Source organism: Streptomyces sp. NPDC049970, assembly GCF_040660235.1.
GTDB lineage: Bacteria > Actinomycetota > Actinomycetes > Streptomycetales > Streptomycetaceae > Streptomyces.
The window spans coordinates 1-57,671 of record NZ_JBFALP010000009.1 but is presented as its reverse complement, the minus strand read 5'-3'; the positions used below and the strand labels follow the sequence as shown (position 1 = coordinate 57,671).

Here is a 57,671-nt window from a genome sequence, read left to right as displayed (position 1 = left end):
GACCTGTCCCGGACCGTCGGCTGGTTCACCAGCCTCTATCCCGTCCGGCTCGACCCCGGACCCGTCGACGCCCACGACCCCGGACGCTTCGACGCCGCGCTGGTCGAACGCGCCCTCAAACGCGTCAAGGAACAGTTGCGGGCCGTCCCCGACCACGGTGTCGGCTACGGAATGCTGCGCCACCTCAACCCGGCCACCGGCCCCCGGCTGGCCACCCGGCCCGAACCCCAGATCGGCTTCAACTACCTCGGCCGGTACACCGCCGCGCAGGGGGCGTCCGAGTCCGGCGACGGCACCGACTGGGAGGTGCTGCTCGACGGCGGCGGGCCGCGGAGCCAGGACCCGGACATGCCCGTCCACCACGTCCTCGACCTCAACGCGCACACCGAGGACCTGCCGGACGGCCCGTGCCTGGTGATCAGGTGGACCTGGCCCAGCGACCTCCTCAAGGAGGAGGACGTGGAGGCCCTCTCGGAAGCCTTCTCACGCGCCCTGCGGGCCATCGCCGAACACGCCGTACGACCCGAGTCGGGTGGCTGGACGCCGTCCGACCTCCCTCTGGTCTCGCTCGACCAGGCCCAGATCGACCGACTGCAGAACAAGTGGGGTGGACGAAAGTGACCGGCTTCCGACTGGAGGACGTACTGCCGCTGACGCCGTTGCAGGCAGGCATGCTCTTCCACGCGCTGTACGACTCCCGCGCCGTGGACGTCTACACCGCGCAGTTCGTCTTCGAGCTGGAGGGCCCCGTCGGCGTCCCCGCGCTGCACGCCGCCGTCGGCGGCCTGCTGCGGCGGCACGCCAACCTGCGGGTGGGCTTCCTCCACGAGGACCTGGACGAACCAGTGCAGGCCGTCGCCGCCGAGGTGCCGGTGCCGCTGGAGGAACTGGACCTCACCGCGGCGGACGGCACGGGCTCGCCCCGGGAACGCCTCGACGCCTTCCTCGCCGCCGACCGCACCCGCCGCTTCGACCTGGCCACCCCGCCGCTGATGCGGTTCACCCTGGTCCGTACCGCACCGGAACGCCACCGACTCGTCATGACGAGTCATCACATCCTGCTCGACGGGTGGTCGATGCCCCTGCTCGTGCGCGAACTCTTCGAGCTGTACGCACACGCCGGCGACGACAGCACCCTGCCGCGCGTCGTCCCCTACCGCACCTACCTCGGCTGGCTGGCCCAGCAGGACCGCACCGTCGCCCTGGACACCTGGCGCACCGCCCTCGCCGGCATCGACGCGCCCACGCTGCTCGCCGGGCGCGGCGGCGCCGGCGCTCCGGGCGGCGATCTGCCCGAGACCCTCGTCCTGGACCTGGACGCGGCCACGACCGGCCGGCTGCGCGAGACGGCCCGGGCCCACCGGCTCACCCTCAACACTCTGGTCCAGGGAGCCTGGGGGCTGCTGCTCGCGCACCTCACGGGACGCCCGGACGTCGTGTTCGGCACCACGGTCTCCGGGCGCCCGCCGGAGATCCCCGGCATCGAGTCGATGGTCGGCCTGTTCATCAACACCGTGCCGGTCCGGCTCCGCCCGGCGCCCGGCGAGACGCTGGCCGCGCTGCTCACCCGGCTCCAGGACGAGCAGGGCCGGCTCCTCGGCCACCAGTACGTGGGTCTGACCGAGATACGCGGTGTCACCGGCCTGGACGAACTCTTCGACACGCTGGCCGTGTTCGAGAACTACCCGATGGACGCCGAAGCCCTGCGCACCGCGCAGCAGGGGCTGCCGGGCCTCCGCGTCACCGGGTTCAGCGGCACGGACGCGGCCCACTACCCGCTCACCCTCACCATCGCTCCCGGCGACGCCCTGAGGATCACCTTCGGCTACCGGGCCGCCGTACTCGACCGCGCCGAGGTGGGCCGCACGGTCGCGCGAATGCGCGCTCTGCTGACCGTCATGGCGGAAGGGCTCGACCGCCGCGCCGACGCGCTGCCCCTCCTCCTGGACGGTGAGCGCGCCGCGCTGCTCTCCCGGGGCGACGGCGCGGTGCTCCGGTGCGACACCCCGGACGAGGGCATCGGCGCCGCTGTCGCCCGCCGCGCCGCACTCCACCCTGACGCGGTGGCCGTGTCCGGGGCCGGGGTGCGGCTGACCTACCGGGAACTGGACGACGCGGCAACCCGGTTGGCCGGGGCCCTGGCCGGGTCCGGAACCGGCGCCGAGGACGGCGTCGGCATCCTCCTCGGCCGCTCCGCCGCCGTCGTGACCGCCTCGCTGGCGGCCCTGCGGGCCGGCGCCGCCTACGTGCCGCTCGACGCGAGCTGGCCCGCCGAACGGCTGGACCGCGTCGCCGAGGTGGCCGGGCTGCGCACCCTGGTCGTCGACGAGGCCACCCGGACCCACCCCTGGGTGGACCGGCTCGGCCCGGGCACGACCGTGCTGACCGTCGACACCACCGGCCGGGTACGCCACGGCGGCCCCGGCACCCCCGGAGACCTGCCCGCCGTGACGGGCGGCGCCGGGCTGGCGTACGTGATGTTCACCTCCGGGTCCACCGGCCTGCCGAAGGGGGTCGGCGTCACCCACGCCGACATCACCGCCCTCGCGGCCGACCGGACCTGGGCGGACGGTGCGGCCGAGGCCGTCCTGATGCACTCCGCGTACGTCTTCGACGCCTCGACGTTCGAGATCTGGGCGCCCCTGCTCAACGGCGGACGTGTCGTCGTGGCACCCGAGGGGACCCTCCAGCCCGGCGTACTCCGGGACCTCGTCGCGCGGCACGGCGTGACGGCGGCGTTCCTGACGACTGCCCTGTTCAACGTCGTCGCCGACACCGACCCCGGCGCCCTCGGGCTGCTGCGGCTGGCCGCCTCCGGAGGCGAGGCCGCGGCACCCGGTATCCTCCAGCGCCTGGCGTCCGCGCATCCCGGCACCGCGTTCCTCAACGCCTACGGGCCCACCGAGACGACCACGTTCGCCACGCTCCAGCGCGTACGCCCCGGCGACGCCCCCGGCACCGTACCGGCGATCGGCCGCCCGCTCGACGGGATGCGTGCCTACGTCCTCGACGCGGCGATGCGCCCGGTGCCGCCCGGTGCCGAGGGCGAGCTGTACCTCGCCGGCCCCGGTGTCGCGCGCGGCTACCTGGGGCGCCCCGGCCTCACCGCCACCCGCTTCGTCGCCGACCCCTTCGCCGGCACGGGGGCGCGGATGTACCGCACCGGCGACCTCGTGCGCCGGGACACCGACGGCACCCTGCACTACGTGGCGCGAGCCGATCAGCAGATCAAACTCCGAGGCCACCGCATCGAACCGGCCGAGATCGAGGCGGCCCTGCGCACCGCCCCCTCCGTGCGCGCCGCCTGCGTCCTGGTCCGCGAGGACCTGCCCGGCGACCGCACCCTGACCGCGTACGTCGTCCCGGCTCCCGGGTGCACCCCGGACCCGGACCTGGTCGCCGCCCATGTCGGCCGGCGGCTGCCCGCCTACATGGTGCCTGCCGTCGTCCTGACCATCGACGCGCTGCCGCTGACCGGTAACGGCAAGCTCGACCGGTCGGCCCTGCCCGCGCCCGCCACGGCGCCCGGCGCCGTGGGCCGGGCGCCGCGCACCGCCCACGAGGAGATCCTCGCCGGGCTGTTCGCCGACGTGCTGGGAGTGGAGCGAGTCGGTGCCGACGGCGACTTCTTCGCCCTGGGCGGCCACTCCCTGCTGGCCACCCGCCTCGTGGGCCGCGTCCGTACCGCCCTGGGCACCGAGACCGAGATCCGCACGCTCTTCGAGAACCCCACCGTCGCCAGGCTCGCCGTCGCCCTGCGGGACGCGGGCCGCCCCGCCCGCCCGGCCCTCGTCCCACAGGAACGCCCCGCCGTGCTGCCGCTGTCCCACGCCCAGCAGCGCCTCTGGTTCCTCCACCGACTCGAAGGCCCCTCCGCCACCTACAACATCCCCTTCGCCCTGCGCATCGACGGCCCCCTCGCCACCGAAGCCCTGCGTCAGGCCCTCGGCGACGTCATCACCCGGCACGCCGCCCTGCGCACCGTCTTCCCCGAGCACGACAGCCGGCCGCGCCAGCACATCACCGCCCCGGACGACGTCCGCCTCCCCTTCACCGTCGAACCCGTCGACGAGGACCGGCTCGCCGGCCGGATCAGCTCCGTCGCCGCGCTGGCGATCGACATCGAGCACCGTCTCCCGATCCGCGCGACCCTGCTGCGCCTGGCCGACGACGCCCATGTCCTGGTCCTGGTGATCCACCACATCGCCGCAGACGGTTCGTCGCTGGCCTCCCTCACCCGGGACCTCGGCGCCGCCTACCGGGCCCGCGTCCGAGCCCAGGCGCCGTCCTGGACCGAACTCCCCGTCGACTACGCCGACTACACCCTCTGGCAGCGCGGACTGCTCGGCGACGAGAACGACCCCGAGAGTCTGGTGGCCCGTCAGCTCACCTACTGGAAGGGTGCGTTGGACGGTCTTCCGCAGATGGTCGCGCTGCCCTGGGACCGGCCGCGCCCCGCCGTGCCCCGGCACTCCGGCGCCACCCACGGATTCGCCCTCGACCCCGCCACCGCACGCGGCATCACGGATCTCGCCCGCACCTGCGGATGCAGTGTCTTCATGGTGCTCCAGGCCGCCCTGTCGACGGTCCTCTCCCGGCACGGCGCGGGCGACGACATCCCGCTGGGCACGGCCGTAGCCGGACGCACGGACGAGGCCGCGTCGGACCTCGTGGGCTTCTTCGTCAACACACTCGTGCTGCGCACGGACCTCACAGGCGACCCCACCTTCCTCGAACTCCTCGAACGGGTGAAGGAGTTCGACCTCTCCGCGTACGCGCACCAGGACGTCCCCTTCGAGCGCCTGGTGGAACTGCTCAACCCCGCACGCTCGCAGAACCACCACCCGCTCTTCCAGACCATGCTCATCCTCCAGAACCACACCCCCGCCGCCGCCCTGGAGCTGCCCGGCCTCACCGCCGACGGCGTACCGGTCGACCCCGGAGTCAGCAAGTTCGACCTGTCGTTCACCTTCACCGAGACCCACGACGCGACCGGGGCGCCCAGCGGCATGCGGGCCGCCGTCGACTACGCGACGGAGCTCTTCGACGAGGCCACCGTCCGCGAGCTCGCCGCGCGGCTCGTCCTGCTGCTCACCTCCGTCACCGCCGACCCCGACCGCCGGCTGAGCACGTACGAGGTGCTGCCCGACGCCGAGCGCGTCCGCCTCGCCGCCTGGGGGGCCGGACCGGTCGAGGACCTCCCGGCGTCCACCGTCCCCGCGCTCTTCGAGCAGTGGGTCCGGCGCACCCCGGACGCCCCGGCGGTCCGCGACGCCGGCACCACCCTCACCTACCGCGAACTGGGCGCGCGCGTGGACACCCTCGCCCGCCACCTCACGGCGCGGGGCATCGGCCCCGAGGACCGGGTCGCCGTCGCCCTGCCCCGCACCCACGACCTCGTCGTGGCCCTCCTCGGCGTACTCAGGGCCGGGGCGGCGTACGTGCCGCTCGACCCGGACTACCCGGCCCGGCGGCTGTCCCACATGCTCGACGACTCCCGGCCGCGCCTGCTCCTCACCACACCGGCCGTCCGCAGCCGCCTCCCGGAACCACCGGTGCCCTGCCTGTACGCCGACGACCTCCGGACCGGCCCGTCCGCACCCGGGACGGGTCCCGCCCCGGCGCTGCTCCCGGCACACCCCGCGTACGTCATCTACACGTCCGGATCCACCGGCCTGCCCAAGGGCGTCGTGGTCACCCACCGCGGTGCCGGCGCCATGGCCAGGACCCAGATCGAGCGGCTCCGCGTCACACCGGGCAGCCGCGTTCTGCACATGGCGTCGATCAGCTTCGACGCGGCGTTCTGGGAACTCTGCATGGGGCTGCTCTCCGGGGCCTGCCTGGAGATCGACGAACGCGACGCCCTGCTGCCCGGCCCCACCCTCGCCGCCCTGGTCCGGGAGCGGGGGATCACCCACCTCACCCTGCCGCCGGCCGCCCTCGCGGTGATGCCGCCCGACTCGCTGCCCGAGGGGACGACGATGGTCCTCGCCGGTGAGGCGTGCTCGCCGGCCCTGGTGCACGCCTGGGCGCGGGACCGGTTCCTCGTCAACGCCTACGGCCCGACCGAGACCACCGTCTGCGCGACCATGAGTGCCTTCCAGCACGCGGACGGGCCGTCCGCCCCCGACCGCACCGTGCCCATCGGCGTCCCCGTCGACGGCACCCGGGTCCACGTCCTGGACGACAGGCTGGCACCCGTACCACCCGGCGTCGTCGGAGAGCTGTACGTCTCCGGAGGGGGACTGGCCCGGGGGTACCACGGCCGGGCGGCGCTGACCGCGTCCCGCTTCGTGGCCGACCCGTTCGACCGCACGGGAGGCGGCCGCATGTACCGCACCGGGGACCTGGTGCGCTGGACGGCCGACGGGGAGCTCGTCTACGTCACCCGCGTCGACGACCAGGTCAAACTCCGCGGCTTCCGCATCGAACTCGGTGAGATCGAGGCCGCGCTCACCGCCCTGCCCGGAGTCGCCGCGGCCTGCGCGGTCGTCCGCGAGGACCGGCCCGGCGACCGGCGTCTGGTCGCGTACACCGTGCCCGCGGACGGTGCGGCCGGCCCGGACGACGCCGAGGTGCGCGCGCACCTCGCCGCCACCCTGCCCGACCACATGGTCCCCGCGGCCCACGTACGGCTCGAAGCCCTGCCCCTCACCCCCAACGGCAAGACCGACCGGCGGGCGCTGCCCGCACCCGTCCGGTCCGTGGCGGCACCCCGCCGCGCACCGGCCACCGCTCGCGAACGCGCCCTCTGCGAGGCCTTCGCGGAGACGCTCGGCGTACCCGAGGTCGGGGTCACGGACGACTTCTTCGAACTCGGCGGCCACTCGCTGCTCGCCGTGACCCTCGCCCAGCGGATCGCCGAACGCTGCGGCCGGCGCCCCACCCTGCGCGCCCTGTTCGCGGCACCGACCGTCGAGGGCGTGGCCCGTCTGCTGGAAGGCGGGACGGGCGGCGGGCAGGAGAACGCCGTCGCACCGGACCTGGCCGCCGAGGTCCGCCTCGCCCCGGACATCACGCGCCGGGCCGCCACCGTCCCGGTGCCCGCCCCCAGGCCCTCCCGCCCTTCCTCCCGACCCCTGCTGACCGGCGCCTCCGGCTTCCTGGGCGCCTTCCTCCTGCGCGACCTGATCGAGACCACCGGCGGCCCCGTCGACTGCCTCGTACGCGCCGAGGACGAGCGGCGCGCCGCGCACCGGCTGCGGGCCAACCTGGAGCACTACGGCCTGTGGCGCCCCCGGTACGCCGACCTGATCCATCCCGTGCCCGGCGACCTCGCCGCCCCCGGGCTCGGTCTGTCACCCGAGTCCAGGACGGCCCTGATCCGCCGCCTCGGCCCCGTGGTCCACAACGGCGCGCGCGTCAACTTCGCAGCGACGTACGGCGATCTGCGCGCCCCCAACGTGGCCGGCACCGAGGAACTCCTGCGGCTGCTCGCCGACTCCGCCTCACCCGGGATGCACTACGTCTCGACCACGAGCGTCCACGCCCCGGCGCCGGGACCCGACCCCGTCACCATCACGGAAGCCACCCCGACGGGTCCGCCGTCCGACCTGCCCGACGGGTACGCGCGGAGCAAGTGGGTCGCCGAGGGGCTCGTCGGCCTGGCCCGCGAACGCGGCCTGCCGGTGACCGTCTACCGCCCGGGCCGCATCAGCGGCGACACCGCCACCGGAGCCTGCCAGGACCGCGACCTGCTGTGGCAGCTCATCAAGGGGTGCCTCCAGGCCGGCGTGGTGCCCGACCTGCCGCAGGGGACGACCGACTGGGTACCCGTGGACCACGTCAGCGCGGCAGTGGTGGCCCTCGCCGCGGCCGGTCCGACCGGAACCGAGACCTTCCACCTCACCAACCCGGACGCACCGGGACTCGACCAGGTCTTCGGCGCGGCCGCCCGCCTGGGCCACGAACTGCGCACCGTTCCCGCGCCGCGGTGGCGGGAACGCGTCGCGGCGCAGCCGGACAACGCCGCCCAACTGTTCCTCGGCGACGACGCACAGCCGCGGCACGAGGCGGCGGGCCACCGGAGCTTCGACTCCAGCCGCACCGCGAAGGCCGCGGCGGTCCTCGGCGTCCACCTGCCGCCCCTGACCGACGAGGTGCTGACCCGCTATCTGACGTACTTCCACGGAACGGGCTTCCTGCCCGCTCCGCGGGGGGTGCGCGCCACGAGGTGACCGGCAGGGACGCGGGCGAGCACGGCTTCCGGCGCACCGGGCCGGGCGCGCACGTCCGCGGGCGTGGGGACGGCCGTCTGCCGCGAGCGGGGGAGGGGCGCATTCCGCATTCCCCTTGACGTGAACGTGACGGCCTGTATGGTCTAGGCCAAGTGGTGAATTCCTCCCTGACGGGAGCCAGTTGGCCCTGCGCGAAGGCGGGGAATTCCCATCGGCCTTGCACTTCCAGGTCCCCACACCAGGTACCGGAAGGCGCGCCCTGGATTCCCCCACGAATCCGGGCGTGCGTAACCGGCAGAAGTGAAGGAGTTCCCATGCGCGGCATCAAGAAGCGCACCGCAGTCGTCGGAGCCGTCCTCGCCCCCGCAATCGCGTTCAGTCTCCCGGTCGGAACGGCCAGCGCCCACGGCTATATCTCCAACCCGCCGAGCCGGCAGGCCCAGTGTGCGGCCGGAACCGTGAGCTGCGGTGACATCACCTACGAGCCGCAGTCGGTGGAGGGACCGAAGGGGCTCACCTCGTGCAGCGGCGGCAACACCCGCTTCGCCGATCTCGACGACGACTCCAAGGGCTGGGCGGTGACCCCGGTCTCCTCCTCCACCACCTTCCAGTGGCAGCTGACGGCACGTCACTCAACCAGCACATGGCAGTACTTCGCGGGTGGACAGAAGATCGCCGAGTTCGACGACGGAGGGGCGCAGCCGGGTGCCACCGTCAGCCACCAAGTCGACTTCGGCGGCCTGAAGGGCCAGCAGAAGGTGCTCGCGGTCTGGAACGTCGCCGACACCCCGCAGGCGTTCTACGCCTGCATCGACGTCAACGTGAGCTGACCGACGCCGCCCCGGCCTCCGCGACATCCACCGCGGGGCCGGGGCGGGAGCCCCTGGGTGCTAGCGGCGGCCGTGCGCCGGCCGCCGCGCCGGGGGCTTCCCGGTCGCGATCCGTGTCCGGGCGCACGAGGTGCACCCGGTGCGGCCCAGGCGTATCGCCTCGCGGCGCCTTCCTCCCGCTTGATACCCAGGCCGCTGCCCATGGTGCGGCGGCGGCCGGACCAAGGAGTGATCCATGCGTTCCCGCCTGATCGGGCTGCTGACCGCAGCCGCCTCCGTGCTGACGCTGTCCGTCGTCGCCCTCGGGCCCACCGCCCAGGCGGAGCCCGCGGTGGCGGACGACTTCGTCGTCAGCCAGACGCAGTTCGACTCGATGTTCCCCAGCCGGAACTCCTTCTACAGCTACGACGGCCTGACCGCCGCGCTCAGCGCCTACCCGGGCTTCACCGGAACCGGAAGCGACACCGTGCGCAAGCAGGAGGCCGCCGCGTTCCTCGCCAACGTGAGCCACGAGACCGGCGGGCTCGTCCACATCGTGGAGCAGAACGAGGCGAACTACCCGCACTACTGCGACGCGACGCAGCCCTACGGCTGCCCGGCCGGGAACGACAAGTACTACGGCCGCGGCCCCGTGCAGCTCAGCTGGAACTTCAATTACAAGGCTGCGGGCGACGCTCTCGGAATCGACCTGCTGAACAATCCCGACCTCGTCCAGAATGACTCGGCGGTCGCCTGGAAAACCGGACTCTGGTACTGGAACACCCAGTCCGGTCCCGGCACAATGACGCCCCACGACGCCATGGTGAACAGCGCCGGATTCGGCGAGACCATTCGCGCGATCAACGGCAGCCTGGAATGCAACGGCGGAAATCCGGGTCAGGTCCAGAGCCGCGTCGATCTCTACGAGAGCTTCGCCGGAATTCTCGGAGTCGATCCCGGCAGCGACCTCAGCTGCTGACGCTCCGTGACATCTCGCCCGGTGTCTGCCGACACCGGGCGAGCGGTGTGCGCCGACGTCACTGCGGCACCTTCCCGGTCGCACTTCCGGTCTCGGCCGGGTGCTGGGTGCGGAAGACATGAGGGGGTTCCCCCGTGACCTTGCGGAACACCCGGCTGAAGTAGGAGCGGTCGTGGAACCCGACCGACCGGGCGACCGCGTGGATGCTGTCCCCGCTCTGCAGCAGCCGCTCAGCCGCCCGCTGGACCCTCAACCGGGTGAGGTAGTCCCACACGGTCAGCCCGTACTGCTGGTGGAAGAGCCTGCTCAGATGGTCGGCGCTGATCCCGGCGGCCTCGGCGATCTGCCAGCGGGAGACGCGATGCCGGTAGTGCTCGTAGAGGAAGACCAGCGCCGTGTTGACCGGGGCGCGGGAGCGTGCTGGGAAGGGCGAACGACCCGTCACCATCCGCAGCAGCGCGGTTGTCCCCTCCGGGCCGAGGACGGCGTGGTCGAGCAGCAGGGTGGAATGCGGCTTGGCGCGGCGCGCGTCGGCCGTACCGAAGCCGCGGTCGCTCAGCACGACGACGGGACATGGGGCGGGTCCCGCGCCGTGGATGTGATCGATGACGTCGAACGCGTACATGTCGGGCAGGGTCCGCTCCACGATGACCAGCGCGGGCGGTTCCTCCGCGACGAGGGCCAGGGCGGTCGTGCCGTCCGGCGCGATCCGCAGGGGGTGGTCGGGGAGCGCGGCCGACATCAGCCGGACGCAGTCCTTGCGTGACCGCTCCGACCCGGTGGCGGCGATGACGGGCCCCCGCAGTGTGCCGGGGCGCAGGGAGCGCAGGGTTCGGGACAGGTCCTGTCCCTCGGCGCCGTAGAGGAGGAACGGGGTGTGCCGCAGCCGGGGATGGTCGTGCAGATGCTGCACGCCGGGCCACTCCTCGGGACCGGCGCCGGACGCGTCCCAGGCGACGGCTGCCGGGGCCAGTTCCTCGACGAGGGAGTCGATGTCGGCGCCCGCGGCCAGCCGGCGCAGCCGCAGACCGTGGCGTTCGACGAGGCCGTTCAGCTCGGGGACCGGGCACCGGGGCGTGACCACCACAGCGGTCTCCCCCCGTCCGGAGGCGGCCGGCGGGCCCCCACCGGGCGTGGGCAGGGGCAGGTCCAGGACGAGCCGCAGCCGGCCGGGGCCCAGGTCGGTGGTGAGGGAGCCCCCGTGCAGCATCGCCAGCCGGTGAGCCGTCGCCAGGCCGATCTCCGCTGCGCGCGGGCCGACGGAGGACGGTCCCGCCGCTCCAGCGGGGTCGCGGGCGGTGTCCGAGTCTGCGCCGGCCGGTCCAAAACCATCGGGGTCCGCCCTCGGATCCTTCTGAACCGCCCCATCGGCGGCGGTGACGGGCGGGACTGCCGGTTCCCGCAAGGTACGGGCTCGGGCGACGGTGGCACGGACGGAGCTGACGCTGGTTCGGACCGACGCGGGAGCGGCCTCGGCATCGAGTGTCACTCGGCCGTCGGCGCCCGCGTGGGAGGCCGCGGCGGACAGGAGGTTGGCGATGATCCGGCCGAGCCGGGCGTCGTCGACCGGGACGACGGGCAGCCGGTCGGGCAGGGTGATCTCCCAGCTCGGACCCGCGCGCCGGGTGGCGCTCGCGGCCAGGAACGCCCGGGCGAGCAGTGGCGCCGGGTCCTGGAGGCGGCGGTTCAGGTCCAGATCGTCCGCCTCGGACCGGGAGAGGTCGAGCAGGTTGTCGATCAGGGAGAGCAGTTGCGTGGCGTCGCGGCGCACGAGCGTGAGCGATTCGCGCGGTTGTACCCCGGTGTGCCGCAGGAGGGACTCGACGGGGGTGCGCAGTTCGTGGGTGACATGGTCGAGCAGTCGGGTCTTGAAGCGGCTGGCCTGCTCGGCCGCGTCCCGCGCGCGCCGTACCTCGTCGAAGAGGCGAATGCCCTTGAGGGTCGCGCTGATCTGGTCGCCGAGCGCGCGGAACAGGGCTCCCGCGTGCTCGGCCTCCCGCACGGCCCCGGCGTCGAACACGGCGAAGCCGAGGTGGTCGTCACCCAGGTGCAGAGGTTCCAGGACGAGGGTGAAACGCCGGGCGTCCGGCATGAGGGCGTCGGGCAGGAGCAGCGCCGCAGGGTAGGCCGTGTCGGTGCCGCCGGTACGTCCGCGCGCGAGGCGCTCGTCCTGCGCGAGCTGCACCCGGGCCAGACCGGGGACCGTACGGTCCGTACGTCGGCCCGCCTCGTCGTAGAGCACGAGGCGGCACCCGGGCATCCGCGCGGTGACCGTCTGGCGTTCCAGTACGTCGGTGAGGCCTTCCACGTCCACGACGGTCGTCAGCGCCGTCCCCAGCTCCCGTAATCGCTGGGACTGGCTTATCTGTTCCCAGCGCTCGTACTCGAGCAGCCGGTGTGCCTTCTCGGCCACCATCAACCGGGCCCGCCCGAACAGCAGTTCTCCGAGCTCGCCGCACGGTAGCGGCAGGGAGGCGAGGACGGGGCGGCGGATCCGCACGAGCGCCGCGTCCCAGGCGGCCACGTCCCGCGGCGTGTGCACGTGGGAGCTCAGCAGGCTCTCCAGCAGGGGCAGGAACTCTCCGGCCGCGGCCTCGTCGAGTGCCTCGTCCGGGCTCCCGGTGGCACGGCACGGGTCCGGTACCGGGGGCGGCGCGGAGGAGGCGGGCGCGGCCGGGCCGCCGCGGGGCCCCTCCTCGGACGCGACCGTGCCCCTCGTGGCGTCGGCCGGGGCCCGAGCCGGGCCGGGGCCGACGGGTACCGGTGGGTCGAGCGCGGTGTCGGCGCGGAAGGCGGCGGCGAGCCGGGTCGCCGCGCGCGGCAGCGGTGCGAAGAGTTCCGACGCCGCGGGCCGGACCCCGGACGTGATGGACGCACCGGTGGCGGTGCGCCCGTGGGACACCAGGGGCGAGTGGCAGCCGCAGGACCGTCGGACGACCAGGGTCCCCGGCACCGCCGTACGGGCCGGCGGGTGCGAGCCGCACAGCCGGGCCACGAGGCTGTCCACCGCGAGGGCGCCCAGCTCCGCGAACGGCAGCGCGACCGAGGTCAGCGGCGGGTCGGACAGGAGCGCTTCCGGCGAGTCGTTGAAGCCGATGACCGCGACCTCCTCCGGGACCCGTACACCGCGCGCGGTCAGGAAGCGCAGGGCGTCCGCCGCCAGCACGTCGCTACAGGCGATCACCGCGTCGAAGTCGACGCCCGGCACGAAGCCCCTGGCCTCGACCAGGACGCGCATCGCGGACGCTCCGGCGCCCGCCGCGAAGTCGACGGCCGCGCAGGTGAGGGAGCGGTCGTGCGCGACGCGGTACCGTCCCAGTGCCGTGGTGAAGGCGCGGTACCGCTCCTGGGAGACGGGGTTGGCCAACGGGCCCCGGATGCAGGCCAGTCGGCTGTGTCCGTGGAGTTCCACCAGATGCCCGACGGCTTCCCGCATCCCCGCGTAGGAGTCGACGCTGAGGGTCTCCTCCAGGCCGCTCAGAGGCTGGTTGAGACTCACCGCCGGCAGGCAGGCAAGCCGCCGCATCAGACGCTCCGCGCGCTCGCCGGATGCCGGCAGGCCCAGCGTGGAACTCCAGCACACGATGCCGTCCAACCGTGCCGGACCGACCAGTTCGTACAGCGCGCTGCGCGGAACGTCGCCGTGGCGCAGCGGTCCGCCCGGGAAGCAGACGAGATTCACGTCATTGCGTTCCGCCGCACCGAGAGCACCGGACCAGAGGGTGGCGCCGACCCCCAGGTGGATGTTCGCCGTGACGAGCCCGATCGTCGGACGCGCCCCGGTCGGGCGCCGCCGGTCCGGTTCTTCGGACGCGGGTGGTACTCCCCGGTCGGACCCGTCCGGGGCGCCGCCCGTCACTCGCCTGTCCAGCCCGTCCATGCAGGTGCCTCCCTCACCGGGAAGAGCCCGTCCGCCGCCGGCCGCGCGTCCGTGGCCGGTCCGGGAAACGTAGACGAGGCAAAGGGCCGGGGCAAGACCGGTGACGAGCCTGTTCACCGGTCCTGCCCCGGCCCGGACCCGGGCCCGGTGGTGGCCGGGCGCCGGGGTGGGAAGCCGCGTCGGTCAGATCTTGCCGACGCCCGCGCCGGAGGTCACACTCCCCTTCACCGCCGAGGCGCTCTCGACGGAGTAGCTGTAGGGGATGGCGGCCACGCTGCCGCCGGTCTGGCCGGCCGTGGAGTTGACGAAGTGGTTGTTCTTCGCCACCAGTTTGCCGGGGCCCGAGTCGGCCTCGCCCAGGTGGAAGGTGTCCTTGACGTTCTCGAAGTAGTTGCCCTCGACGAGGACACCCGCGTCCTCCGTCGACGCGACCCCGTAGGAGCCGATGTTGCTGAAGTAGTTGTTCAGCACGTGCACCGGGTTCCCGAAGCGGACCCTGGGGTTGCGCTGCTTCGTGCCGTCGAACCAGTTGTGGTCGTAGGTGACCTTGAGCTTGCCGATGTCCTCGGAGCCGTTGCCGTCGTCGTGGCCCAGGAGCATGTTCTTGTCCTGGCTGAACGTGCGGTTCCACGACACCGTGACGTTCGTGGACGCCCGCTTGATGTCGATGGCGCCGTCCTTGGCACCGGAGATGCTGTTGTGGTCGATCCAGACCTTCGTGGAGTACTCGACGTTGATGGCGTCGTCGTTGGACCCGCTGAAGGAGAGGTTCTGGATGATCACGTTGTTGACCTTGCTGACGTTCAGCCCGCTGCCCGTGATCCGGCCGGCGGTGCCGACCCCGACCACGGTCTTGTTCGCCGTCACCTTGGTCATGCTGCTGAGCTGGATGGTGCCGTTGACACGGATCACCAGGGCTTCGCCGCGCTTCAGCGCGTCTGTCAGCTGGGACGCGTTCGTGACGGTGACGGTGCTGCCGCCCGCGCCGCCGGTGGTACCGGCGCCGAAGCCGACCGGTCCCGCGGCAGCGACGGCCCGGGGGCTGTCCTGCGGTGCCGGGGAGCCGTTGGCGGCGGTGGCCCCGGTCAGTGCCAGCGCGACAGCGGTCGTCGTCGCGGCGATCGTGAGGGTGTGCCGTGCGCTCGTCCTGCGCATGGTGGTTCTCCGTCCGTGGGGTTGCTGGAGAGAGCATGTGTACGGGTGTCACCGGTGCCGCGCGGCCGGCAATACGGCGAGGCTAGAGCGCGCGGTGTGGAGGATGACGTGACCTCTGTGGACTATTCCGCTCGGTCCGTGCTCCGGCACCCGGGCGCGCCGCCTTCCGCGGCCCGGCTCCGGCGACGCCGCCGCGTCGTGAGGCCGTTCGGAGTGAGGGGCGTCACCAGGTGTGCTGCCCTCCGGGCGCTCCTCGATAGGATTCCGCCCAGGTCCTGACCACAGGCGGCGGGCCAACGGCTCCTGATCCGGGGTGGTTTCCGACGGGTGACTCCGTCGCGGTAGCAGCCCCCGCGAACCGGCGACCGTAATTCCGAGTGAGTGGAGTCCCAGTCATGCGTGGAGGCAGTATCGCCGTGGTCGGCGGCAGCATAGCGGGGTGCGCCGCGGCCCTGGCCGCGTCGCGCGGCGGAGCCGAACGGATCACCGTGTTCGAGCGGGCCGACGCCCGACTCCGCGACAGGGGAGTGGGGATAGCCCTTCACAGCGACCGGTACGACGAGCTGAGGGACGCCGGGTACGTCGCTCCCGAGATGCCCTGGGCACCGCTGACCCGGCGGGTGTGGAGCGCGCGCGACGGCGAGGCGGACCACGGGCGGGCCATCGGCGAGCAGCCGTTCCCCTTCCGCGCGTACAGCTGGGGCTCCCTGTGGAGCGAGCTGCGCCGCCGTGTGCCCGAGGAGGTCACCTACCGGTCCGGCGCGGTGGTCACCGGCGTGGAGCCGGAGGCGGACGGTGTCACGCTGCGGCTCGCGGACGGGCACCAGGAGCGCTTCGACGTCGTGATCGGGGCGGACGGATACCGTTCCGTGGTCCGCGAGGCGATGTTCCCCGGCGCGGACGCGACGTACGCCGGATACATCGGCTGGCGCGGTACGTCGTCGGACGTCGCGGACCTCCCCTCGGACGGCCACGACGCGCACAACATCGTCTTCCCCGGCGGCCACTGCATGATCTACCGCATCCCGGACGGCACGGGCGGCCACCTGCTCAACTGGGTCCTCTACACGGCCCCGCCCCGGACCGACGGCCTCCACCCCGACCTGCGGACCCCGACCTCCCTCCCGCCGGGCCGCCTCAACTCCGAGCTCACCGCGCACCTGCGCGCCCTGGTGGCCGACAACTTCCCGCCGTACTGGGCGGCAAGGGTGCTCCGCACCCCCGCCGAGACCACTTTCATCCAGCCCATCTACGACCTCGAGGTGCCGCACTACACCTCCGGCCGGATGCTGCTCGTCGGTGACGCCGCCAGTGTCGCCCGGCCGCACATAGGCGGCGGCAGTGTGAAGGCGCTCCAGGACGCGACCGCCCTCGAAGCCGCCTGGGTGGCCGGGGACAGCTGGAAGGAGGTCCTGGCGACCTACGACGAGGGGCGCGGCCCGGTCGGGGCGGCCATGGTCGCACTGGCCCGCCGGATGGGCAGTGCGCAGGTCGAGAACACACCCGACTGGTCGGCCATGGGCCAGAGCGAGTTCGACGTGTGGTGGCAGGACCAGAACAAGGGCTCCGACCGGCGCAGCGGCTTCGGCGGGCACAGCATCAAGGCCGGCTAGGCGGACCGCGAAGGGGGCGGCGGCCGGGTACCGGACACCGCCCCCGTGGTTCGTGAGCCCGCCGCCCCGCCGCTCCTACCGCTCGCCTCTCAGACCGCCGTCGGCGTGAGTTCGAGTGCGGCGTGCAGCGCGGTGCCGTCCGCGCGGGCCTCCTCGCCGTCCACGCGCAGCGTCATCCGTCCCGACGTGAGGACCGTGAGCGTGCGGGCGCACTCGACGGCCTGGGCGGGGCTGGGGCACACCAGCAGCACGGCGATGCCCTCGCCGGCCAGCTCGGTCACCAGCTCGTAGACCTGCCGCACGAGTACGGGCGCGAGGCCTTCGGTCGGCTCGTCGAGCAGCAGGACACGCGGCGAGCCGAGCAGCGCGCGGGCCAGTGCCAGCATCTGCTGTTCGCCGCCGGACAGGTCCGCACCCCGGTTGCCCATGCGCTCACCCAGCCGCGGGAGCAGTTCCAGGACGCGGGCGGGCGTCCATGCACCCGGGCGCGTGGAGCCTTCGCCGCGCGAGGGGCGGTAGGACAGCCGCAGGTGTTCGGCGACCGTGAGCCCGGCGAACACCCGGCGGCCCTGCGGCACGAGGCCGATCCCGGCGCGTGCGATCCGGTGCGCGGGCTGCCCCGTCACATCCCGGCCGTCCAGGCGTACGGTACCCGCGCTCGGACGCATCAGCCCGGCCACGGTGTGGACGAGGGTGGTCTTCCCCGCGCCGTTGTGGCCGACGACGGCGTGGACCGTGCCGGCGGGTACCGACAGGTCGAGGCCGTGCAGAGCGGTGCCGCCGTGGTAACCCGCGGTCAGGCCGGTGAGTTCGAGCATCGGGGCGTCGGTCATCCTTTCGCTTCGGCGACGGCGGCGGAGGGCGTCGCAGCGGTGTCGCGGTACGCGTCGCGCACCTCGGGGTGCGCGAGCGCTTCCTGGGTCGGGCCGGTGACGAGAACCCGCCCCGCCGTCAACACGGTCACCGTCGAGGCGAGTTGGGCGACCACCTCGACGTGGTGCTCGACCAGGATGACCGCCACGCTCTCCGGCAGAGCGCCGACGATGCCGAGGAGACGGCCGATGTCGCCGTCGGTCAGCCCGGCCGCCGGCTCGTCCAGCAACAGCAGACGAGGCTCGCCCGCCAGCGCGGCGGCGAGATCGAGCATGCGCCGCTGCCCGTGGGAGAGCGTGGAGGCGGGCCGGTGGGCGACGTCCGCGAGGCCGACGGCCTCCAGGTGACGGCCCGCGGACTCGGTGTGCCGCCGGTAGCGGGACGGCCGGCGCCACGCGCCGCGGCGCTCCGGGTGATGCGGCCAGCCCGCCAGTACGACGTTGTCCAGCACCGTCAGGTCCGCTATCACGGAAGGCTGTTGGAAACTGCGCGCCACACCCAGGCGGCTGCGCCTGGCAGTGGCCGTGCGGGTGATGTCCTCTCCGTCGAGGGCGATCGTGCCGTGGTCCGGCCGGTCGGTGCCCGCGATGAGGTTGAGCAGGGTGGTCTTGCCCGCACCGTTGGGGCCGATGACCGCGTGCCGGGCGCCCGCGGGGAGCCGCAGGCTGACGTCGTCGACTGCGGTGAGGCTGCCGTACCTGCGGGTGACACCGGTCAGTTCCAGTACCGGGGGTGCCGGGGCGGCGTTCGGATCGGGCGTCATGGCGAGACCTTCCCGGTGGCGGCCGGCGCGGGCGCGCCGGCGGTCTGGTCGTCGGGCGGGGACCCGTCCGGCCGGTGTCCCCCGGGTGCGGGCCCGCCCCTGCCGGATCCGCCGCGCAGGCCCGCCAGGCCTCGGGGCAGCAGGTACACGGCGGCGACGAACAGCACGCCGAGCAGCAACGGACCGTGGCCGGGCCACGCACCGGCGACCCAGTCGCGGGTGATGACGATGAGTCCGGCCCCCGACAGGGCGCCGATCACGGACGTCGTGCCGCCGATGACGGCCGCCAGCAGGGCGAAGGCGGCGATCTCGAACCCGACGTCGGCGGGGGACAGGTACTGCTGGACGGTGACCATCAGGGAGCCGCCCACGCCGGCCAGTGCCCCGGCGCAGACGTGTGCCACCAGCAGGTAGCGGCCCACCGGGTGTCCGGAGGCGCGCATGCGGGCCTCGGCGCCCCTGGTGCCGGTCAGCAGCTTCCCGGCCGGGGAGCGCAGGACGAGCAGGGTGACGGCGACGGCGACGGCGGCGACGACGAGCGCGTAGTTGTAGAGCTCGCTCTCCTCGGTCATCCCCTCCCCGCCCCACAGCGCCTGGGTGGCCGGGAAGCCGACGAGACCGTCGGCGCCGCCCGTGACGGACTTGAGCTGGTTGACGACCGCGCCGGTCAGCTCACCGACGGCGAGCGTGATCATCAGGACGGTGGTGCCCCGCGCCCGGATCACGGCGGGCCCGACCACCGCGGAGAAGACCGCGGCCGCGAGCGCCGAGAGGACGAGCTGGACGGGACCCGCGGTCCACCCGGCCTCCGCGAGGTTCGCGGTGGCGTACGCGCCCACCGCGAACGGCGCGGTCTGCCCGAGCGTGGGCAGTCCGGCGTAGCCGGTGAGGACGGTGACACTGACCGCGAGGAGCCCGAGGGCGAGCGCTGACCCGGCCAGCGAGACGCTGTACGGGTCGAGCACCCCCGGCAGCACGCTCAGGGCCACGAGCAGGACGAGCAACGGAGCGGCCTGCCGCCACGCGGCCCCGCCCGGGAGCCGACCGATCCTGTCGAGCGCGCTCCTGCCCGGCGCCGTCCACGAACCCGCCCGCCGCGTCGCGGACTTCGCCGGGTCCGCGGGAGGTGCCGACGCCGGCGTACCCCCGGTCCCCTGCGGGCGGGGCCGCAACCGGGCGGTGAGCCGACGGCGAAGCCGGTCCACCGGGTCCGGGGACGGCCCGCCGGAGTCGTGCGGTGCAGCCGGTTCCGAGAAGCGGGAGCGCAGCACCAGCACCGCCGCCATCGCGGCGAAGAGGAGGTACGGCGCCAGGTCCGGCGCCAGCGAGACGCCGAGCGTCTGGACCTCGCCCACGGCGACCGCCGCCGCGAGCGTGGCCCACAGCGAACGCAGCCCGCCGAGTACGACCACCACGAGGGACAGCATCAGCACCGTCTCGGACGTGCCGGCGCCGGGACCGATGATCGGCGCCCCGAGCACGCCCGCCGCCCCGGCCAGCGCACCCGCCGCGGCGAGCACTCCGGTGTGCACCGCCCTGGGGTTGTGGCCGGTGGTCGCGAGCATCTGCGGATCGTCGGCTGCGGCGCGTACCGCGGCACCCATCCGGGTCCGGGTCAGCACCCAGGTGCCGAAGGCCGCGAGCAGCACGGCCATCACGATGAAGCAGAGACGGTACGCGGGATACCGGTGGCCCAGCAGGGACACGGAGGAGTCGAGTGCCTCGGGGACGCGCACGGGAAGCTCGTCCGCTCCGAAGAACTGGATGAGCAGATCACCGCCGACCAGGGCCAGCCCGAACGTCAGCAGCGCTTGCGCGAGATGCCCACGCCGGGCGAGCGGCGCCGTCGCGGCGGAGAGGCCGGCTCCGGCCACCCCCGCCGCGACCGTCCCGGCGGCCAGCCCGAGGGCCAGCCCGCCCCAGGTCCCGTCACTCAGCTCGGCCCCCGTGTAGGCGCCGATCGCGTACAGCGTGCCGTGCGACAGGTTCAGCACGCCCGCGGTGCCGAAGGCGAGGCTCAGACCGGCGGCGACCACGAACAGGAGCAGCCCGTAGGCCACCCCGTCCACCGCCGGGACGAGGTGGGCGTCGAGGAGATCCATGTCAGCTGCCGAGCGTGGCCAGGTCCTGGACCATGACGTTGGCCAGCTGGGCACCGTCCGGGCGCACCTGGCGCAGGTACCAGGTCTGCACCGGCGAGTGCGCCTTGTCGCCGAACTCCCAGGCGCCGCGCGGGCTGTCGATCTGGCCCAGACCCGCGATGGCCTCGTTGATGGTCTTCGACGTCACGTCGCCGTCCTTCGCCGCGTCGGCGATGGCCTTGTCCAGCACGGAGGCCGCGTCGTACGACGCCATCGCGTACGTGGTGGGCTGCGTGTCGTGCTTCGCGGTCCAGTCGGCGGCGAAGGTGCGGTTGGCCTCGTTGTCGAGGTCGGCCGCGTAGTTCAGGACGGAGTAGATGTCCTTGGCCGCGGGGCCCTGGGCCTGGAGCACGCTGCCCTCGGTGACGAAGGCCGTGTACAGCGGCAGATCGGCGATGTCGGACTGCGCGTACTGCTTGGCGAAGTCGATGGCGGCCTTACCGGCGTAGAAGCAGTACACCGCCTTGGCGTCCGTCTTGGCGATCTCGGCGAAGTACGGCATGAAGTTGGTGGTCTTCGGGAACGGCGTCCAGGTGGTCTTGCCGTCGGGGTTGGCCAGCTCTCCCTTGACCCGCTTGAACTCGTCGGTGAAGCCGCGCAGCTCGTCGTACCCGCCCTGGTAGTCGGGGCCGATCGCGTAGACCGGACCGTCGACCTTCGCCTTGACGTACGGGGCGATGGCCTTGCCGGGCTCGTCGGACAGGAAGCTCGTCGTCCACACGTACTCGAGGTCCTTGACGGGCGGCCGGGCGTTCGACCCCAGGAAGGGGATCTTGGCCTGGCTGACCAGCGGCATGACCGCGTTGACCGAACCGCCGCTGACGAAGCCGGTCAGCACGTCGACCTTGTCCTTCTTGACCAGCTTGGTGGCCGCGGGGACGGCGGTCGGCGGGCCGTCGCCCTCGTCCGCCACAATGAGCTCGACCTTGCGTCCGCCCAGCTTCTTGTCGTGGGTGTCCAGGTACAGCTCGAAGCCGGCGCGCAGCTCGGTGCCGACCGGCTCGTAGGTGCCGGACAGCGAGGCGACCAGGCCCACCTTCACGGTGTCGTCGCCGGAGCCGCTGTCGCTGCTGCAACCGGTGACGGCGGCCAGGCCGAGGGCGAGGGCTGCCGCGCAGGCGGGCCGGAATCTGCGGGGGCGGGGGCTGGATATGTCGAAGAACATGGAGGCTCTCATCAGAAGGGTCCGAGCATGAGGGGGCAGGACGGTCGGGGGAGCGGGCGGGTACGGAGTCGGCCCGGAGGTCAGCGGACCTGGGGTGACAGAGTGTCACCGACCTGGTTGATCAGTTCGGACATCATGTAACTGACCTCGCCGATGTCCGCGTCCCTGGTCGTGGTCACCAGCAACGAGGCACCGCTGGAGACGGCCATCGAGAACATGTAGCCGCCCTCCATCGCGGTGAGGCTGTGCTCCACGGGGTCGGTGTTCGTCAACTGGGCAGCGGCGGAGAGCAGGTTGACCACGCCGGAGGCGATGGCCGCCAGCCGCTCGGCGTCGTCACGCTCCACACCCGTGTAAGCGAGCGCGAGTCCGTCCACGGACACGGCTATCGCCTGGGTGACTTCCGGGATTCGCCCGGCGAAATCGCTCAGGATCCAGCTCAGTCCGGTGGATGTGGTCATTTCTTCGTCCGTTCGGTGTCGTCGTCGGTGGCGGAGCGACCACGGTGGTTCGTGCTCCTGTTGATCCCCTGGGCGTAGGCGGCCAGGACGTCGGAGACCTGCCGGGAGTCCCGGCGACGCGGCGAGGGCCTGGGAGCGGTCGCGCCGGAACGCTGCTCGGCGCCCTCCCGCTTGCCCAGGGTGGGCCACTGCTGCGTCGTCCCGCGCTGCCGCACCGGCAGGCCCGAGGAGCTGACTCCGGCGACGCGCGACGCCGGCTCGTCCTGGCGGGACGGCATGCCCTGGTCGTGGCCACCCCGGCTCGCGCCCGGCACGTCGACCGGCCTGCCCGTGGCGTGGCCGCCGTCGGCCGCCGCACCGCCCCGGCCTGAGCCCGCGACTGCCGGAGCGCTGCCGTGTCCGGGCCATGTGTCCGTGCCGGCCGGTGCGCCGAAGCGGTCCGGCCGGGCGCCGGCCGGCTGCCTGCGGGGTGCCTGTCCCGGAGGTGTGATCGGCCGGGGTGCCTCGTAGCTGACATCGTTGCCAGGAACTCTGGCGTGATCCGCTCCGCGCGTGCCCGGCTGCGGCGGCGCGGTCTCCTGCGGGGCCAGGGCCAGTACCTTCGCCGGCAGCGTGACCTCGGCGATGGTGCCGGGGCCGGACGAGTCCCGCAGTTCCACGACGATGCCGTGGCGTGCGGCGAGCCGCGCCACCACGTGCAGACCCATGGACCGTACGTCGCCGATGCCGGCCTGCGGTTCGAGGAGCGCCGCGTTGTGGACCGCGCGGCGTTCGGGCGTGATGCCCACGCCCTCGTCGACGATCTGCACGACGGCCCGGTCCCACAGCCGCCACACGGCGACCCCGACCTGGGCGTCGGGAGGCGAGAACCGGGTCGCGTTGTCGAGGAGCTCCGCCAGGATGTGCGCCACGTCGTGCACCGCGCGGGCGGTGACGCCGATCCCCGACTCGATGGCTCCGAGGGACACCCGCTCGAACCGCTCGATCTGCTGAGCGGCCGCCACGATGACCGTGGAGCAGGGGACATCGGCCGAGCGCACCCGCGCGTTGCCGTAACCGCCCAGCACCAGAAGGTTGTTGGTGTTGCGCTCCATGCGGATGGCGAGGTGGTCGAGGGCGAAGAGCGTCTTCATGCGCACCGGGTCGGCCTCGTCGCGCTGGACCGTGTCCAGCTCGGACACCATGACGGCGGTCAACTGCGCACCGCGTCGGGCGACTCCGACCAGCGTCTCCGCGAACTGCTCGTGGATGTGGGCCTGCTGAGCGGCGAGGCGGACGGCCTCGTGGTGCACGGCGTTGAACGCCTCGCCGACCTCGCCGATCTCGTCCTCACCCGTGGTCGTGATCGGGTTGCCCGTCCGCTGGGCCACCTGTTCGGGCGTCGCACCGCTCAGTGCGCCCGGCTGGGACAGCTCGTTCATCACGGCGGGCAGCCCGGTGTGGGCGACCTCGTGCGCGGCATTGCGCAGGTCGCGGAGCCGCCGGATCATGACGCGACCCAGACGGATCGCGACGACGACGGCGCCGACCAGGGTCAGCAGCACCAGGGAGACCTCGGCACCCGCTGTCCACATCAGAGTGGTGCGCGCGTCGGAGACCAGGGCGAAGACGGACTCGTCGATCCGCAGTTCCACCGAACGCAGCAACGTCTGACGGTCGTTGGACGCCTTCTGCCACTCCTGCGGAGTGACCTCGATGTCCTTGCCCGTGCCCGTCCGCCCGATCTCGTCCTCGAGCCTTCGGGCCTCCAGCGCCTTCGCTCCGGAGAGGGTGCGCTCCAGCCAGGTCCGCCACTCGCCGGGGCCGAGATCGAACATGACTCCGGTCGACTCGGTGTAACCCAGCCGACCGGCGTCGAACGTCCGCTGCGACGCGGTCGTGAAGCCGCCCGCGGCCTGCGCCCTCATCACGGTGACCTGCTGCTGGGCCGTGTGCTCGGCCGCCTCGGACAGGGCGGCGGCGGCCCGGATCCGGTCCGCGATGTCGGCGTCGACACCGTCCGCCTGCGCGATGCCGTCGCGGTAGCCGTTGAGGTCGGCGATGACGATCCGGTAGCCGAAGGCGAGTGCCGAGATGGTGCTGCTGCCCGAGCGCACCTGGGCGCGGAGCGCGGGTATCTCGTCGATGAACCGGTCGATGCGGTCCAGGGCGCCCCGCGCGTTTCCGGGTACCCCGGAGAGCTGCTGGGTCCGGTCGCGGAATCTGGCGATGCTCTCGTCGGTCGCGTCGGAACTTACCCGGAACGCTTCCGAATCAGCCTGTTTGGAGACGAGGGCGGTGGCCGCGGCTCGCTCACGCTGTAGCTGGTGGGTCAACTCCCCGGCGCTGGTGGCGGCATCGACCATCGAGGTCAGTCTGTCGGCCTGGAGCGCCTGGTTGGTCGCGGGCGCGAGAGCCAGTACCGAGAAGGTGATGGCGACGGTCAGAGGCGCGGTGACGAGGAGGACGAGCCGACGGTTGATTTTCACTGCGCGGCTCCGCTGCCGGAACCGGTGATGAGTATCAATGACACGCAGTTACCTGTTAACGGGTTGTGGGGTGTCGATGGGGGCGACAGCATGCCGTCCGGCGCCGTCGAGAGGCGGTCGGACAGCGCAGGTGGTGCAGTTGAGGCATGTGTTGGGGGTGGGGGAAAACGGGGCTACCGGGGCACGTGGGACCCCGTGACGCGGCATGATCTTATGCCGTTGCACGTGACTCCGGACTGGTATATCTCCTAAAAAAAAGCGCAGCAGTTGCACAGGAGCAGTCCAACTCGGTCGCAAGCGCTCGGGTGTCCAACGCCTACGGGTCCGCCCACGGGTGCTGGAGCACCGCTTTTGAACCCTGCTTGACCAGCGGTCCGACGGGTCGGACGGTTCGACCGGCCGGACTCGCGAAGCTCCTCACGGGGCGCCCCGGCGAGCCGACTTGACCACCCGGCCGAAGCGGCGATGTCGTTGCGGAAAAGTTAGATCCGGCCGCCTGGTTCGGCGCCGCAGCTCACGCTGCCCGGAGCCGGCACGGGGGGTGCCCGATCAGTACCGGGCCGCGTGCGAGATGAAACGTGTCCACGATGTGGGCGAGAGGCCGAGCTGAGGGCTCTGTTCGACCTTCGAGTCCCGGACGTGGACGACCTCGGGAGTCACTGCCACCTCGACGCAGCTGTCGCCGGATCCGCTGCTGTAGCTGCTCTTGAACCAGGTCAGCCGTGGGGTGTTCATAGCGCTCCTCGCATCTGCCGCAACAGGCCCAGGGAGTCCTCCAACGAGAGAGCCTGTGACCGCATCCTGGCATACCGCATCTGGAGCGTGCTGACCACTTTCGAATCAGTTGTGAGCTGGCCGCTTTCCTGGCCCTCGCAGTAGCCGAGCCACCGGTTGTGCGAGGTTTCCAGGAGCTGTACAGGACCGTGCAGCCCCGCGTGGTTCTCCCGGACCACCGGCATCACCTGGATCTCGATGTTCCGCAACTCCGCGAGCCGAAGGACGTGTTCGATGAGGTCCCGCGTCACGTCGGTCCCACCCGTACGCCGCAGGAACAGGTGCTCCTCCAGAATGAAGCTGTAAGCCGTGTTCGGTCGCTCCCGCAGCAGCCGCTGCCGATCCAGCCGGGCCGCCAACTGGGCCTCGATCTGTTCGTCGCCCAACGGGGGCAGCTGGTTCACGAACAGCCGCCTCGCATACGCCTTGGTCTGCAACAGCCCTGGAACCAGGCGGCATTCGTACGTGTAGAGGCTGACCGCCTCCGCCTCCAGCACTGCCCACTGCCGGAACCAGCTCGCCAGTCCCGGTCGCCGTGACAGGTGCCGCGCGGCACCCCGCAGTGTTCCGAACGCGTCCAGGACGTCCTCGGAGCGGTCCACGAAGTCCGCCGGCGGGAAGCGGCGCCCCTGCTCGATCGAGGCGACCGTCGGGACCGAGTACCGCACCAGGGGCGCGAACTGCTCCTGCGTCAGCCGGGCCCGCTTCCGGAACGCCTTCACGACCTCCCCGAACGCCTTGAGGCTGTCCGACCCCTCCGGCTCCGCCGCGCCGTTGCCCGTGGCTGGGCAGACCTCGCTCACACCGCCTGGTTCGAGCGACCTGTCCGCCGTCATCAGCCCACCTCCGTGCCCGTCGCGCGCAATCCGCCCATCGTCCGTCCCGACGGCACACCGCGTCCACCTTCCGTACCCGTACGCTCACTCAGCGTACGGGTTCCGTCGTGGCCGGGACCCGACTGAGTGGCTCGGGCGCTGATGTCCAGCCCCAGGCACTGACCAGCCGCGAGACGCGGCGCCGGGCGCGAGGGCACGGCCGTACGGCCCCGGACCGTACGGCCCGCTGATCTGGAGAGCCGCGCGGGGCAAGTCCACCGTTGTTCTCATGACGACCCCCGCCACCCCGACGGTGCCCGACGGCCGACCACCGCGCGATGCCCGTACGTTCATCCAGCGCTTCAGCTCCACCCCGCGCGGAGCCAGGCTCGCCCGGCGTCTTGCCGTGCTCCAGCTCGACCTGTGGGGCATCCCGTTCGGCAGCGACCTGTCCGACGCGGCTGCCCTGGTCGTCGCCGAACTGGCGGCGAACGCCGTGACCCACGGGCGTGTGCCCGGTCGGGACTTCGAGCTGGCGCTGACCCGGGCCCCCGGGGCCGTGCTGCGTATCGAGGTGTCCGACGCGCGCGGTGAGCGGTGCTCACTCGCACCGGGCGGCACCGGCCGGTCCGGGCACGTAGGGGAATCGGGCCGGGGGCTGCTCCTGGTGGAGGCGCTGGCCGACCGGTGGTCCGTGCACGAGCGGCTGCCCGTCGGGAAGACCGTGCGGGCTGAGCTGGATCTGCCGCGCCGTCCTTAGCCCGCGCGAGCCACCGCGCCACGGGTGCGGCGCCGGGACGGCTTCCGCCCCGGCGCCGCACCCGGCGTCGCTACTTCGCCCGCGCCATCGCGATCGCGCCCTGGAGCCGCTCGCCCGCTTCGTAGATCATGTACGGCACACCGTTCTCCGTGCCGAAACTCGGCGCCGCCGTACGGCCGTTGTCCGGGGAGCCGGTCATCGAGTCGTGGAACACGCCCAGGTGGTTCCGGCGGGAGAAGTCCTTGCCTACCTCGGTGATCAGCAGGTCCCCGCCGCTGCCCTTGTCCTTGTTGTAGACGACGTACGCGCTGTCGCCGCGCGTGAGCAGGTGCGGCCCGCCGACGTTCACCGCGCCCACATCCGAGTGCTTGACCAGCGGCTTCTGGTCGAAGGTCCAGTTGCGGCCGTCGGCCGACCAGCCCCAGCCGATGTCCCGGTGGTTGGTCGTGTTGTTGAGCATGAACAGCATCACGTACCTGGCACCGCGCGAGGGCAGGTCGTGGCGGAACACCCGGGCGTACGACGTCTCGGTCGTGCCCGCGGGCATCATCGAGGTGGAGAGCACCACCTTGTCGTACGTGAAGTGGATGCCGTCCTTGGACCGGGCCAGCCGGGTCGTGGTGTTCTCGCCGTGGAAGTACAGCCACATCTCCTTGGCGTCCTCGTTCCACATGACGTGGGGGGAGGAGACGTGACTGACCTTGTAGTGCGGCTGCCAGTCGTTGGCGACGACGGGGTTGTCCGGGTACTCGGTGAACGGGCCCTCCAGCGAGTCCCCGTACGCCAGGCAGATGCCGCCGGGCGCGTCGTGCGGCGCGTAGTAGAGGTGGAACCGTCCGAGTGCGCCGCTCACCCGGCCCACCGTGCCCCGGATGCACGGGAAGATGATCTCGCCGGTCGGGTTGTACGCGAGGTCCGACGGCTTCAGCAGCGTCCTGACGTACGAGTAGTCGGGGAAGCCGCCGGGCGCTGCCGTGGCGGCCCCCGCCGTGCCCGCGCCGACCGCGAGGACCGTGCCGGTGGCCGCCGCACCGCGGAGGAAGACGCGGCGCGAGAGGAACGCGGAGCGGTCGGGACCGTGCTGGGGTGTGTCGTGCGGCTCGTTCATTTCTGTACTCCGTCCCGGAAGGTGGATGTCAGAGATAGGTGGCGGCGGTGACGCAGAAGCCGCCCAGGGCGACCGCCCACACGTAGGGCAGGGTGCGGACCATGACCTGCTGCGGGCCGACGCCCGCGTACTGGGCGCTCCACACGGTCTGCGTGCTGGTGGGGTCGGAGACGCCGAAGACCTGGTTGTACGACGCGGCCAGGCCCAGCACGGCGACGGCGGGGTAGATGCCGGCCGCGATGAGGACCCCGGCGATACCCGCGCCGAGGCCGTAGACGTTGAGCGGACCCCGGTAGAGGCACAGCGGCACCAGCACGGTGAAGACCACCACGAACAGCACCGGGTTCTGCGGGCTGACCGCCTTCACCAGGGGTTCGAGCGCGTCGATCGCCCCGGGCAGTTTCACCGCGGCGAGCAGGATGCCGATGGCGATGAACAGGGCGATGGGCGGCGCCGCGACCTCGAACCCGCCGTAGAGGGTGCGCAGCAGCCGCTTGTTCATCTCGCGCGGCCGGGTCGTGGTGACCAGGGCGTAGAGCACGCCCGCCAGTAGCGACGGGATGATGGGCACTTCGAAGCCCAGGGCCAGGGCCAGCGGCACGACCGGGGTGAGCAGGGCGTACCAGGGCGCGTCGCCGAGCCGCTCGCGGCGTGAACGCGGCTTGTCGGCGGCCGTCTTCAGCGACCAGGCGTGCTCGACGCCCCGGCGGCGGGACTCGATCAGCACGAAGGCCACGGCCGCGACCAGCGCCAGCGGGAACAGCTTCACCATGAAGCCGCGCACGGTCGGCACGGGCAGGTCCAGGGCGGTGGAGAAGAACTGCCAGATGGGCAGTTCGAACGGCACGCCCACGGCGATGCCCATGAGGATGGTGCCCGCAGCCGTGACCTTCGGGATGCCCACGGCGACCATCGCCGGGATCCCGATGATGCCGGCGAGCATCGCGGCGGGCGCCGAACCCGTCACCGTGCCGATCAGCGCGGACACGGCCAGGACGCCGAGCGCCACCACGGTGGGTCGGTCGCCGCCGAACTCCACGATCTTCCGGACGATGGTCCCGGCGATGCCGGTCTCGTCGAGGAGTCTGCCCAGCCACGATCCCAGCAGCACCGCGATCATCGTCGAGGCGAGCATCGGAGCGCCCTCCTGGAGGACCGTGTCCAGGACGCTCTCCTTGCCGGTGAGCGGTGCGCCGGCGACGAACGCGATGACGACGCCGAGCAGCACCAGGGCGAAGGCGGTGGGGAGCTTACGGGTGAGCATCGCGGCGACACCGGCCGCCATGACGATCAGGATGACAACGCCCATGGCGCTACTCCGCTCTCTGGGGCACGGCGTCGGCAAGCGCGGCCGTGAGGTGCAGGGGACTGCGGCCGAGCCCGCAGACGGTTCGGGCGTAGGCGTGGGCGGCGATCTCCTCCGCGCCCGCCACGTGCCCGTACAGCCGGAACCGGCCGGCGCGCAGGACCACATGGCCCAGGGCACGCTTCAGCGCGGCCTTCGCCGGGCCGTGATGGAGCTGTTCGTGCACGGCTTCGTGGGCGAGGGCCGCCTCGCGCACGGAACCCGGCGGATACCAGTGCCGCCACCCCCGTGCGTCGATCAGTGCCTCGGCCGCCGCGAGCGTGTCGGTGAAGAGCTCCACGGTCGGTGCGGGCCGCGAGGTGTAGCGGGCCAGCAGACCGCGCTCCAGCCCGTCGGAGCGCTCGGTGATCCTGGCCCGGCACGCCGCCGGGGCCAGCGCCGAACCGAACGCCTCCGCCGTACGCGCCCAGTGGCGCAGCAACTCCGGATCGCGGGCCTCGTGGGTGGGTGTCGCGGCCAGCAGCCGCACCGCGTGGCCGAGGTCGTCGTCCGCCTCCCGCGTGGCCGCCTCGGGCGTGGTCACCTCACCGAGCCCGGTGCGGCGCGCACTCGTCGCCCGGGCCCGGCTCACGCGCGTACCTCCGGCGGTGCTCATGTCCGCACCTCCAGTACGGCGACGACCGGTTCGTCGGCGGCGCGGGAGCTGAGTTCGCCGCGGGCGAGCGCCAGCAGCGGCTGCGGGTCCAGGACGCCCGACAGGTCCGCGATCCGGGAGCCCAGCAGCAGCCGGACGGCCGGGGCGCGGACCCCGCCGTCGCCGTACGAAGTGGTCTCGCGTACCAGTCGGGCCAGCACCTCGGGCGCCTCGGCGACCCGGGTGGTCTCCACCCGCGCGTCGGAGACGTGCAGGCGGATCACCCCGTCGGCGTCGACGATCCGCACCGGGTGCCGGGTGGTGCGCAGGGTGCGTCTGATCTCGGTCCCGTACACCGTGTGGGCGGCCGTGCCCGCGAGGACCGTGACCCGTGACGGATCCGTCCGGAGACTGGCCGCCGCGGTGCGCAGCCGCTCCGCCTCGTCCGCGCGGTGCGCCCGGTCCTGGGTGCGCAGTTCGGTGGCACCGGTGGCCACGGCCCGTACGGTGCTCGTCTGCGGGTCGACGGTGACCTCGACCTCGACCCCGTCGGCTGCGGCGCCCTGTGCGACGACGGCGGCCTCCGCCTCGGCCCGTACGGCCAGGATCTGTTCCTGGCCCGCGCCCGGGATGATCCGCTCGACCTGCTCCCGCACCAGGGCGAGCGCGACGCCGATGGGGCTGATCACCTCACTGTGCTCGGCGATGCGCCCCTCCAGGCCGCTGACCGCCGCGAGGTGCGGAGTCACGGACGCGGCTCCGCCGCCGCCACCGACGAGCAGCGCCGTCTCCTTGTCCAGGCGGTAGTCCCGGATCATCGTGTCGACGACCGACCTGACCTGCGCCGTCCCCGCGTCGAGCAGCCGGGTCGCGGCGGCCGCGGTGTCCACGCCGAGTGCCTCGGCGAGCGGTGCGAGCGCGGCCCTGGCGACCCCCTGGTCGCTGCGGGCGAAGTCGCCCTCGGGCACCCGGCCCAGGGCGTTCGCCGCACACGTCATGGTGATCGCGAAGCGCCCGCCCGCCGCGTCGAGGACCGCGTAGTCGTCCGGGTCGCCCGCCATCGGCCGCACGGTGGTGAGCGTCGCGTCCCGCAGGTCCTCCGCCGAGGCGTAACACGCGTACGGCAGACCGGCGATGTGGGCGCTGCGGGGTCCGACTCCGATGACCCTGCCGCCCTGGATCCGCACCATGGAACCGCCGCCCACACCGACCGTGCGCACGTCCAGCGCGTTGAGGTAGGACGTCTTGCCCAGGATCGTCGCGTGCCGGACGGCCACCTTGCCGCGCCGTACGACGCTGATGTCGGTCGAGGTGCCGCCGGTCTCCAGGAAGACGCCCTCGCTGATCCGCTCCCGCATCAGCGCGCCCGCCACACCCGCCGCCGGGCCCGACAGCACGGTCAGCAGCGGTCTGCGCCGCATCTCGTCCAGCGACATCACGCCGCCGTCGCAGCGCATGACCATCAGCGGCGCGCCGACTCCGGCCTTGGTGATGGAGGCGTCGACGAGATCGGCGGTGGCGAGCATGCGCGGCAGGATCGCCGCGTTGACCACGGCGGTACGGGTGCGTTTGTGCAGCCCGTACAGGGAGGTGATCTCGTGCGCGGCGGTCAGCGGCAGCCCGGTGGAGCGGGCGGCCTCCACGACGGCCCGTTCCCCCTCCGGCCGGTCCACGGCGAACGGTTCGGTGGCGACGAGCACCTGGGCGCCGTCGCTGGCCAGGGAGTCGGCGGCGCGCCCGACCGACACCGCGTCGTCCGGGTCGCCGACATGGGCGTAGACGAGCGGAAGCCTCTTGCCCGGGGTGAGTTCGAGCTTGCCGAGCGAGGCCAGCCGGCGGGTGAGGACGGCGGCCGGGCCGCCGCCGATCCCGATCAGCCCGACGGTGGCGACGTCGCCCTCCAGCAGGGCGTTGGTAGCCTGGGTGGTGCCGTGCGCGAGGAAGGCGACGTCCTCGGGTGCGCGGCCGGTCTCTGCCAGCAGACGGTCGAGTGCTTCCACGATGCCGTGGGCCACACCGTCCTCGTGATGGTGGCTGGTGGGGACCTTCACCTGTCCCAGGAGCTCCAGGGTCGTGGCGTCGACTGCCACGGCGTCGGTGAAGGTTCCGCCCACGTCGATGCCGACGCGTATGCGGTGAGTGGTCATGGTTGGGCACCTCCTTGTGCGGGTTGGCGGTGCGCGGGCGGGCCGGGTGGGACAGTTGCCGCTGTCCCACCCGGCGTTTCCGCGTGATGGAGCGTGGTGGAGCACGGTGCGGTGGCCGTGACGGGCGTCGTCGCCCTTCCCGGTCCGCTCAGTAGCCGCGTACGTCAGGCCAGTGGCGCTGCACCCCGTCCCTGTCGAGCACCAGGGCGAACTCCTCGAAGCGCTTGTCCTCGGCCTGGACCTGGTGGGGTCCGACCTCCTCCGACACGCAGTGCGCGGCCAGGGCGCCGGCCACCTCGCCGATGTTCCACTCCACCGGGTGGAGCCGGTAGCAGCCGTTGGTGATGTGCGTCGTGCCGATGTTCTTGCCCGCGGGGAGCAGGTTGCGGACCCGGCGCGGCACGAGAGCGCCGAGCGGGATCTCGAAGGGCACCGAGCCGACGTCGACGTAGTTGTCGCCGCCGGTGGAGGGGTGCAGGTCGATGCGGTAGTTGCCGACGCCCACCGAGTCCCGGTACACCGTCCGCCCGTAGGGGCCGACGGCGTCGATCGCCACGTCCTGTTCGACGACGGTGGTGACGGCCTTGATCCGCCGCGACTCCCGGACGTACGGCGCCTTGGCGAGGCCGTCGGCCGTGCCCGTGATGTCGGGGCGCAGCCGCAGACCGGGGAAGCCGGTCCCGCCGTCCTCGCGGGGGGCCTCGGTCTGGAGCCAGTAGAGGACCGAGAGCGACAACTGCCGTGCCTCCGCGACCGCCTGAGTCGAGGTCTCCGGGCCGCCGCCGATCAGCGGCTTCAACCAGTAGTCGTTCAGAGGCCAGTTGACCAGTGTGACGTCGGAGTCGAAGGCGCCGGGCCGGTGCAGGCCGCGGGCGAGGATGCGTCGGAAGCCCCACAGCTCCTTGTCGCCCGCGTCGGCGCTCTGGTCGGCGTTGACGGCGAGCGGATCGATCTCCGGGTTCGGCACGAACGTACGGGGAACGGCTTCGAGCGAACGCGGGTCCGGGGCGAGGAAGCCCAGGAGCGGGCCCGGCCAGAAGTCCGGCCGGTAGGAGCGCCAGAAGTCGTAGTCGGCGGGCCGGTCGATGACGTGGTTCTCGCCCTCGTGGTGGGAGAGGGCGAAGCAGACGGTGATGCCCTGCTGGTTGAGGGGCTGCGCCTCCTCGGGGGCGTGCGGCTCCCCGAACTCGGCGCGCGACTCGGCGCCGATCGCGTGCTCCACGCCGCCGAGTTCGAGGAGTTCACCGGTCTCCGTGGCGTCGATGACGTACTTCGCCCGGATCGTCGTACGGGTGCCGTCGCGAAGGCTCTCCACGGTGACCGGCCCGATGACATCGTTGTCCGACTCGGCGGAGACCGCCCGGTGCTCGGTCAGCAGTGTCAGCCTGCCCGACGACCTGTGGGGAGCGATCATGCCCTCCAGGACGGCGAGGGCGACGCGCGGCTCGTGGCAGAGCTTGCTGACCCGGCCGGCCCCCGGGTTGAGACCGGTCAGCGCGAGCGCCTCGGAACGCATCGGATACCACTGGCGGTAGTAGTCCCGGATGCCCTCGCGCAGTGCGCGGTAGGTGGCGGTCGTGCCGAACTGCTCGACCCAGGGGTGCTCGTCCGGAGGGACGGCCTGCGAGGTGAGCTGGCCACCGATCCAGTCGGTCTCCTCGGTGAGGACGACGGTCCGGCCGGCTCGGCAGGCGGCGAGCGCGGCGGCCACGCCGCCCAGGCCGGCGCCGACGATGAGGATGTCCGGTTCGGGGATCACGGTTCTCCTTGTGCGGTGTGCGGGGTGGTGCCGTGCGGTGGCGCTGTGGGTGGCCGGAGCGTGACGCGGCCCCGGTGCGCCGGAGTCCGGGACGTAGGGGACGTGGTGGGAGCTCAGTCCGGGTCCTGGAGCGCGCCGGGCGGTGCCCCCGACGTGGTACCGGGCCGGTACGCGCAGGCCACCAGCGTCACCAGCCGTTCCGGGACGTCCTCCCCGGCGACCAGCGCGGCGAGCAGGCGTACGGCCTCCGCGCCCAACTGTGCCCGGGGGATGTCGAATCCAGTGGGTTCCGGTGCGTCGGCGAGGTCCGGCGGCGGACTGCCGAGGAGCGCCAGGGAGAGGTCGCGGGGGCAGTCCAGGCCGGCCTCGCGGGCAGCCGTGCTCAACGCCCGCCAGGCCGCGCCGCTGTCGGTCTCCTCGGCCACGAACGCGGTGACGCCCTCGCCCAGCCACTGCCGCAGCCGCTCCGGCGTGAGCGTCCGCGCGGGGTCGGCGCTGCGGAACACCGTCTCGGCTCCGGCGGGGAGCCCCGCGGCCCGGAGCCCCTCCAGGAAGCCCTGTTCACGGTCGGTGGACGCGGGAGCCTCGTCGTCCTCGCGCACCAGCACCATGCGGCGGTGCCCGAGCGACGCCAACTGCCGGACGACCTCGCGGCCGGCGCTGACGTAGTCGGCGCCGACCCAGGCGAGGCCCTCCGGCTCGTCCCTGCGGCCCAGGTGGACCACGGGGAACCCGTCCTCCACGAGCCTGCGCAGTTCGTCCACCGGTGCGTGTCGGCCGAGCAGGAGGCAGCCGTCGGCGAGCCGCGCCCGGTTCAGCGCGTGCGGACCGTCGGCCCCCGCGCCGCCGGTGCTCGACCCGGTGAAGAGCACCAGGTCGTACCCGCGTGCGGCGGCCTCCCGCTCCACGCCGACCAGGAACGGGTAGTACGAGTGCTGTACGTCGGTGGGGAAGGTGGCCGTGAAGCTGAACACCCCGAGGAGGTCGTTGCGGGCGGCGGCCAGCCGCCGGGCCGCCGGGTCCGGTACGTAACCGAGACTGCGGGCCGCGTCCAGTACGTTCTGCCGGGTCTCCTGCGAGATGGCCGGGCCCTGCTTCTTCCCGGCCAGCACCAGGGAGACCGTCGCCTGCGAGACCCCCGCGAGCCGTGCGACCTCGGCCTGACGCGGACGCCCGGTGCGCCCGGCGGGTGCGGGTGCCCGGCCGCGCCTGACCCGCTTCGTGGGTTCCTCCACCACTGCCCTCCAGCTCGTTAATGCGTATTAGTGATACGCATTGACGAGTACTGTGCGCGCGCCGGGAACGGGGGTCAAGAGAGGGGACGGAACTTTTCTCACCCTGCCCGGACCGTCTGTCCTTGCCGCCGGGGGGTACACGGTGCGGAGCGCTCACCGGGGGCTGCGCCGCAGGACGGCTAACGTTCTCCGGGCGAACTCAAGGAAGGGAACATCTTGCCCACAAGGACACTGCGGATCCCCACGACGGACGGCCAGGCCGACGCCTTCGCCGCCTACCCCGACCACGGCGAGCGCTGCCCCGGGGTCCTGCTGTACACCGATGTCTTCGGTGTGCGGCCCGAGTTGGAGGATCGAGCCCGAGAGCTGGCCGGGCACGGGTACTACGTACTCGTCCCCAACCTCTACTACCGGCACGGTCCGGCACCGGTGGTCGAACTTCCCGAGCACATCGGACACGAGGCCCGCCCCGCGGTCGTGGAGCGGCTGCTGCCCTTCGTCCAGGCGCACACCACCGAGCGCGTCCTGCGCGACGCCGACGCCTACCTCCGGTTCCTCACCGCCCAGCCCGAGGTCGCCGCCGGACCCGTCGCCACGATCGGGTACTGCCTGGGCGCCGCACTGGCGATGCGCACCGCCGCCGCCCACCCCGGCCAGGTGGCAGCCGTCGCCGGATTCCACCCCGTCTCCCTGGTCACCGAAGCGCCCGACAGCCCTCACCGCGTCTTCCCCGAACTCACCGCCCAGGTCCATCTCGGCCTGGCCGAGGGTGACATGACGCCCGAGTCCACCAGCGAACTCGCCCAGGCCCTGGGTGCCGCAGGTGTCGACCACACCTCCGAGATCTACCCCGGCACCGTCCACGGCTTCACGATGTCCGACACGGACGCCTTCGACCCCTCGGGCCTGCAACGCCACTGGGACCGCCTGCTCCCCCTCCTGCGCCGGACCCTGATCGACGACTGACGCGCCCGCGGGGGTGCCGTGCGGGCTCGAACGGCGTGGGCGGCCGGGTTCGCGGGTGCCGCGATCCGGGTGGCGGCCGACGGGGAGGGGGCCGGCGCCGGGATTCCCGCCGCCCAAGGGCTGTCCCGGTACGGATCGGTCTGCCATTCCGTACCGGGAGCCGCGGTGCGGCGGAACAGCCCCGCCCTCAGCCCGCTGTCACACCGTCACGGCGCTGTGGCCATGTCGAAGACGTGGATGTTCGCGTTCGCCGGCAGGACCACGAAGTCGACCGTCCTGTCCGGGTCGAGCGGGATGGAGTGGGCGAACACCCGGTACTCCACCGTGGCGTTGCCGTATCCGTCCGGGCGGTTGCGCCCGTCCGTCGACTTCACCAGCGTCGCGCCGTGCGCGTCGGCCGGGTCGAAGGACCAGTTGGGGAAACCGAAGGCCCCGGTGGTGGAGGTGCCGTCCGTGTAGTGGACGCTCGCGCTGCCCACCGCACCGCTCGACACGCCCGAGCCGAGGAGGACGAGCCTGCCGCCCTTCCCCGTGAGGCTCACCGCCTGGCCCGAACTCGCCACGTTGTCCTTGGTGCCGGGCGCCACGTCGGGCCAGGTCAGCTCCGCGCCCAGCGCCTCCACCTTCGCCCCTGGGGTCAGGCCCACCGCCGCGAGCTTCTGTGCGGAGAAGCTGTTGCCCTCGCCGTCGTAGTCGCCCGGCGCGGTCGCGGACTCGTCGGTGACGGCCACGTTGTTGTACGCCGCCGCCAGGTTCGCCAGCGGGGACCCGGAGCGTTCCGTGCGGATGCCGGTGGCCGTGCCCCGGCCGTCCCCGCCCTTGTACGTCGCGGTGGCGGTGAACGTACGGATGACGAATCCGGCGCGCTTCTCCGGGACCTGGATCCGGAACGACGCCTCGGCCGACCCGCCTGCCGCGAGGGAGCCGTCCACGCTGCGTACGGCGGGCTGGACGGCCCAGCCCTTCGGCCCGGCGAACGCGACCTGGAGTGAACGGAGCCGCTGCGGACCGGAGTTCACGACGGTGACCTGCACGGTGGAGATGGCCGGCCCGTCCAGGTCCACGGAGGAGACGCTCACCTGGGTGGTCACCGCCGGCGCCTCCGGGGTGGCGGCCGTCGCCTGCGCGGGGACGAGGACGGCCGCGCCGACCGACGCGAGGGCCACGGCCAGGGTTCTGAGCGGACCGATCCGTCGTGCTGATCTCATTGCTTGCTCCTTCGGGAGGGGGAGGGGCGGTGCGACAGGCCACCCGGGCGGCCGACGGGGGTCAGGAGACCGGCGGCATGTCCGTGTTGCGTGAGTCGAGGCCGGAGCGGAGGTTCACCCAGCTGCCCCGGGTGAAGTCCGGTACGGCTACCGGGCGCCCCTTGTCCGCCAGGGACATGACACTCAGGGGGACCGGTGCGCACCAGGACGCCGAGTCGTACACGTCGATGTCCGGCACGAGACCCGCGCGCATCAGCTGCACCGTGCGCCACTGCAGGATGTAGTCCATGCCGCCGTGGCCGCCGTTCTCCGCCTCGTCGCCGAGCTCCTTCCACAGCCAGTGGTCGAACTCCTTGAGGTACGTGTCGAAGTCCCGCCAGGAGTGGCCGCCGTGGTCGGGCTCGACGTAGATGCGCCCCCCGGTCGCCGACGTGCCGGCGTAGTCCTCGAAGATGCCGCGGCTGCCGGCGAGCGAGTTGATGCGGCTGTACGGACGGGGCGAACTCACGTCGTGCTCGGCCCTGATGGTCCTGCCGTTGGCCGTCTCGATCGCACAGCTGACCAGGTCGCCGTTGATGTAGGTCTCGCGCCACGACGGGTGCGACTTCGGCACGAAGCGCTCCCGGTAGTCGGCCAGCCCCTTCGGCGCGGTGGCGGTGGCCTTGAGCGTCGTCATGCGGTCGCCCCGGTTGATGTCCATGGCCGCCGCGATCGGCGCCAGGCCGTGCATGGCGTAGAAGGACGCGGTGCTGCGGGTGTGCCAGCGCCTGCGCCAGGCGTCCGTGTAGTACGTGTCCGAGAAGAGCAGCTCGCGCAGGTCGTGCAGGTAACCGCCGTGGCCGTTGGTGACATCGCCGAACAGGCCCTCGTGCGCCATCTTGAGCATGGCCAGCTCGTTGCGGCCGTAGCTGCAGTTCTCCGACAGCATCAGGTTCCGGCGGGTGCGCTCCGAGGTGTCCACGAGATCCCACAGCTGGCTGACCTCGGTCGCGATGGGCAGCTCGACGACGACGTGCTTCCCGGCCAGGAGTGCGGCCTTGCCCTGTTCGTAGTGGAACTCCCACGGCGTGGCGATGTAGACGAGGTCGATGTCGTCGCGCCGCAGCATCTTGGCGTACGCGTCCGCCGACCCGCCGTACTCCGCGGGGCGGGGCTTGCCGTCGGCCACCAGGCCCTCGGCCGTGCGTGCGGCACGGTCGGCCCGTATGTCGCAGACCGCCGTCACGACGCAGCCGGGGATGACGGACCAGCCCGTGGTCATGCCGGAGCCCCGGTTGCCCAGGCCGATCACGCCGACCCGGACGGTCTTGTACGCCTCGAACGGCACGTTGATCATCGACTTCTGGCCGGGGCGGCGCCCGGGGGTCCCGGCCGCCGCCACCGACGGCGCGGCGCCCGTGGCCGCGGTCGCGCCGGTGGCTGATCCGAGCCCGGTGGCGACTGCTCCCGTGGCCAGAGTTCCTCCGAGCAGCAAGCGGCGTGAGACGGCGGGGATCTTGGGCATGGCGAGACGCTCCTCGATGGGTGACCGGCAGCACTGGCGGACACGACTCTGGCTGTGACGCCAGTTGCGTGTCAATAGATGCTTGAAAGAACGGTGTTACGAACAAAATCAAGCATTCGGCTGCGTGGTCGGTGCCGTCGTCGGGCGCGAGGCCGGCGCTGCTGCCGCCGAACCCTCGGCGGGCGGAGTGGCCGATTGGCTCGGCGGGTCGGCTCTCGGCCTGTCCCGTCCGACGGGCGAGCGTTCGCCGAGGGAGGAGGCGCCGTCACGCCGGGCGGCTGACCGGCGTGACGGTCAGTCAGCCATGGCCTGTTCCGGCCTGTGCGGCCCGTGTGCGGCCTGCTCCTTCTTGCTCCGGCCTGTCCCTGCGTGTCCCTGCGCGTTCCCTGCACGTTCCGGCATTCCGGCAGGTGAGGACGGTCAGGGCCCCGCCGTCTCGTCCCGTCTCGTCCCGTCCCGTCGCCGTAGCGCCGCCGGACGGCCGGACCGGATGAGCTTCCCGAGCCGCGGGCATTGGCCGGTATTCGCGGGGCCTGGTGCGCGCCTGCCCGTGGTGCGTGTCGGTGCCGCCGGTCGCCTCAGGCTGCTGTGTACCGGTGGGCCGCGGTGCCTTCCCAGGTGATGAGGGCCCGGCTGTCCAGGACCCGCTCGGGGTCTTCGAGACCCGCGTCGGCGAGGAAGGCGATGAGTTCCTGGTCGTTGTGCGCGATGCCGAGACGTTCCTCGCGGCCGTTGATGTGCACGGTGACGAGCCGTCCCCCCGACGGGTTCGGCGAGTGGATGACTATCGGGGCGTTTGTCATGGCCCGATTTTTCCCCAGTCCGACGGGGCTCGCTCCGTGCTCTGCTCCATTCGCGTCACGGCACCGGATCGGGGGCGGTCATTTCGTGCCCGGCCGCCGTGACGAGACGTGTGCCGTGGTGTGTCCGACCGCGTTGGGAGGCTCTCCGCGGCGAACCGAGCCGGGGGCGCGGGCGATGGGCCGACGGCGGCCGGAGGCGGAGGAGAGCTGCCAGGGGACGCTGGTCACGGTGATGCCGGGGGTGAGGAGCAGGCGGCTCTTGAGCCAGAAGGCGGTCTGGTTGTGGAGGAGGTTCTCCCACCAGTGGCCGACGACGTACTCCGGGATGAAGACGGCGATGACGTCGTGGGGTCCGTCGCGGCGGACCGAGCGTACGTATTCCACCGCCGGTCTGGTGATCTCGCGGTACGGCGAGCGAAGCACCCGCAGAGGCACCTGGACGTCGAACTCGTTCCACTGCCTGCGCAGCGTGTCCAGGGACTCCTGGTCGACCGCGACGGTGACTGCCTCGAGAGTGTCGGGCCGGAAGGCACGGGCGTAGGCGAGGGCTCGGAGCGTCGGCTTGTGGAGTCTGGCGACGAGCACGATGGCCAGGACCCGGGTGGGCGGGACGCTGTCCTGGCGTGGGTCCGTCACCGCGAGCTCGGCGGAGGTCCTCTCGTACTGCCGGCGGATGCCCCGCATCATCAGCCACAGCAGGGTGGCGGCGACGACGGCCAGCCATGCCCCCTGGGTGAACTTGGTGGCCAGCACGATGACCAGGACCAGCCCGGTGACGACGGCACCGGTGGAGTTGACCGCCCGGGCCAGGTGGTGCCGGCGGCGCTGTGCGGGGTCGGTCTCGGTGCGCAGGGCGCTGTTCCAGTGCCGGACCATGCCGGTCTGGGAGAGGGTGAAGGACGTGAAGACGCCGAGGATGTAGAGGTGGATCAGGCTCGTGACGTCGGCCCGGAATCCGTACAGCAGTAGCCCGGCGACGACGGCCAGGGCGATGACGCCGTTGGAGAAGACGAGCCGGTCACCGCGGTTGTGCAGCTGACGCGGGAGGTAGCTGTCCTGGGCGAGGATCGAGGCGAGCAGGGGGAAGCCGTTGAACGCGGTGTTCGCCGCGAGGATCAGGACCAGGGCCGTGGCTGCCTGGATGTAGTAGAAACCGAAGCTGGTGGACCCGCCGAAGACAGCGGCGGCGAGCTGCGCGATGACGGTGCGCTGGGTGTAGTGGGCGCAGTCGGTCAGCCCGGTCAGCCGGCAGGCGTCATCGGCGATGTGCACGTCGGAGATGATCGCCAGCGTGGTCACGCCCGCGAACAGTACGACGGCGATGACGCCCATGGAGGCCAGCGTGCTGGCCGCGTTCCGCGCCTTGGGCCTGCGGAACGCGGACACCCCGTTGGAGATCGCCTCCACGCCGGTCAGCGCCGTACAGCCGCTGGAGAAGGCGCGGAGCACCAGCATGACCAGTGCGAAACCGGCCAGGTCCAGGTCCCCCTTCTGAGGGGTGATGCCGTACCGGGAGCTCTCGGCGACCGGGGCGTCGCCCAGTACGTAGCGCAGCAGCCCGGTGCCGATCATGATCAGCACACCGCCGATGAAGAGATAGGTGGGAGCGGCGAACAACCGGCCGGACTCGCGCAGGCCCCGCAGGTTCAGCGCGGTGAGCAGCGCCACGAAACCCAGTGCCATCAGCACGCGGTACCCGGCCAGGGACGGCAGCGCCGAGATGATGTTGTCCACCCCGGAGGCCACGGAGACCGCCACCGTCATCACGTAGTCGACCAGCAGCGAGGCCCCGACGACCAGGCCGGCGGAGGGGCCGAGGTTGGCCGAGGCGACCGCGTACGATCCGCCTCCGTTCGGGTAGGCGTGCACGACCTGCCGGTACGACAGCACCACCACGGTCATCAGCGCGACGACCGCTGCCCCGATCCACGGGGTGAAGTGCAGGTAGGCCAGCCCACCCAGGGTGAGGACCAGCAGAATCTCCTGCGTGGCGTACGCCACGGAGGAAAGCGGGTCGGACGCGAAGATGGGCAGGGCCAGCCGCTTGGGCAGCAGCGTCTCACCCAGTTCCTCACTCCGCCGGGCGCGCCCGATGACCAGACGCTTGAGGACCTCGATCGCCGATGGCACGGCGCGAGCGTAGACCGACTCCCCGCCACGGCCCGGTCGGCGCGCAGGGGGCGCGAACCCCGGGTGAGCCGGGTGAGTGGTCTTGGGAATGCAGCCGTGAGCGGGTGGGCGCGGGCCCGCTCACCGACCGTGGTGACGATCTCCTTGCCGCGGACCGCGCCGCTGATACCCCAGCTCAGGCATCAGGCGCTCGACAGTGCAGCGGGCCACCTCGTGACCTTGCCGGTGGCCCTCTTTTCGGCGACGGACTGCAGTGCCGCCGTCTCGGTCGGGTAGTCGCCGCGGACCTCGCCGACCCTGCGCACCGCGCGACGGCGCAGCTCAAGCGGCTGACGGGAAGGTCGTGCCATGACTCAATACTTCCACGGAATCGAGTCTCCACCTGGCTCGGGGCGGTCCATTGCCGACAGTCCACCGACGGACGACGTGCGCCATGCCAGGACAGCCCTTAGGCCGGATGGGTGATCGTGCCGGTCGGGGCAATCCAATGCCGTGGGTGTCACGAATACGGGATGTCGACGGCGTCACCTGAGGGTGGCGGTGTTGATGACGCGCCGCCGTGGCCAGCCCGCCGGCGGCGGCGCGTCGGTCACTTCCATCGCCCTTGAAACGCGGCGCGGTGGAAGTGGAACGCCGCAGGGGCGTCCTGGTCTCCTTATGGTGCCCCTGCGGCCTCCGCCCGGACTCCCGTATGTTGCCCGGCGGGGTCTGGACGGGTTGTGCGCTCAGTGACCGGTCCGCTCATCGCCTCGTGTCGCGGCTTCTCACCACGGCGATACGGGTCGGGCGACCGATGCGGTTGAGGAGTGAAGGCCGCTGGGCAAAGGGTGGTCAGGCAGCGCGGTCGGTGCTGTTCTCCCGCCTGGCAATGACCCGCGTGCCGGCTCCGATGCCGCCGAGCAGGAGCAGGGTGCCGACGGCTGTGCCTGCTGCGTTGAGGTGCAGACCGCTCCCTGGGGTGAGGGTGGCGGAGGCGAGGGCGCCGCCGCCGGTGTGCATGCCACCCTGCGGTTTCCGGTTCAGCGCCACAGCGAGGTCGGTGACCTGGAGGTCCGCGGGAAAGTCTCCCCGGTGGGTGGCTTCTCCGGTGAGCAGGTCGATGTTGTACAGGCGAGCGGCGCCGTTGACGTGGAGTGTGGCGAAGCCGAGGTTGGTGCCGCTCTTGGGGGCGTAGTGGACGTCGAAGCCCGCGGAGGGGCCTGCTTTGACGCCCAGGCTGCCGGTGGGGGCGAGGCTGCCTGCGTTGGCGGGGGACTGCAGCGAGATGCGGTCGTTGACCGTGTCGAGGTCGAACAGGGTGGTCGCGGTGTCGCTGTTCAGATCGTTGTTGGTGTAGCCGGCGCCGGTGACGCCTTTCGCGGTGGGCGTTGTCGTGGAGGGGGGCGTGGCGGGGTTGGTGAGCTTGCCGTCGACGGTGGTGGTGAGCGGGGCCTTCTTGTCGTCGATGTTGTGGCGCAGGTTCTGTCCGGTGTCGCTGATGACGCGCAGCCGGTTGGCGGCCGGGTTGAAGTCGACGCCGAAGTACTCGCCGTCCAGGTCCACCGTCAGCTGCGACACCTTCGTCGCCTTGGCGTTGCGGGTGTCGAGGGTGTAGATGCCGCCCTGGTCACCCACGCCGTACAGTGCACCGTTCTGCACGCGGTAGTCGATGCCGATGAGCTTGGTGTCGCCGGACAGGCCGCGTACGTGCCCGATCGAGCGGGCGTGGCCAGGGGCGTGTGTCGAGAAGGCGATGAGCTGGTCGTGCGCGAGGCCGATCGCGTGCGGTGCGTCGTCGGCCGCTGTCTCGCCCGCCACGGCGGCGGTCCGCGCGGCAGGTCCTGCCGGCATGGCGACCGCCGCGGATGCGGCGAAGGCGAGAGGGCTCAGGGCTGCGACGGCGACTGCGGGAGCGAGCAGGGATATACGCATGGGTTTCTCCTACGGGGGCTGGGGCCGACCGGACACCGGCATCACCCAGCGACGTAAACACGCACGGCGACGACTGGCTACTTTCCGAAGCCAGACGTGGGAGTGCCGGAAGGCGCTCGCTCAGGTCTGCGGGTACCGGCGATGCCCCTGAATGGCCGCACGCAGACGTGTCTTTTAGCGCCATTCGGTGTGTATATCGCCATCAGCCCAAACCGGTGCGTAGGTGGCGCCGAAGTAACGGTGGACCCGCCCCGATGCGTGGGCGGGCTGACTACCGTTCGGAGTGCAACCGTGCGTACTCGTCTTCTTTCGGCCGCCGCTGCCGGAGCCATCGCTCTGTCCCTTGCCGCCCCTGCTCTCGCATCGGCCGGAACCGAGCCCACCCCGTTCGGCCCGCGCGGGCGGGCGGCGTCGCCCGGTCTCATCAGCGTGGGGCTGACCTCCGACCAGCGCCTGGTCGGCTTCCAGGTCTCCCGCCCCGCCGACAGCTGGTCATTCGGCAAGGTCTCCGGCCTGAGGGCGGACAGGAAGCTGGTCGGCATCGACTTCCGGGTCCAGAACGGCAAGCTCTACGGCGTCGGCGACCGGGGCGGCATCTACACCGTCAACAGTGACGCCCAGGCCGTCAAGGTCTCCCAGCTCACCGTCGCACTGGCGGGCAAGAACTTCGGCGTCGACTTCAACCCGGCCGCCAACCGGCTGCGCGTCATCAGCGACACCGGACAGAACCTGCGCCACAACATCGACGACCCGGCCGCACCACGCACCACCACCGTCGACGGCACCCTCACCAACCCGACCACACCGCCATCGACCGCGCTCGGCGTCACGGGAGCCGCTTACACCAACAACGACCTCAACGCGGCCACCGCCACGACCCTGTTCGACATCGACACGGTCAACGACCGGGTCTCCCTCCAGTCCCCGGCCAACGCCGGCACCCTCGCCCCCACCGGAAACCTGGGAGTGAACGCAGGACCCTGGGCCGGCTTCGACATCTACTACAAGATCTCCGACGGCTCCAACCGCGGGTTCGCCGCGCTGTCCACCGGTGGGAAGCAGCGCTTCTACGAGGTGAACATCCTCGACGGTGAGACGTCCCTCGTCGGCTCGTTCCCGGCCGGCCGCCAGGTCGTCGACATCGCACTTCCGCTGAACCAGAACTGAGAACGACCCGCGCCGGTGCCGGCAGGATCCCTGCCGGCACCGGGCGGACGAACCGCGACGGCAGGCCAGGCGGAAGAGCGCACCGTCGCCACAGCCCATCATCGTGGCCCACGTGGCTCTCGCCATCACCGACCGGCCGGCACTCCAGGAAGGGCATCCACCGACCGTCGTGGACTTGTGGGCCTTGGGTTCAACTTTCGCGTCGTCGGAGGGCGAAGAGAGGAGGAGCGTCCTCGGCCAGGACGGTGATGTCGCCCTCCGGTCTCACCTCCGCCAGAACAGGTGGTGCGTCACGCCGCTCGGGCTGGGGACGACGTCCTGGTGGAACCGGTCGAGCAGTTCGTCGGGGGACTCCCACAGCCGGGCCCCGGAGCCGAGCTTCGTCGGCGCGACCGCCACATGCAAGGTGTCGAGGAGGTCGGCCTCGAGGAACTGCCGGATGATCGTGGCCCCACCGCCGAGCCGGACGTCCTTGCCCTGCGCGGCCTCCTTCGCCTGGGAGAGCACCGCGGCCGGGTCGCCGTCCACGAAGTGGAACGTAGTGTCGGAGAGCGTGAACGACGGGCGCTCGTGGTGCGTCATGACGAACACCGGCGTGTGGAACGGCGGCTCGTCACCCCACCAGCCCTGCCACTCGTGGTCCTGCCAGGGGCCGCGCTGCGGCCCGAACTTGTTGCGGCCCATGATCTCGGCGCCGATGTTGCGGGCGTAGTCGCGCGTGAAGTAGTCGTCCAGACCTCGGCCACCGGGTCCGGAGCGTTTGATGGGTGGGTGGTCGGTGGCAAAGGCCCAGGCGAGCAAGTTCCCCGGATCGGCATGGCCGAACGGCTTCTCGAGGCTCTGGCCCTCGCCGGCGCCGAACCCGTCACTCGAGACGGTGAAGTTCTGGACCCGCAGCAACTGGCTCATGTCGCTCCTCCTGTTTCACGCTTTCTGATCACCTGACGAACCGTAGACCGGCCGGGCCGGGAAAACTCATCGCCGCATCGTGCAGTTCTCATCGAGCTCCCGCAGCCGCGCAGGGCGACGACTACCCGTGGTCATCCCCCGGCGCGGCCGCGTACCCCGACGACCTACCGGACGACCGCCGTGTAGGGGACCCGCAGCAACAGGCGGTCGTGTCGAGAGGCTGGACGGAGATGAGCCCGCATCGTAGGAAGCTGTCGCATCCGAGCGACGGCACTGCCCGAGCGCGGTTCCTCGAACGGCTCGGCTCCCGTCAGGTATTCACTCACGCCTGCCTTGACGAACTCCACGCCGTCCATGTCCGAGTGTGCGGAGACGGCACGTTCGTGCCGGGTCAGGGACAGCTCGATGCCGGTGACACCGTTGGCGTCCTCAGGCGTACGGCGACTGCTCGAAGTTCTCGTCGGGCGGGATGCGAGGCCACGCCCCCTCTCCGTCTCCATATGAACCGAACACCGGTTCAACCTGCCGGTGTTCGGCGGCCACCCTCCGTGTCGCCGCAACGGAGTCCGGTGGGGGCCTGAGGGCGGACATCTCGAACCACAGCCGTCAGGTGCGGCTGTCCTTCCTCGCCCGGACGGTGCGGCGGAGGCCGCTGTCCCGGCTGACGGGCGTCCCCGGGGGCGGCAAGGGAGCCACGGGCAGGAGGGCTCCGCCGATGCGGCTGCCGGAAGTTCTCTGGGCGGGAGGCGGGGCGACGCGGAGACTCGCAGGTGTCCGGAGCCGTCGATGGCTCCTGGACCGGTCCGCTCCATGGAGGTGACGGTGGACAGCGGTGATGCCCACGAGATGAGTGCCGGCCGACCGATGTCGTTCGCACAGCGGCGACTGTGGTTCCTCGACAGTCTGCGCCCCGGTACGCCCGACGATCTGCTGCCGCTGGCGCTGCGGATCCGCGGCGACCTCGACGAGAAGGCGCTGACCGGTGCGTTCGCCGCGGTACTCGCCCGCCACGAGGTGCTGCGAACGCGGTACCCGGCTGTGGACGGCGAGCCGGTGGCGGTGGTCGAGCCCACGGTCGCGGTACCGCTGGAACACCGGGACCTGCGCGGACTGCCCTCCGAGGAACGGGAGCGGCGGCTCGCCGGGCTCGTCGCTGCCGAGGTGGTACGGCCGCTGCCGCTGGACTCGGCACCGCCGCTGCGCCTGACCCTGGTGCGGCTGGCCGAGCAGGACCAGCTCCTGCTGATCGTGGTCCACCACATCGCCTTCGACTTCTCCTCCTGGGCGGTGCTCACCCGGGAACTGGCGGCCGGGTACCGGGCCCGTACCGGCAGCCCGGCGGCCGTCGCGGAACCGGAGCCGCTGCCCCTCCAGTACGCCGACGCCGCCGCCGAGCAGGTCGGACGGCTGGCCGGGCCGCGCGGTGAGCGCCAGCGCGCCCACTGGCGTGAGCGGCTGGCGGGTCTGGAGCCGCTCACGCTGCCGGCCGACCGGCCGCGCCCGGCGGTCTGGGACGGTGCCGCCGACATCGTCCGATTCACCATTCCGGCCGAGCTGGCGGCCGGAGTGGACCGGCTGGCCCGGCAGCAGCGGGCCACGCGGTTCATGGTGCTGCTCGCCGCCTTCCAGGCCACCCTGGGGCGGCTGGCCGGCCGTACCGACATCGCGGTGGGCACCCCGGTCAGCGGCCGGGGGCTGCCCCGGCTGAACGGTCTGATCGGACTGTTCGTCAACACCGTGGTGCTACGCACCGATCTGGGCGGCGAGTTGTCCTTCGCGGAGCTGCTGCGCAGGGTCAGGACCGACGCACTGGCCGCGTTCTCCCACGCCGATCTGCCGTTCGAGCAGATCGTCGCCGAGCTGGGCCTGGAGCGTGACCTGTCCCGCAACCCCCTCTTCCAGGTCTCCTTCCAACTGCTCACCATGGGGGAGCGGCCGGACTACCTGCCGGGCCTGGACACCGAGATGATCTCCACCCCGGCCTCCGGCACCGCCCTCGACGTGGCGCTCGACCTGCTCTCCCTGCCGGACGGCCGGATCGCCGGCCGGATGCAGTACGCCACCGCGCTGTTCGATCCGGATACCGCCGAAGCGATCGGCACCGCGTTCGTGGAGCTGCTGAACGCCGTCATGGCTGATCCGGAGGCCTCGGTCTCCCGGACGGCGGGCGGGCTCACGGCCTTGCCCGGACGGGAGAGGCGCAGGTTGCTGGCCCATGGCAACGGCACCGGCCTGAAGGTGCCGGAGGTCCCCTGGACCGAGCTGTTCGAGCGTCAGGTGGCCCGCACCCCCGACGCGGTCGCGGTCAGCTGCGCGGGCGAATCCCTCAGCTACACCGAACTGGACACCAGGGCCAACCAGTTGGCGCACCGCCTGGCCGAGACAGGTGCCGGGCCGGGAACCCCCGTCGGGGTCTTCCTGGAACGCGGTCCCGCACTGCTGGTAGCCCTGCTGGCGGTGCACAAGGCCGGCGCCGTCTACCTGCCGCTCGACCCTGGATACCCCGGCGGCCGGATCGGCTATCTGCTCCAGGACGCCGGAGCGGCGGTGCTGGTCAGCGAAACGGCGCTCGTCGGCCGGCTGGACGACGTGGCAGCCGGGCTCCGCCCGGCGGAGGACCGCACCGTGCTGCTGGACGACCCCGCCGAGCGGACCCGGCTGGGGGCCGCCCCCCGCTCGGCGCCGTCGCGCCGTCCCGGACCGGACGAACTCGCCTACGTCTTCTACACCTCGGGCTCGACCGGCGGTCCCAAAGGCGTGCTGATCGAGCACCGCTCGCTGACACACTTCCTGGTCGCGATGGCGGGCCGACTGCCCCTTCGTCCCGGCGGCGCCTTCCTGGGCATCACCACGGTCGCCTTCGACCCGTCGCTGATGGAGCTCTGCCTTCCGCTGCTGACGGGTGCCCGGCTGCTGCTGGCCGACGCCGAACAGGCCCGCGATCCGGAGCGGATGGCCGCACTGATCGGCACCGCCGGGCTCGGCGTGGTGCAGGCCACCCCGGTCACCCTGCGGATGCTGCTGGACGTCGGCTGGCGGCCGGGAGCCGGACTGACCGTGCTCAGCGGGGGTGAGAGGCTGCACACCGAACTGGCGGTGCGGCTGGCCGCCGACGGCGCCCGGGTCTGGGATCTGTACGGACCCACCGAGACCACGGTCTGGGCCACCACCGCCCGCCTCGACGCCCACGGGCGCACCGTGGACTGGCAACTGCGCGGCAACACGGAGCTCTACCTGCTGGACGAGCGGCTGGAACCGGTCTCCGAGGGCGCTGTCGGAGAGGTGTGGATCGGCGGCAGCGGACTCGGCTGGGGCTACCACGGCCGCCCGGCCCAGACGGCCGGGGTCTTCGTCCCCGACCCGTTCTCCGGGCGACCCGGAGCACGGCTGTACCGCACCGGGGACCTGGCGCGCCGACGACCGGACGGCTCGCTGGAGATCCTGGGCCGCGCCGACCACCAGGTGAAGATCCGGGGCCACCGGATCGAGCCGGGCGAGATCGAGTCCGCGCTGCTGGCGCTGGGCACCTTCCGCGCCGCCGTGGTCTGCGCGGTGCCGCAGCCCGGAGGCGACCAGCGGTTGGCCGCATACCTGGTGCCACGCGCCGGAGCGGACCTGCCGTCCGGCTCCGTCCCCGGCCCCGAGGAACTGCGGACCGCCCTGCTGGCAGACCTGCCGGACTACCTGGTGCCCGAGGCGTTCGTGCTGCTGGACGCGTTGCCGCGAACACCGAACGGCAAGGTCGACCGCAAGGCGCTGCCCGCCGTGGAGAGCTGGCGGCAACCCGAGGACGCCACCGCCGGCACGCCACCGCGCACCGACCGTGAACGTGCCGTGGCCGGGATCTGGGAGGCGGTACTGGGCGTGCAGGGCCTCGGAGTCGACCACGACTTCTTCCAGCTCGGCGGGCACTCCCTGCTGGCGACCCGGGTCTCCGTACGGCTGCGGGCCGCGCTCGGGATCGACGTCCCGGTCCGCGCGCTCTTCGAGCACACCACCGTGGCCGCACTCTCCGCCGCCCTCCCCGGCTACCCGCCCGTGTCCTCCGCGGCGTCCGCGCCGGTCCTCGGGGCACGGAGGCGGGAGCGCCGTCCGGCTGCCGCCCGGCCGGCGGACGGCGGCCGGTAGGGACCGGTCCGCCCGGCACGACAGCGCACATCGATACGACGGCGTACATCGGCACAACGGCGCACATCGGCACAGCAGCACTGCTGAGCCGCCGCCCGCACGGCGGCCCCGGCCCCACCAGGCAGAACGTCTCCGCACGTGCTCGGCGTGCGGCAGCGCGTCACGCCGAGCCGCAGGCGCCGGCGGAACCGGCAAGACACGCGAGAACGAAAGGACCACCGACCGCCATGACCACCGCGATCACTCCTCCCTCCCTCACCCCGCCCCCGGCCGTGCCCGGACCGCCGGACGTCGCGGTCTTCGAGCGCCACGAGTCCCACGTCCGCAGCTACTGCCGCAAGTTCCCGGTGGTCTTCGAACGCGCCAGGGGCGCGCGGCTGTACGCCGAGGACGGCCGGGTCTTCACCGACTTCTTCTGCGGCGCGGGATCGCTCAACTACGGCCACAACCCCGGCGCGATCAAGACGCGGATCGCCGAGTACCTCGAGGCCGACGGGATGATGCACGGCCTCGACATGTACACCGCGGCCAAGCGGTCCTTCCTGGTCGCACTCACCGAGCACATCCTGCGGCCCCGCGGCCTCGACTACACCGTGCAGTTCTCCGGCCCCACCGGCACCGACGCGGTCGAGGCGGCCCTGAAGCTCGCCCGGAAGGCCACCGGCCGCAGGGGGATCTTCGCCTTCAGCGGCGGTTACCACGGGATGTCCCGCGGCTCGCTGGCCGTCACCGGGAACGGCCGCGCTCGCCGTGCCGGCGGGGTGCACGGCCAGGACGAGGTCACCTTCATCCCCTACGAGGACGGACCGCAGGGCCCGTTCGACTCCATCGGGTTCATCGAACGGCTGCTGGCCGACTCCTCCTCCGGGGTGGAGACGCCCGCCGCGGTGATCGTCGAGCCGCTCCAGATGGAGGGCGGCGTCTACCAGGCGTCCGCCGACTGGCTGCGCCGGCTGCGCGCCGTCACCGAACGCCACGACATCCTGCTGATCTGCGACGAGATCCAGTCCGGCTGCGGCCGCACCGGCACCTTCTTCGCCTTCGAGGAGTCCGGCATAGTCCCGGACATCGTCACCGTCTCCAAGTCCATCAGCGGATACGGACTCCCCCTGGCACTCACCCTCTTCCACCCCCGGCTCGACGTCTGGGAACCGGGCGAGCACACCGGAACCTTCCGGGGCAACCAGCTCGCCTTCGTCGCCGCGACCGCCGCCGCCGAGCTGTGGAGCAGCCCGGACTTCCTCGCCCGGCTCCCGGAACCGGCCCGTCGACTGGCCGAGCTGAGGGCCGAGCTCACCTCCGTCGAACCGGAGATCGTCGTCCGGGGGCGCGGCATGGTGCTGGGCATCGACCTCGGCCGATGCGGCGGCGGCGACCGTGCCGCAGCGGTGCAGCGGTACGCCTTCGACCACGGGCTGATCGTCGAGCTCTCCGGCCGGGACGACGAAGTGGTCAAGGTGCTGCCGCCGCTGACCATCACCCCGGAGGAGCTCGACCACGGCATCGGCGTGCTGCGCGCCGCACTGCTCACCCGCTGAGGTCCGGCACCGCCCGCCCGCTGTCGCCGCCCCGCCCCTGCTCCACCCAGGAGGACGCACCATGCCCCAGGCCGAACGCCGTCATCTGATTTCCATCGACGACCTGTCCGACGAGGAGCTGCGGGAGATCGCCCGGCGCGGCGCCGAGTTCTCGGCGGGCGCCGCCGACGAGGCCCGCCCGCTGGCGGACACCGTCGTCGGCGTGCTGTTCCGCAAGACCTCGACCCGTACCCGTACCGCCTTCTCCGCCGGGGCCCTGCGGCTGGGCGGACGCCTGATCACGTACGGCCCGGGGGACCTCCAGGAGAACACCGGGGAGACGGTGGAGGACAGCGCCGCCGTGCTCTCCCGGATGATCGACGTGCTGGTGGCGCGCACCGCCGGCCCCGAGCGTGAACTGCGCGCCTACGCGAACCAGCGGCGGATGGCGGTCGTCAACGCGATGAGCGAGGGCGAGCACCCCACCCAGGCCCTTGCCGACCTCACGACCCTGCTGCGCAGGTTCGGCCGGATCGAGGACCTGCACGTGCTCTACGTGGGCGAGGGCAACAACACCGCCTCCGCCCTGGCGCTGGCGCTCTCCCGCTTCCGGGGCACCCGGCTCACGCTGCGTACCCCGCCCGGGTACGGGCTGGCGCCCGAGTACCTGGAGCGGGCGGCGGTCTACGCGAAGCGCACCGGTGCACGGATCGAGGAACGCCACGACATGGCGGACCTGCCGGCCGCCGACGTCGTCTACACCACCCGCTGGCAGACCACCGGGACCGAGAAGCCGACCGCCGACTGGCGCGAGGTGTTCGCGCCCTTCCAGGTGACCGGGAACATCATGGCGACCAGTCCGGACGCGGTGTTCATGCACGATCTTCCCGCGCATCGCGGCGAAGAGGTCACGGCGGACGTACTCGACGGCCCGGCCAGCATCGCTTTCGACCAGGCCGAGAACAAATACCACAGTGCCCGTGCCGTTCTCGAATGGTGCGCGGCCGACCGTAGCTCCGAGAGGTAGACCATCATGGCCGCGGAAAAGCAGGAAGCCGTTTATCTGCCCGGTGGGCGTTGGCGGTTGTGGGAGCAGTTCTCGTTGCGGGGGCCGGGTTTTCCGGTGGGGGGTGTGTTGGATCTGGCGCCGGTGGATGTGTCGGTGTATGCGGACAAGTTTGCTGGTGGGGTGGGGTTGTCGGGTCCGGATTGGGATGAGTTCGAGGGGGTGTTCGGGGAGGTTGCGGCGCGGACCGCTGTGTGTTTGCAGGGGGTTGCGGGGGGTTCGGATTTCACTGCTGCGGTGGCGTGGCAGAACCGTACGGTGTTGCGGACGGGGATCGGTCCTTTTCTGGGGTGGGTTCCGTCTGCGTCGGGGCGGTCGAGTATGCCGCGTCAGCGTGAGGAGTTGGTGGCGCATTACTGGCAGCGTTTCTGTGTGAAGAACGACACGATCGGGTTCTTCGGTCCGGTGGGCTGGGGTCGTGTGGATGGTTCGGTGCGGGGGGTGGTGGTTGATCCTGGGGAGGGGTTGACGGCTTCGTCGTCGGTGTTCTTCTCGAGTTGGTCGATCGACGCGTTGGCGAGGACGTTGTCCGCGGACGAGCGCCTGATGGCCTGGATACCCCCACGACGCATTCCGTTCGCCCGCTTCGAACGGCACACGACCGGTGCGGTGGTGCAGCTCCCGGGGCGGCCCGGACAGCCCGTCCCGCCCGAGCTGCTGCCGCTGCTGGAACTGGTCGACGGTCGCCGTACCCTCGGCGACCTCGCCGGCGAACTGGCCCTGCCCGTCGACGGGACCGAGACACTGCTGACCGAGCTGGTCCGTCGCCGTTGGGTGACCTGGCGGTTGGAGGTTCCTTCCGGTGCCCGGCCGGAGCGGGAGTTGCGTGCGGTGCTGGAGCGGGTCGGGGATGCCGGTCTGCGGGAGCGTGTGCTTGCACCGCTGGAGGTGCTGGAGCGGGGTCGTGACCGGGTGCAGGCGGCGGGGCGGGACGCCACCGCTCTGTGCGAGGCGCTGGCCGGGCTGGAGGAGGACTTCACCCGGATCACCGACACCGCCTCCCAGCGTGCCAAGGGCACCCGCACCGCCCCCAACCGCTCACTCGTCTACTCCGACACCCGACGCTCCGCCACCGCCCGGCTCAGCCCCGCCGTCCTCGACGAGCTGACGCCGCTCTCGATGTGCCTGACCGCAGTGGGCTGGCTCACCAGCCGGTACGCGGAGTCCATGCGCACCCGTATCCGCGAGTCCTTCGACCGCGTACGCGGTGACCGGCCGACCACCGATCTGGCCTCGCTCTGGTTCGCCTGCCTGCCCGCTCCGCACGCCGAGTCCATGCCGGAGGCGGACCGGATCGGAGCCGAGCTGCGCGAGCGCTGGGCGAGGATCATCGACGCCCCGGAAGGCGCCCGCCGGGTGCAACTGTCCTCGGCGGACATCGCCGAACGGGTCCGGGAGGAGTTCGACGGTCCGCGCGACGGCTGGTCGCTCTCCCGCTATGTCAGCCCCGACATCCTGATCATGGCCAAGGACGCCGCCGCCGTGGAGCGCGGCGAGTTCGAACTCGTCCTCGGCGAGCTGCACATCGCCATGAACACCGTGGCCGCCTCGCTCTTCGTCAACCAGCACCCTGCCGTCGAGGAGCTGATCGCCGAGACCGGCCGGGACTTCCCCGGCCCCCGCCTGATGCCGATGCTGCCCAAGGAGCTGCCGCTGAAGTGGTCGGCGCGCAGCCGCCCCGCACTCGACCGTCCGGAGGACTACTTCGTCGCTGTGGCCGAGCACACCAGTGACCCGCACCGGGACCGCACCGTGCTCAGCGCCGAGGTCACCGTCGCCGACCACGACGGCCGGCTGACGGCCGTACTGCCGGACGGCGCCGAGTTCGATGTGCTGGACGTCTTCAGCCACGCCCTCACCAACCGCGTCATGGACCGGTTCGCGCTCCGCCCCGACGCGGATCATGTGCCGCGGGTGGCGGTGGACAAGTTGGTGGTGAGTCGGGAGTCGTGGCGGTTCACGGGTGGGGATCTGGAGTTCGCGGGGGAGAAGAGTGAGGCGCGTCGGTATGTGCGGGCGCGCAACTGGCGTAGTGGGCTCGGGTTGCCGCGTTATGTGTTCGTGGTGTCGCCGACGGAGCCGCGTCCGTTCTACGTGGACTTCGACGCGCCGGTCTACGTGAACATCCTTGCCAAGGCGGCGCGGCGGTTGGCCCGGAAGGATCCTGGGGCGAAGCTGACGATCACGGAGATGCTCCCGACGCCGGAGCACGCCTGGCTGACCGACGACCAGGGCAACGCCTACACCTCCGAACTCCGCTTCGTCGCCGTCGACCAGGAGCACCAGCAGGGGGGAGTGCCGTCATGGTGAGCTTCCTCGACGCGATACGCGCACACGCCGTGCGCACCCCGGAAGCCGTCGCGTTGCGCACCGGCAGCACCTCGCTCAGCTACCGCCGGCTCGACGCCCGGATCGACCGGCTGGCCCACGCCCTGACCACCCGCGGGGTCGGCCGGGAACAGGTCTGCGCCATCGCCCTGGAACCGGGACCGGAGAGTGTGGTGGCGGTGGCGGCGGTGCTCCGCGCCGGAGGCGCCTTCCTCACGCTCGACGTGACCCAGCCGCAGCCCCGACTGGCCGCCATGGTCGACAGCGCCGGTGCCACCAGCCTGCTCACCCGCCGCACCCTGCGGCAGACCCTGAGCCTGCCGGTGGACGGACCGGTCGTCGAACTCGACGAGCTGTACGGGCCGGAGGGCCCTGACGACGTCGACGCGGGCGAAGGGCCCGGCGGGGCCCCCGACGGGCTGCCCGAGGTCTCCGGACGACAGCTGGCCTACGTCAGCCACACCTCCGGCTCCACCGGCAGCCCCAACGCGGTACTGATCGAGCGCGCCGGTCTCGACTCCTACCTGGGCTTCATCGCCCGCGACTACGGCCTCGGCCCGCACACCGTGGCGCTCCAGGTCGCACCGCTCGGCTACGACGCCTCCATCCGGGACACCTTCGCCCCACTGGTGGCCGGGGGCACCGTGGTACTGGCGGAACGGAGCACCCTGCTGCGCGCCGACAGCTTCGCGGAGACCCTCCGGGAGTACGGCGTCAACACGCTGCTGAGCGTGACGCCGTCCTTCCTCACCTTCCTCTCCCAGCAGGACCGGGCAGGAGATCGGCTGAGCGGACTGCGTCTGGTGGTCTCCAGCGGCGAGTCGCTGCTGCCCTTCCTCAGTTCCGGGGCGCGCCGGGTGCTGCCGGGCGATCTGGTCAACCAGTACGGCCCCTCCGAGTGCACCATGACGGCCACCCGCTACGCCGTGCCGGCCGAGCCGGAGACCACCGCCGATCTGGTCGGTACCCCGGTCGACGGGATGACGGCGAGGCTGATCGGCCCCGACGAGCGGGAGGTCCCTCCGGGAGAGATCGGCGAGATCGCCCTCGGCGGCATCGGCGTCGCGCGCGGCTACCGAGGGCTGCCCGCGCTCACCGCCGACCGCTTCCGTCCCGACCCGGGCGGACCGCCGGGCTCCCGCGCCTTCCGCACCGGCGATCTGGCGCGCAGCAGAGCTGACGGGGTGCTGGAGTACCTGGGCCGCTCCGACCGGCAGGTGAAGATCCGGGGCTACCGGGTCGATCCGGCCGAGATCGAGGGTGTGCTGCTCGGGCACCCCCGGGTGACCGGCACCGTGGTCACCGCGGAACCCGACGACCAGGGCCGGGTGTTCCTCTACGCCCATGTCACCGGTGACCTGGACACGGTCACCGACTCGGAGCTTCGCAGACATCTGGCCGGCTTCCTGCCGACCCACATGATGCCGCGCCGCTTCCACCGCATCGAGCGGCTGCCCACCACCCGCACGGGCAAGGCGGACAGGGCCGCCCTGCGCGGCGGTGGCCCGTCCTTCCCGGGGCGGACGCCGTGACCGCCGCCGGTGTCCGCCTCGCCGCGGCCGAGGTACGCGCGGCGGCCGAGCGGATCCGCGGACCGGTACGCCGTACGCCGCTGCTGAGCGCCGACGGACTGCTGGGTCCGTCCGGTCCCTCCGGACTGCTGCTGAAGGCCGAACACCTCCAGCGCGGCGGCTCGTTCAAGGCGCGTGGCGCCGCCAACGCGATGCTGGGCCGGGCCGCCCGGGCGGTGGTCGCCGGCTCCTCGGGGAACCACGGCATAGCGGTGGCCGCGCTCGCCCGCAGGACCGGCGCCGAGGCCACCGTGGTCATGGCCGCCGGAGCGGGCCGGGCCAAGGCCGACGCGATCCGCGCACTCGGCGCCCGGGTGCTGGCGGTGGAGGGCGGCGTCGCCGCGCGCGACCTGCTCGCCCGGCAACTGGCCGCCGACACCGGGGCCCTGCTCGTGCCGTCCTCCGACGACGAGCACGTCGTCGCCGGACAGGGGACCGTCGCGCTGGAGATCCTGGAGGAGGAGCCCGATCTCGACGTGCTCTTCGTCCCGGTCGGCGGTGGCGGGCTCCTGGCCGGCAGCTGCCTGGCCGCCGATCTCGCCGGACGCCCGCTGCGGATCATCGGCGTGGAGCCCCGAGAGGCCCGGCGCTACGCCGTGTCGGTCGCCGCCGGGCGACCGGTCGAGTTGCCCGCCTCGCGGACCGTCGCCGACGGACTGCGGGGCCAGCGGCCCGGCGAGGTCATCTTCCCCATCGTCCAGCGGCGCGTCGACGAGCTGATCGCCGTCGACGACGAGGAGGTGCTCGCGGCGATGGAGCTGCTGAACCGCGCCGGGGTCCCCGCCGAGCCGAGCGGGAGCGTCGCCCTGGCCGGCGCGCTCCGGTACGGCGTCCGCGGACGCACGGCGGTGGTGGTCTCCGGCGGCAATTCACCGTCCGCGCTCGCCGCCATGCGCGCGGCGGGCTCGGCCACCGCGCCGGACCCGCGCTCCGCGCCGCCGCTCGTACCGTCCCCGGCCGCCTTCTCGCGCCCCTCGTCCCTCTCGGTACTGCCATCACCTTCAACACTGTCAAAGGAGTCACTGTGAGTGTTCAGGACTGGACCACTGTGCAGGACCTGCGTACCACCGCCGGTCTGACCGTACTGATCACCGGCCTGTTCCGGGAGGCGCTGAGCAACGAGGAACTGGACGAGCACGCCGACTTCTTCGAGGCGGGCGGAGATTCGCTGACCGCGTTCCAGATCACCGGCCGGCTCCAGGAGGCGGTGGGCACCGAGGTGGCCGTAGCCCTCGTATTCGCCTATCCCACCCCCGCCGAGCTGGCGGAGATCGTCGCCGAGGAGCTCACCGACATCCCCGCAGGGGTGGCACATGAGTGACGGCGACGCTCCGATGCTGGGCCGCCGTTGGCGGTTGTGGGAGCAGTTCTCGTTGCGGGGGCCGGGTTTTCCGGTGGGGGGTGTGTTGGATCTGGCGCCGGTGGATGTGTCGGTGTATGC

At 72.1% G+C, this 57,671-nt stretch carries 37 protein-coding genes and 1 pseudogene (1 of these 38 running past the window's edge); 15 read left to right on the top strand and 23 right to left on the bottom strand.

The genetic code is table 11. From position 1 onward, the window contains the following. The 4 genes from AB0I83_RS18165 to AB0I83_RS18150 all read left to right on the top strand — a co-directional run. Positions 1 to 621: the final stretch of an amino acid adenylation domain-containing protein gene (locus AB0I83_RS18165; RefSeq protein ID WP_363305266.1), read on the top strand. It extends 14,001 nt beyond the left edge of the window; 621 of the gene's 14,622 nt are visible here — the last part of the coding sequence; the start codon falls outside the window, past its left edge; its stop codon occupies positions 619 to 621. Next, positions 618 to 8,177, top strand: coding sequence for an amino acid adenylation domain-containing protein (locus tag AB0I83_RS18160; protein ID WP_363305265.1), 7,560 nt, complete (start codon positions 618 to 620; stop codon positions 8,175 to 8,177). The genes AB0I83_RS18165 and AB0I83_RS18160 overlap by 4 nt, the downstream gene beginning before the upstream one ends. A 314-nt stretch (positions 8,178 to 8,491) precedes the next feature. Beyond that, positions 8,492 to 9,007: a lytic polysaccharide monooxygenase auxiliary activity family 9 protein gene (locus tag AB0I83_RS18155; protein WP_356530797.1), complete on the top strand. Its 516-nt coding sequence runs from the start codon at positions 8,492 to 8,494 to the stop codon at positions 9,005 to 9,007. Between the two features lie 235 nt (positions 9,008 to 9,242). Continuing rightward, positions 9,243 to 9,965 (top strand): chitinase, encoded by a 723-nt coding sequence (locus tag AB0I83_RS18150; protein WP_363305264.1) that lies wholly within the window; start codon positions 9,243 to 9,245, stop codon positions 9,963 to 9,965. Positions 9,966 to 10,023: 58 nt separating this feature from the next. Here the strand turns inward: AB0I83_RS18150 and AB0I83_RS18145 are convergent, their stop codons facing one another. After that, positions 10,024 to 13,845, bottom strand: coding sequence for a substrate-binding domain-containing protein (locus tag AB0I83_RS18145; protein WP_363305263.1), 3,822 nt, complete (start codon positions 13,843 to 13,845; stop codon positions 10,024 to 10,026). 183 nt (positions 13,846 to 14,028) lie between these two features. Next, positions 14,029 to 15,000 (bottom strand): pectate lyase, encoded by a 972-nt coding sequence (locus tag AB0I83_RS18140; RefSeq protein WP_363305262.1) that lies wholly within the window; start codon positions 14,998 to 15,000, stop codon positions 14,029 to 14,031. Between the two features lie 395 nt (positions 15,001 to 15,395). Between AB0I83_RS18140 and AB0I83_RS18135 the strand changes: the two genes are divergently transcribed. After that, on the top strand, positions 15,396 to 16,613 hold the full coding sequence (locus AB0I83_RS18135) for an FAD-dependent monooxygenase (RefSeq protein ID WP_356530802.1): 1,218 nt from the start codon (positions 15,396 to 15,398) through the stop codon (positions 16,611 to 16,613). 89 nt (positions 16,614 to 16,702) lie between these two features. Here AB0I83_RS18135 and AB0I83_RS18130 read toward each other — a convergent pair whose 3' ends face one another. The 8 genes from AB0I83_RS18130 to AB0I83_RS18095 form a co-directional block, all read right to left on the bottom strand. After that, entirely contained in the window at positions 16,703 to 17,431 is a 729-nt protein-coding gene (locus AB0I83_RS18130) for an ABC transporter ATP-binding protein (protein ID WP_356530856.1), read from the bottom strand. Positions 17,432 to 17,442: 11 nt separating this feature from the next. Next, a complete protein-coding gene (locus AB0I83_RS18125; protein ID WP_363305261.1) occupies positions 17,443 to 18,249 on the bottom strand; it encodes an ABC transporter ATP-binding protein in 807 nt (268 codons plus the stop codon). Next, complete coding sequence (locus AB0I83_RS18120) at positions 18,246 to 20,351, bottom strand: ABC transporter permease (RefSeq protein WP_363305259.1); 2,106 nt, start codon at positions 20,349 to 20,351, stop codon at positions 18,246 to 18,248. The genes AB0I83_RS18125 and AB0I83_RS18120 overlap by 4 nt, the downstream gene beginning before the upstream one ends. 1 nt (position 20,352) lies before the next feature. After that, positions 20,353 to 21,555, bottom strand: a complete 1,203-nt coding sequence (locus tag AB0I83_RS18115; protein WP_356530805.1) for an ABC transporter substrate-binding protein — start codon at positions 21,553 to 21,555, stop codon at positions 20,353 to 20,355. 80 nt (positions 21,556 to 21,635) lie between these two features. Then, a complete protein-coding gene (locus tag AB0I83_RS18110) occupies positions 21,636 to 22,016 on the bottom strand; it encodes a roadblock/LC7 domain-containing protein (protein ID WP_356530807.1) in 381 nt (126 codons plus the stop codon). Then, positions 22,013 to 24,484, bottom strand: coding sequence for a nitrate- and nitrite sensing domain-containing protein (locus tag AB0I83_RS18105; RefSeq protein ID WP_363305258.1), 2,472 nt, complete (start codon positions 24,482 to 24,484; stop codon positions 22,013 to 22,015). The genes AB0I83_RS18110 and AB0I83_RS18105 overlap by 4 nt, the downstream gene beginning before the upstream one ends. A gap of 549 nt (positions 24,485 to 25,033) precedes the next feature. Then, positions 25,034 to 25,219 carry a DUF397 domain-containing protein gene (locus AB0I83_RS18100; RefSeq protein ID WP_363305257.1) on the bottom strand — a complete coding sequence of 62 codons (186 nt, stop codon included), beginning with the start codon at positions 25,217 to 25,219 and terminating at the stop codon, positions 25,034 to 25,036. Then, positions 25,216 to 26,094 (bottom strand): helix-turn-helix transcriptional regulator, encoded by an 879-nt coding sequence (locus AB0I83_RS18095; protein WP_363305256.1) that lies wholly within the window; start codon positions 26,092 to 26,094, stop codon positions 25,216 to 25,218. Before AB0I83_RS18095 ends, AB0I83_RS18100 begins: the two co-directional genes overlap by 4 nt. A gap of 268 nt (positions 26,095 to 26,362) precedes the next feature. On the opposite strand from AB0I83_RS18095, the gene AB0I83_RS18090 reads away from it, so the two are divergent. Then, on the top strand, positions 26,363 to 26,833 hold the full coding sequence (locus AB0I83_RS18090) for an ATP-binding protein (RefSeq protein WP_363305255.1): 471 nt from the start codon (positions 26,363 to 26,365) through the stop codon (positions 26,831 to 26,833). A gap of 70 nt (positions 26,834 to 26,903) precedes the next feature. On the opposite strand, the gene AB0I83_RS18085 is transcribed toward AB0I83_RS18090, so the two are convergent. The 6 genes from AB0I83_RS18085 to AB0I83_RS18060 all read right to left on the bottom strand — a co-directional run bounded on the left by AB0I83_RS18085 (position 26,904) and on the right by AB0I83_RS18060 (position 35,022). Continuing rightward, complete coding sequence (locus AB0I83_RS18085; RefSeq protein ID WP_363305254.1) at positions 26,904 to 27,941, bottom strand: hypothetical protein; 1,038 nt, start codon at positions 27,939 to 27,941, stop codon at positions 26,904 to 26,906. Between the two features lie 28 nt (positions 27,942 to 27,969). Next, positions 27,970 to 29,250 (bottom strand): transporter, encoded by a 1,281-nt coding sequence (locus AB0I83_RS18080; RefSeq protein WP_363305253.1) that lies wholly within the window; start codon positions 29,248 to 29,250, stop codon positions 27,970 to 27,972. A gap of 4 nt (positions 29,251 to 29,254) precedes the next feature. Next, the gene (locus AB0I83_RS18075; protein ID WP_363305252.1) at positions 29,255 to 29,902 is read right to left on the bottom strand and encodes a hypothetical protein; all 648 of its coding nucleotides are present in this window, start codon (positions 29,900 to 29,902) and stop codon (positions 29,255 to 29,257) included. Continuing rightward, positions 29,899 to 32,028: a hydantoinase/oxoprolinase family protein gene (locus AB0I83_RS18070; RefSeq protein WP_363305251.1), complete on the bottom strand. Its 2,130-nt coding sequence runs from the start codon at positions 32,026 to 32,028 to the stop codon at positions 29,899 to 29,901. Before AB0I83_RS18070 ends, AB0I83_RS18075 begins: the two co-directional genes overlap by 4 nt. Positions 32,029 to 32,176: 148 nt before the next feature. Continuing rightward, complete coding sequence (locus AB0I83_RS18065) at positions 32,177 to 33,787, bottom strand: FAD-dependent oxidoreductase (RefSeq protein ID WP_363305250.1); 1,611 nt, start codon at positions 33,785 to 33,787, stop codon at positions 32,177 to 32,179. Between the two features lie 113 nt (positions 33,788 to 33,900). Further along, positions 33,901 to 35,022: a LacI family DNA-binding transcriptional regulator gene (locus tag AB0I83_RS18060; RefSeq protein ID WP_363305249.1), complete on the bottom strand. Its 1,122-nt coding sequence runs from the start codon at positions 35,020 to 35,022 to the stop codon at positions 33,901 to 33,903. A 216-nt stretch (positions 35,023 to 35,238) separates the two neighbouring features. Between AB0I83_RS18060 and AB0I83_RS18055 the strand changes: the two genes are divergently transcribed. Continuing rightward, positions 35,239 to 35,988 (top strand): dienelactone hydrolase family protein, encoded by a 750-nt coding sequence (locus AB0I83_RS18055; protein ID WP_363305248.1) that lies wholly within the window; start codon positions 35,239 to 35,241, stop codon positions 35,986 to 35,988. Positions 35,989 to 36,194: 206 nt separating this feature from the next. Here AB0I83_RS18055 and AB0I83_RS18050 read toward each other — a convergent pair whose 3' ends face one another. The 6 genes and pseudogenes from AB0I83_RS18050 to AB0I83_RS18025 all read right to left on the bottom strand — a co-directional run. Further along, the gene (locus AB0I83_RS18050) at positions 36,195 to 37,196 is read right to left on the bottom strand and encodes an NEW3 domain-containing protein (RefSeq protein ID WP_363305247.1); all 1,002 of its coding nucleotides are present in this window, start codon (positions 37,194 to 37,196) and stop codon (positions 36,195 to 36,197) included. A 61-nt stretch (positions 37,197 to 37,257) separates the two neighbouring features. Next, positions 37,258 to 38,700 (bottom strand): Gfo/Idh/MocA family oxidoreductase, encoded by a 1,443-nt coding sequence (locus tag AB0I83_RS18045; RefSeq protein WP_363305246.1) that lies wholly within the window; start codon positions 38,698 to 38,700, stop codon positions 37,258 to 37,260. Between the two features lie 578 nt (positions 38,701 to 39,278). Beyond that, complete coding sequence (locus tag AB0I83_RS18040; RefSeq protein WP_356530830.1) at positions 39,279 to 39,503, bottom strand: hypothetical protein; 225 nt, start codon at positions 39,501 to 39,503, stop codon at positions 39,279 to 39,281. Between the two features lie 78 nt (positions 39,504 to 39,581). After that, positions 39,582 to 41,633 carry an APC family permease gene (locus tag AB0I83_RS18035; RefSeq protein ID WP_363305245.1) on the bottom strand — a complete coding sequence of 684 codons (2,052 nt, stop codon included), beginning with the start codon at positions 41,631 to 41,633 and terminating at the stop codon, positions 39,582 to 39,584. Between the two features lie 182 nt (positions 41,634 to 41,815). Further along, positions 41,816 to 41,983, bottom strand: a complete 168-nt coding sequence (locus AB0I83_RS18030; protein ID WP_363305244.1) for a hypothetical protein — start codon at positions 41,981 to 41,983, stop codon at positions 41,816 to 41,818. 661 nt (positions 41,984 to 42,644) lie between these two features. Next, positions 42,645 to 43,544: pseudogene (locus tag AB0I83_RS18025) on the bottom strand (DUF4394 domain-containing protein); the annotation flags it as partial. Between the two features lie 291 nt (positions 43,545 to 43,835). On the opposite strand from AB0I83_RS18025, the gene AB0I83_RS18020 reads away from it, so the two are divergent. After that, entirely contained in the window at positions 43,836 to 44,711 is an 876-nt protein-coding gene (locus tag AB0I83_RS18020) for a DUF4394 domain-containing protein (RefSeq protein WP_363305243.1), read from the top strand. 264 nt (positions 44,712 to 44,975) lie between these two features. On the opposite strand, the gene AB0I83_RS18015 is transcribed toward AB0I83_RS18020, so the two are convergent. Continuing rightward, complete coding sequence (locus AB0I83_RS18015) at positions 44,976 to 45,620, bottom strand: dihydrofolate reductase family protein (RefSeq protein ID WP_363305242.1); 645 nt, start codon at positions 45,618 to 45,620, stop codon at positions 44,976 to 44,978. 786 nt (positions 45,621 to 46,406) lie between these two features. On the opposite strand from AB0I83_RS18015, the gene AB0I83_RS18010 reads away from it, so the two are divergent. From AB0I83_RS18010 to AB0I83_RS17980, 7 genes are all read left to right on the top strand, one after another. Next, on the top strand, positions 46,407 to 49,748 hold the full coding sequence (locus AB0I83_RS18010; RefSeq protein ID WP_363305241.1) for an amino acid adenylation domain-containing protein: 3,342 nt from the start codon (positions 46,407 to 46,409) through the stop codon (positions 49,746 to 49,748). Between the two features lie 227 nt (positions 49,749 to 49,975). Further along, positions 49,976 to 51,286, top strand: coding sequence for a diaminobutyrate--2-oxoglutarate transaminase (locus tag AB0I83_RS18005; RefSeq protein WP_363305240.1), 1,311 nt, complete (start codon positions 49,976 to 49,978; stop codon positions 51,284 to 51,286). A 61-nt stretch (positions 51,287 to 51,347) separates the two neighbouring features. After that, entirely contained in the window at positions 51,348 to 52,292 is a 945-nt protein-coding gene (locus tag AB0I83_RS18000) for an ornithine carbamoyltransferase (protein WP_363305239.1), read from the top strand. A 6-nt stretch (positions 52,293 to 52,298) separates the two neighbouring features. Next, complete coding sequence (locus tag AB0I83_RS17995) at positions 52,299 to 54,641, top strand: lantibiotic dehydratase (RefSeq protein ID WP_363305238.1); 2,343 nt, start codon at positions 52,299 to 52,301, stop codon at positions 54,639 to 54,641. Beyond that, positions 54,635 to 56,191 (top strand): amino acid adenylation domain-containing protein, encoded by a 1,557-nt coding sequence (locus tag AB0I83_RS17990; RefSeq protein ID WP_363305237.1) that lies wholly within the window; start codon positions 54,635 to 54,637, stop codon positions 56,189 to 56,191. The genes AB0I83_RS17995 and AB0I83_RS17990 overlap by 7 nt, the downstream gene beginning before the upstream one ends. Then, a complete protein-coding gene (locus tag AB0I83_RS17985) occupies positions 56,188 to 57,258 on the top strand; it encodes a threonine/serine dehydratase (RefSeq protein ID WP_356844355.1) in 1,071 nt (356 codons plus the stop codon). Before AB0I83_RS17990 ends, AB0I83_RS17985 begins: the two co-directional genes overlap by 4 nt. Then, positions 57,255 to 57,551 (top strand): acyl carrier protein, encoded by a 297-nt coding sequence (locus AB0I83_RS17980; protein ID WP_356538243.1) that lies wholly within the window; start codon positions 57,255 to 57,257, stop codon positions 57,549 to 57,551. Before AB0I83_RS17985 ends, AB0I83_RS17980 begins: the two co-directional genes overlap by 4 nt. Positions 57,552 to 57,671 lie beyond the last annotated feature (120 nt).

What these genes read in the sequence shown, in the direction of transcription:
- AB0I83_RS18095 (WP_363305256.1), bottom strand. Translation starts at nt 26,094, where the DNA reads ATGACGGCGGACAGGTCGCTCGAACCAGGCGGTGTGAGCGAGGTCTGC.
- AB0I83_RS18015 (WP_363305242.1), bottom strand. Translation starts at nt 45,620, where the DNA reads ATGAGCCAGTTGCTGCGGGTCCAGAACTTCACCGTCTCGAGTGACGGG.
- AB0I83_RS17995 (WP_363305238.1), top strand. Translation starts at nt 52,299, where the DNA reads ATGGCCGCGGAAAAGCAGGAAGCCGTTTATCTGCCCGGTGGGCGTTGG.
- AB0I83_RS18050 (WP_363305247.1), bottom strand. Translation starts at nt 37,196, where the DNA reads ATGAGATCAGCACGACGGATCGGTCCGCTCAGAACCCTGGCCGTGGCC.
- AB0I83_RS18070 (WP_363305251.1), bottom strand. Translation starts at nt 32,028, where the DNA reads ATGACCACTCACCGCATACGCGTCGGCATCGACGTGGGCGGAACCTTC.
- AB0I83_RS18005 (WP_363305240.1), top strand. Translation starts at nt 49,976, where the DNA reads ATGACCACCGCGATCACTCCTCCCTCCCTCACCCCGCCCCCGGCCGTG.
- AB0I83_RS18150 (WP_363305264.1), top strand. Translation starts at nt 9,243, where the DNA reads ATGCGTTCCCGCCTGATCGGGCTGCTGACCGCAGCCGCCTCCGTGCTG.
- AB0I83_RS18040 (WP_356530830.1), bottom strand. Translation starts at nt 39,503, where the DNA reads ATGACAAACGCCCCGATAGTCATCCACTCGCCGAACCCGTCGGGGGGA.
- AB0I83_RS18030 (WP_363305244.1), bottom strand. Translation starts at nt 41,983, where the DNA reads ATGGCACGACCTTCCCGTCAGCCGCTTGAGCTGCGCCGTCGCGCGGTG.
- AB0I83_RS18130 (WP_356530856.1), bottom strand. Translation starts at nt 17,431, where the DNA reads ATGCTCGAACTCACCGGCCTGACCGCGGGTTACCACGGCGGCACCGCT.
- AB0I83_RS18135 (WP_356530802.1), top strand. Translation starts at nt 15,396, where the DNA reads ATGCGTGGAGGCAGTATCGCCGTGGTCGGCGGCAGCATAGCGGGGTGC.
- AB0I83_RS18045 (WP_363305246.1), bottom strand. Translation starts at nt 38,700, where the DNA reads ATGCCCAAGATCCCCGCCGTCTCACGCCGCTTGCTGCTCGGAGGAACT.
- AB0I83_RS18110 (WP_356530807.1), bottom strand. Translation starts at nt 22,016, where the DNA reads ATGACCACATCCACCGGACTGAGCTGGATCCTGAGCGATTTCGCCGGG.
- AB0I83_RS18125 (WP_363305261.1), bottom strand. Translation starts at nt 18,249, where the DNA reads ATGACGCCCGATCCGAACGCCGCCCCGGCACCCCCGGTACTGGAACTG.
- AB0I83_RS18080 (WP_363305253.1), bottom strand. Translation starts at nt 29,250, where the DNA reads ATGGGCGTTGTCATCCTGATCGTCATGGCGGCCGGTGTCGCCGCGATG.
- AB0I83_RS18000 (WP_363305239.1), top strand. Translation starts at nt 51,348, where the DNA reads ATGCCCCAGGCCGAACGCCGTCATCTGATTTCCATCGACGACCTGTCC.
- AB0I83_RS18140 (WP_363305262.1), bottom strand. Translation starts at nt 15,000, where the DNA reads ATGCGCAGGACGAGCGCACGGCACACCCTCACGATCGCCGCGACGACG.
- AB0I83_RS18010 (WP_363305241.1), top strand. Translation starts at nt 46,407, where the DNA reads ATGGCTCCTGGACCGGTCCGCTCCATGGAGGTGACGGTGGACAGCGGT.
- AB0I83_RS18100 (WP_363305257.1), bottom strand. Translation starts at nt 25,219, where the DNA reads ATGAACACCCCACGGCTGACCTGGTTCAAGAGCAGCTACAGCAGCGGA.
- AB0I83_RS18120 (WP_363305259.1), bottom strand. Translation starts at nt 20,351, where the DNA reads ATGGATCTCCTCGACGCCCACCTCGTCCCGGCGGTGGACGGGGTGGCC.
- AB0I83_RS18075 (WP_363305252.1), bottom strand. Translation starts at nt 29,902, where the DNA reads ATGAGCACCGCCGGAGGTACGCGCGTGAGCCGGGCCCGGGCGACGAGT.
- AB0I83_RS18115 (WP_356530805.1), bottom strand. Translation starts at nt 21,555, where the DNA reads ATGTTCTTCGACATATCCAGCCCCCGCCCCCGCAGATTCCGGCCCGCC.
- AB0I83_RS17990 (WP_363305237.1), top strand. Translation starts at nt 54,635, where the DNA reads ATGGTGAGCTTCCTCGACGCGATACGCGCACACGCCGTGCGCACCCCG.
- AB0I83_RS18090 (WP_363305255.1), top strand. Translation starts at nt 26,363, where the DNA reads ATGACGACCCCCGCCACCCCGACGGTGCCCGACGGCCGACCACCGCGC.
- AB0I83_RS18155 (WP_356530797.1), top strand. Translation starts at nt 8,492, where the DNA reads ATGCGCGGCATCAAGAAGCGCACCGCAGTCGTCGGAGCCGTCCTCGCC.
- AB0I83_RS18145 (WP_363305263.1), bottom strand. Translation starts at nt 13,845, where the DNA reads ATGGACGGGCTGGACAGGCGAGTGACGGGCGGCGCCCCGGACGGGTCC.
- AB0I83_RS18085 (WP_363305254.1), bottom strand. Translation starts at nt 27,941, where the DNA reads ATGAACGAGCCGCACGACACACCCCAGCACGGTCCCGACCGCTCCGCG.